The following is a 53,217-nucleotide window of genomic DNA, read 5'->3' as shown; positions in this document are numbered from 1 at the left end:
GGTCCCGCCGCCACCCGCTCGTCGCGTGTCCGGCAGCCGTCCCGCCTCAACCGGTGCTGACCACCACCGTTTTGGCCGCCTTGTCGTGCAGGCCCTGTTTGTACGGCTTGTCGAAGAAGCTCCATCCGCCCGAGATCGCCGTCCACACGCAGGCGCAGCAGAAGGCGAACGGGACCCACAGCACCAGCGCCCGGATCAGCGCGCTCTGCACGGACGGCGTGGAGCCGTTGTCCAGGTTGGCCACCCGCAGCTTCATCAGCTTCTTGCCGAGCGTCTGTCCGTCCCTGGCGGTCATCAGGGTGTCGTACGCGATGTACAGGACGGCCGCGACGAGGGACTGCCCGAAGGACTTGCCGACCTCGATCTCCTCACCGTTCACGTTGTACTCGTCGACACCGAACGCCAGGGTGAGCAGCCAGACGACGGCGCCGACGAGGATCATGTCGATGATGCGGGCCAGGGTGCGCTTGCCGCTGTCCGCGAGCGGCGGCATTCCGGCGAGCGGATCGCCGGGGTGGTTGCCGCCGCCGTAGGGGTCACCGCCGTAGGGGCCGGAGCCTCCGCCGTAGGGGCCGCCGCCCCCGTACGGTCCCCCGCCGCCTCCGTAGGGACCGCCGCCCGGGCCCTGGCCGCCGTACGGCCCGCCGCCGTAAGGGCCTCCGCCGCCCGGGTACGGCGGGGGCTGGCCGCCGCCGGGAGGGGGTGGCTGGCTGCCGTGCGACGGGGGCTGCTTCCTGAACGGGTCGTCTTCCGGCGGCTGCTGACCGGAGCCGGGGGGCGGTTCGGTACTCATGGCCCGAGTCGACCGCGAACCCCCCGGCGCCGCATCCGGCGAGCGGCCGTCCGGAGTACCGGATCGTCAGGCGCCGTGTGCCGTCAGCCCGCGACGAAGGTGTGCGCGGCCTTGTCGTGCCAGCACTGCCGCCACGGCCTGTCGACCAGGCACCACAGCACGCCCACGACTCCCACGACCAGCAGGCCGGGCACCGAGTAGACCAGCCAGCGGCGCAGCGCGGCGCCGAACTCCGGGGCGTCGTGGCCCTCGATGTCCCGCACGTCCAGGCCCATCACCCGCTTGCCCAGCGTGCGGCCCCACTTGGCGGTGGGCAGCACCTCCAGGACGACGCCGGCCAGCAGCAGCACCGCGAGGACGATGGCGAGGTGGACCGACGTGGTGCCGTCGAGCAGCCAGACCGTGACGGTCTCACCGCTCAGCCTGGCCTCGTCGATCTTCTGGTTGACGTGGTCGATGGCCTGCGTCCCGAGCGGTACGGCGGCCACCGCGGTGACGGCGCCGAGTACGACGGTGTCCAGCAGCCGTGCCGCGAGCCGCTTGCCGAGGGGTGCCGGGCGGGCGGCCGTCTGCTGCCGGACCATCGCCTGGAACGGGTCGTCGGCCGGGGGACGCCAGGGCGTCACGGGCTGCTCGTCGCCGCCCGCGAGCTGGTGCACCTGCTGCGCCCAGGACGACTGACCGCCACCGGGGCCGCTGGTCAACGGGGTCTGGGCGGGCACCGACGGGGCGGCGGGCGGCACCGGGGCCGCCGGGGCGGCGGGCTGCGCGGGCTGCGGTGCGGGCCGGTGCGCCCCGGCGGACTGCGGCGGCACCGTCGGGGACACCTGCTGCGGGCCCGAGGGAGCGGTGGCCGGACCCTGGACACCGGCCCGCGGGGCCGCGGCACGGGCGGCTGCGGCCTGTCCGGCGGCGGACCCGGGGGCCGGGGGGCCGTCGCCCGCCGCACCGGGCGGCCCGCCCTGCTGTCCCACCCGGCGGGCGACCGCGCGGAAGGTCATCGTGCCGTCGTCGGCGCGCGCGGTGCCGGGAGCCGGGGCGCCCGCACCCGTGCCCACGGCGGTCGGACCGTCGGCCGCCGGGGCGCCCGTACCGCCGGTGCCGCCCGCGGACGCGGCCGTCGGCCTGCGGAAGACGAACGTGTTGCCCGACGCGACGCCCGCGGAGTCCTCGCCGCCGACCGCGCCCTGCGGGGACGCGGACGGGGACACGGACGGGGACGGGGACGCGGCGTCGGGAGCGGGCGTTCCGGCGCCGTGCGCCACCCGCGGATCGGCCGTCTGCGGGGAGCCCCACGACACCCGACGGTCCTGGTCGGTGCCGAAGCCGGACTGACGGGACCGATCGGCGCCCCAGGCGGACGCCGGCTCGGGTCGGCCGCCGTGCCGGGCGTCGTCGGAGGCCGGACCGTCAAGGGCCGGCTCCTCCGAGGCGGGCCCGTCGACCGGGTCCTCGTCGAAGAAGTGCGGGCCGGTCTCCTCGACGGCGGGCGGCGCCGGGCGCACCCCGGGCGGCGGGGAGAGCTGCTCGCCGTCCTTGGGCGCCGGACGACTGGTGCCCGGTACCCAGGCGGTTCCGTTCCAGTACCGGACATATCCAGGAATGGACGGGTCCGGGTAGTACCCCTCGCGGGGCGTGTCGTCACCGGGTGCCGGGGTTGGGGCGCTCATGGTCCGTCGTCCCGTATCTGCTCGGGGGTCGTCTGGGGGCCTCCACATCTATCAGACCGCTGCGACTCCCACGGCCCCTCCGGCCGTACCCACCCCTTTCCGGGCATTGCCGCACCGAAAATTCACGAGCGCCCTGCCACCGGGCGTACGTGCGGGAGGGTGCCGGAAAAAAACTTCTCCGAACCCGCGTAATGCTCCGCGCCCCGCCCGCTCTCTCCTCGTGCGGGCGCACCACAGCGGCCGCGCGAGATCCTTCGGAGAGAGGAACGCACGCCATGCACCCCACCGTGGTTGAGCGGGAGCTGGAGCTCAAGCTGGTTCTGTCGCCCGAGCGCAGCATCCCGGTCCCGGCCAGGCTGAGCTACCGCAGCGACGACCCGTACGCGATCCACATCACCTTCCACATCAACTCCGACTGCCCCGTGAACTGGACGTTCGCCCGGGAGCTGCTGGTGGAGGGGGTGTTCCGGCCGTGCGGGCACGGGGACGTGCGGGTGTGGCCGACCCAGGTCGCCGGCCGCAGCGTCGTGCTGATGGCGCTGAGCTCCCCGGACGGGGACGCCCTGCTGGAGGCCCCGACGGCGCAGGTGTCGGCCTGGCTGGAGCGCACCCTGCGGGTGGTGCCCCCGGGGTCCGAGGGCGAGCAGCTCGGCCTGGACGACGCGTTGGCCGAGCTGCTCGCCCCGACTCCCGCGGACGACCCGTGGCTGCGCGACCCGTGGCCGTCGGAGGACCTCCAGGACGGGGAGTGAGCCGGCGTCACGGGCGATGCGCCACCAGCCGGGTCAGAAGAGTTTGCCCGGGTTGAGGATGCCGAGCGGGTCGAAGGCGTGTTTCACGGCCCGCTGCATCTCCATGCCCACCGGGCCGATCTCGCGTGCCAGCCACTCCTTCTTCAGTACGCCCACGCCGTGCTCGCCGGTGATCGTGCCGCCCAGCTCCAGGCCGAGGGCCATGATCTCGTCGAAGGACTCGCGGGCGCGCCGGGACTCGTCGGGGTCCCGGGCGTCGAAGCAGACGGTCGGGTGCGTGTTGCCGTCACCGGCGTGGGCGACGACGCCGATGGTCAGCCCGTGCTTGTCGGCGATCCGCTCGACGCCCTCGATCAGGTCCCCGAGCCGGGAGCGCGGCACACACACGTCGTCGATCATCGTCACGCCGCGCACCGCCTCCAGCGCGGTGAGGGACAGCCGCCGTGCCTGGAGGAGCAGTTCGGACTCGGCCGCGTCGTCCGCGGGGACCACCTGGGTGGCTCCGGCGGCCTCGCACAGCGCGCCGACGGCGGCGAGGTCGGCGGCCGGGTCCGGGGTGTCGAACGCGGCGAGCAGCAGGGCCTCGGTGGTCTCCGGCAGGCCCATGTGGGCCAGGTCGTTGACGGCCTTGACCGTCGTGCGGTCCATCAGTTCGAGGAGTGAGGGGACGTGCCCGCCGGCCATGATCCGGCACACCGCGTCGCAGGCCTCGGCGGCCGACGCGAACTCGGCGGCCAGCACCAGTTGCTCGGGCGGCTTGGGCCGGAGCGCGAGCACGGCCCGTACGACGATGCCGAGGGAGCCCTCGGAGCCCACGAACAGCCGGGTCAGGTCGTAGCCGGCGACGCCCTTGGCGGTGCGCCGCCCGGTGGACATCAGACGGCCGTCGGCGAGCACGACGTCCAGGCCGAGGACGTACTCGGCGGTGACCCCGTACTTCACACAGCACAGGCCGCCCGAGGCCGTGCCGATGTTGCCGCCGATGGTGCACATCTCCCAGCTGGAGGGGTCCGGCGGGTAGTAGAGGCCGTGTTCGTGCACGGCGCGGGAGAGCGTGGCGTTGATGACGCCCGGCTCGACGACGGCGACGCGGTCGACCGGGTTGATCTCCAGGATGCGGTCCATCTTCGTCAGGGACAGCACGATGCAGCCGTCGGAGGCGTTGGCCGCGCCGGACAGGCCGGTGCGGGCGCCCTGCGGGACGACCGGGACGCGCAGCGCGGTGGCGGTGCGCATGACGTGCTGGACCTGTTCGACGGTGCGCGGCAGGACGACCACGGCGGGGACGCCGGCCGGGCAGAAGCTCGCCATGTCGTTGGCGTAGGCGGCGGTGACGTCGGGGTCGGTGAGGACCGCCTCGGCGGGCAGGCCGCCGAGCAGTCGGTCGACGAGGCCGCCGGTCGCTGCCGTGCCGTCCTCGGGGGGCGCTTCGATACGGCTCATGATCACAGGTTCGCACCCGGGGCCATCGGTGTGAACCCCGTCGGCGGCGGCCGTCGCCTGCCGGGGTGTGGTCGTCGTACTGGCGCACAGTGTCCGCCATGGACAAGGACGTGGAGGCGGCCCGGACGAGGCGTCCGCGGGTCCGGCGGCGGCTGCTGACCGCGTCGGTCGCGGGGTGCGTGGTCCTGGGCGGGGTGCTGACGCTGCTGCCGTGGGGCGGGTCGGCGGGCGGACCGTCCGCACCGGCGCCGGGTGCGCGGGCCCTGGCGGCGGTCACCACCGGGGTGCCGGCCGCGCTGCCCGATCTGGCGGTGCTGATCGGCGAGCGGGAGGCCCATCTGCGGGAGCATCCCGATGACGCCGAGTCGTGGGCGGTGCTGGGCGCGGCGTACGTGGAGCAGGGCCGCCGGACGGCGAATCCCGCGTACTACCCGAGGGCCGAGCGGGCGCTGCGCACCGCGCTGCGGGCGAAGGAGCCCGGGGTGGAGGCGAGGTCGCAGGCGCTGGGCGGGATGGCGGCGCTGGCGAACGCCCGGCGGGACTTTCCCGCGGGCCGTCAGTGGGCCGAGCGGGCGCGGCAGTTGGACCCGCGGCGGTGGACGGTGTACCCGCCGCTGATCGACGCCCTGAGCGGGCTCGGCGAGCACGAGGCCGCGGGCCGGGCCCTGGACCGGCTGGCGAAGCTGGGCCCGGGTCCGGCCGTGCGGGCGCGGGCCGCCGCCGTGTACCGGGACCGGGGCTGGCGGGAGGACGCGGCGGCCTCGCTGTCCGACGCGGCGGCGGACGCCGGGGCCCCGGCGGAGCGGGCGGCGTATCTGGAGCGGGCCGGGCAGCTGGCGTGGGAGCGCGGCGACCGGGAGGCCGCGCTGCGGCACTTCCAGGAAGCGGTGCGCACCGATCCGGACCAGCGGGCGGCGCAGGCCGGGCAGGGGCGGGCGCTGGCGGCGCTGGGCCGGACGACGGAGGCGCTGAGCGCGTACCGGGCGGCGCTGGCGCGGCAGCCGTCGCCGCAGTACGCGCTGGAACTGGGCGAGTTGTACGACTCGCTGCGGCTTCCGGAGGCGGCCCGGGTGCAGTACGACCTGCTGCGCGAGCGGGTGCGCGCGGCGGCGGCGGGCGGGGCCGACGAGGAGCTGGTGCTGGGGCAGTTCGAGGCCGACCACGGGGACGCGCGGGCGGCGGTACGGCGGCTGCGGGCCGAGTGGCGGCGGCAGCCGGGGGTGGCGGTGGCGGACGCGCTCGGGTGGGCGCTGCACCGGGCCGGGCGGCACGAGGAGGCGCTGCGGTTCGCGGTGCGCGCCACGGGCGGCACGCCCGGCAGCGGGGTGCGCAGCGCCCCGTACGCCTACCACCGGGGCATGATCGAGCACGCCCTGGGCCGGGAGGGTCCGGCGCGGCGGCACCTTCGGGAGGCGCTGCGGATCAACCCGTACTTCTCGCCGCTGCACGTGCCGGCGGCGAAGCGGGCGCTGGCGGAGCTGGGCGAGCCCTCCGTTTCGGGCCCGCCCGGCCGGTAGGCGGCGTCAGAGGTTGCCGCGCCGGGCCTGCTCGCGCTCGATCGCCTCGAACAGGGCCTTGAAGTTGCCCTTGCCGAAGCCCATGGAGCCGTGCCGCTCGATGAGTTCGAAGAACACGGTCGGGCGGTCCTGGACCGGCTTGGTGAAGATCTGCAGCAGGTAGCCGTCCTCGTCGCGGTCGGCGAGGATCTTCAGCTCGCGCAGCGTGTCGATCGGCACGCGCGTCTCGCCGACCCACTCGCCGAGCGTGTCGTAGTACGAGTCGGGCGTGTCCAGGAACCGCACGCCGGCCGCGCGCATCTGGCGGACGGTCTGCACGATGTCGTTGGTGTTCAGGGCGATGTGCTGGACGCCGGCGCCGCCGTAGAACTCCAGGTACTCGTCGATCTGGGACTTCTTCTTGGCGATGGCGGGCTCGTTGATCGGGAACTTGACCTTGAGCGTGCCGTCGGCCACGACCTTCGACATCAGCGCGCTGTACTCGGTCGCGATGTCGTCGCCCACGAACTCCTTCATGTTCGTGAAGCCCATGACCTTGTTGTAGAACTCCACCCACTCGTTCATGCGGCCGAGTTCGACGTTGCCCACGCAGTGGTCGATGGCCTGGAAGGAGCGCTGGGCGGGGGGCTCGACGATCGGGTCGGCGGCGACGTAGCCGGGCAGGTACGGGCCGTCGTAGCCGCGGCGCTCGACGAGGGTGTGGCGGGTCTTGCCGTAGGTGGCGATCGCGGCGAGGACGACGGTGCCGTGCTCGTCCTTCAGCTCGTACGGCTCGGCCACCGAGCGGGCGCCCTGCTCGACGGCGTACGCGTACGCGGCGCGCGCGTCGGGCACCTCGATGGCCAGGTCGATGACGCCGTCGCCGTGCTCGGCCACGTGCTCCGCGAGGAAGTGGCCCCAGGTGGTGGTGGGCTTGATGACGGAGGTGAGGACGAAGCGGGCGGAGCCGCTCTCCAACACGTAGGCGGCGGTCTCCCGGTTGCCGTTCTCCGGTCCGGAGTAGGCGACCAGCTTCATGCCGAAGGCGGTGGAGTAGTAGTGCGCGGCCTGCTTGGCGTTGCCCACGGCGAAGACGACCGCGTCCATTCCCTTGACCGGGAAGGGGTCGTCCTGCCGGGCGGTCGTGTCGGGAGTGTGGTGTGTGGTCTGCGTCATAACCGCAGGCTCTTACGCCCCCGCAAGGTGCGCAATAGTTTGCGTGTTCACTGGGCAATCTGCCCACTGTGATGCCCGCACCGGCGGGCTTTCTGTGCAGGATGACCATCCCGGAGGCGTGCATGGCGATCGATCATCTGGACGGGCGGATCATCGTGCTGCTGGCGCGGGAGCCGCGCATCGGGGTGCTGGAGATGTCCCGCCGGCTGGGGGTCGCCCGGGGCACGGTGCAGGCGCGCCTGGACCGGCTTCAGTCGAACGGAGTCATCCGCGGTTTCGGTCCCGAGGTGGACCCGGCGGCGCTCGGCTACCCGGTCACGGCGTTCGCGACGCTGCAGATCCGGCAGGGCCAAGGCCCGGACGTACGGGCCCACTTGGCGACCGTTCCCGAGGTGCTGGAGCTGCTGACCACGACCGGCACCGGGGATATGCTGTGCCGGCTGGTGGCCCGCTCGAACGCCGATCTCCAGCGGGTGATCGACCGGGTTGTCGGCTTTGATGGCATCGTCCGGGCCTCCACGACGATCGTCATGGAGAACCCCGTTCCGCTGCGGATCATCCCGCTGGTGGAACAGGCCGCGGAGGACCGGCGGCGGACCTGACGCAGGCCGTGCCTCCGGGCGCGGCCCGGAGCCGGGGGTGAGCGGATGTGAATTTCTGGGAGTACCTGAGCACCCGGCACCAGCAGCTGCTCATCGACGCCTACCAGCACGCGAGCGCCGTCTTCCAGTGCATGGTCGTGGCGACGCTGCTGGGCGTCCTGATCGGTGTCCTCACCTATCGCAGCGAGTGGGCGGGCAGCCTCGCCACGACGACCACCGCGACGATCCTGACCATCCCCTCCCTCGCCATGATCGGTCTGCTCGTCCCGGTCGTGGGCCTGGGCGTGCCGCCGACGGTGCTGGCGCTGACGCTGTACGGGCTGCTGCCGGTGGTGCGCAACGCGATCGTCGGGCTGCGCGGCGTCGACCCGACGCTGGTGGACGCGGCCCGCGGCATCGGGATGTCCCAGGTGGCCCGGCTGCTGCGCGTGGAGCTGCGGCTGGCCTGGCCGCCGATTCTGACCGGCATCCGGGTCTCGACACAGATGCTGATGGGCATCGCGGCCATCGCGGCGTACGCCTCCGGGCCCGGCCTTGGCAACGAGATCTTCCGCGGGATCGGCTCGCTGGGCAGCAAGAACGCGCTCAACCAGGTGCTCGCGGGGACCCTCGGGATCATCGTCCTGGCCCTGTTGTTCGACGCCGCGTACGTCCTCATCGGACGGCTGACCATCCCCAGGGGGATCCGTGCCTGACACGAGCACCAAGACCGGCGCCACGATCGAGCTGGAGAACCTGACCAAGCGCTACCCGGGCAGTGCGCGGCCGGCCGTCGACAGCGTCAACATGGAGATCCGCGCCGGCGAGACGGTCATCCTGGTCGGGCCGTCGGGCTGCGGGAAGTCCACCACGCTGAAGATGATCAACCGGCTGATCGAGCCGTCCGGCGGCCGGATCCGCATCGGCGGCGAGGACGTCACCGACATGGACCCGGTGAAGCTGCGCCGCAAGATCGGCTACGCGATCCAGTCGTCCGGTCTCTTCCCGCACATGACGGTCGCCCAGAACATCGCGCTGGTGCCGGGCATGCTGGGCTGGCCCAAGGCGCGCATCCGGGACCGCGTGGAGGAGATGCTGGACCTGGTCGGGCTCGACCCGGGCGAGTTCCACGGCCGCTATCCGCGTCAGCTGTCCGGCGGGCAGCAGCAGCGGGTGGGCGTGGCGCGGGCGCTGGCGGCCGATCCGCCGGTGCTGCTGATGGACGAGCCGTTCGGCGCCGTCGACCCGATCACCCGCGACCACCTCCAGGACGAGCTGATCCGGCTCCAGCGCGAGCTGCACAAGACGATCGTGTTCGTCACCCACGACTTCGACGAGGCGATCAAGATCGGCGACCGGATCGCCGTGCTGCGCGAGCGGTCGCACATCGCGCAGTTCGACACCCCGGAGGCCATCCTCACCAACCCGGCGGACGACTTCGTCTCCGGTTTCGTGGGCGCCGGGGCGGCCCTGAAGCGGCTGAACCTGACCCGCGTACGGGACGTGGAGATCACCGACTATCCGACGGTGGCCGTCGACGACCCGCTCCAGGAGATCTTCAACAAGCTGCGGGCCGGCGGCAGCAACGAGATCCTGCTGCTCGACCGGCGCGGCCGGCCCTACAAGTGGCTCCGGCGCGGCGACCTGATGCGCGCCAAGGGTTCGCTGGCGCGGGCCGGGACGCTCGTGCAGGACACGGTGACCCGGGACGCCACCCTGCGGGACGCGCTGGAGGCGGTGCTCACCGACAACGCGGGCCGGGTCGCGGTGACCGGGCGGCGCGGCGAGTACACGGGCGTCGTCGACATGGAGACGCTGATCAACTCCGTGCACGAGATGCTGGAGGCCGACCGGCTGGAGGCCATGGAGGCCCAGCACGAGTTGCAGGAGGCCAGGGCCCAGCAGACGCACTTCGAGCAGGAGGGCGTGGACGGCGGGGAGGCGAAGGCGTGAGCACCGCTTTCCGGCCCCGGCCCGAGCCCGAGCCCGAGGCGTTCCCGGACGACGACGAGTCCGCCGGCGAGCCGCGCACTCCCCCGCCGCGGCGCCCGGCCCGGCGGATCACCTGGCAGAAGCTGACGTTCCTGCCCGTGGTGCTGATCGTGGTGCTGCTGGCGACCTGGCTGTGGTTCCGGCAGGCCGACCTGGACGCGATCTCCGAGAACGCCCTGTCGAACGGGCAGGTGTCCAAGGCCCTGTGGCAGCACGTCGAACTGACGGTGATCTCCACGTTCTTCGTGCTGATCATCGCGATCCCGCTGGGCATCCTGCTGACCCGCCGCGCGTTCCGGAAGGCGACGCCGGTGGCCATGGCGTTCGCCAACACGGGCCAGGCGACCCCGGCGATCGGTCTGCTCGCGCTGCTGGTGATCTGGCTCGGCACGGGCCGGAGGGCGGCCCTGATCGGCATCATCGCGTACGCCGTCCTGCCGGTGCTGTCGAACACGATGGCGGGCCTGCGGGCGAACGACCCGACGCTGCTGGAGGCCGCGCGCGGCATCGGCATGTCCCCGCTGGGCGTGCTGACCCGCGTGGAGCTGCCGCTGGCGGTGCCGCTGATCCTGGCGGGCGTCCGTACGGCGCTGGTCCTCAACGTCGGGACGGCGACGCTGGCGACGTTCGGCGGGGGCGGCGGGCTGGGGGTGCTGATCACGACCGGCATCACCAACCAGCGGATGCCCGTGCTGATGCTCGGTTCGATTCTCACGGTCGTCCTGGCGCTGCTGGTGGACTGGCTGGCGTCGCTGGCCGAGCTGGTGCTGCGACCGCGGGGTCTGGAGGCGGCGACATGAGACGCGGGTGTCTGCTCCTGGCCGGGGTACTGCTGCTGGCGTCCGGCTGCGGACTGACGAGCGGCTCCCCGATGGTCGACGACGTCTCCCCCGGCTCGATCGGGCGCGGCGAGCCGCTGAAGGGCGTCGATCTGACGGTCACGTCGAAGGAGTTCAGCGAGCAGCTGATCCTCGGCGCGATCATGGGGATCGCCTTCGAGGCGGCCGGCGCGAACGTCCTCGACCGCACCGGCATCCAGGGCTCGATCGGCTCGCGCGAGGCGGTGAAGACGGGCGCCGCCGACGCCGACTACGAGTACACGGGCACCGGGTGGATCAACTACCTCGGCAACACCGAGCCGCTGCCGGACCCGCGCGAGCAGTGGGAGGCGGTGCGGGACGCCGACCGCGAGAACGGGGTGACGTGGCTGGAGCCGTCGCCCCTGAACAACACGTACGCCCTCGCGATGAACCAGGCGAATTTCAAGAAGTACGGCACGAAGACGCTGTCGGACGTGGCGGCGCTGGCGAAGCGGGACCCGGACGCGGTGACGCTGTGCGTGGAGAACCAGTTCGCCAACCGCGCGGACGGGCTGCCCGGCATGGCCAGGAAGTACGGCATGGACATCCCGGCGAAGAACGTCACGCAGATGGACACCGGGATCATCTACACGCAGGCCGCGAAGGGCAGTTGCACCTTCGGCGAGGTCTTCACGACCGACGGCCGCATCAAGTCGATGAACCTCGTGGTGATGGAGGACGACAAGAAGTTCTTCCCGAACTACAACGCGGCCCCGATGATCCACACGAAGACCCTGAAGAAGCACCCGGAGATCGCGGACATCCTCGCCCCCATCACGAAGAGGCTCAACAACTCGGTGGCCCGGACCCTGAACGCGAAGGTCGACGTCGAGGGCGAGGACCCGCACCAGGTGGCACTGGACTGGCTGGTGGAGGAGGGGTTCGTCAAGGAGGGGTGAGGCGCCCGGTCCTGGGTCCGGCGGCACAGGGTCTGGTGCCGCCGGGCTTCCAAAGAAACTCTTGCAGAGAAAGCTTTGCAAGACTATCTTCGCATCATGCCGGAAACCCCCAACACCCGTGTGCTCGACGCCCGTTCGCTCCGCGGGCTGGCCCATCCCCTGCGCATGCGACTGCTGACCGCGCTGCGGCGGAGCGGTCCGGCGACCGCGTCCCAACTCGCCGTGAAGCTCGGCGAGTCCAGCGGCGCCACCAGCTACCACCTGCGGCAGCTAGCCGCTCACGGCTTCGTGGCGGACGCGCCCGAGCGCGGCAAGGGCCGGGAGCGGTGGTGGCAGGCGGTCGACACCGGTGTGGAACTCGGCAGCGACCTGCTCAAGGACCCCGACCCGGAGGTGCGCGGCGCCGCCTCCCTGATCCAGCACGAGGTGGCGAACGTCCACACCATGGAGCTCGCCACCTGGCTCGGCAACCGGCAGGAGTGGTCCGACGCCTGGGTCCACGCCAGCGACCTGAGCGACTTCTCGCTCCGGCTCACACCCGAGCAGGCCGAGGACCTCGTCGCGAAGATGCACGCCCTGGTACAGAGCTACCGGACGGCGGCGGACGAGGACGCCCCGGACACCGAGACCGTACGCGTCCACACGCACGTCTTCCCCGGCCGCCGGGACTGAGAGGACCACCACCGATGCATCCCGACATCCATCTCGCCGTGTACCGCGTCCGCGCCGCCGAACTGGAGGACCACGCGGCGGCACACCGCCGGGCCGCCGCCGTCCGGCGCACCCCCGAACTGCGCGTCCGGCTCGGCTGGACACTCGTGGCGTTCGGCCTCCGCCTGGTCACCGCACCGAGGGCGGCGGCCGTGTCCTAGCAGCTGGGGACCTTGCCCCGGCCCGTCTCCAGGGAGACCAGGGAGTCGACCGCGCCCTTCAGGGTGGTGACCGGGATCAGGCGCAGGCCCTCCGGGAGCTCCGCCCGGGCGTCGCCGCACTCCGCCTTCGGGACCAGGAAGACCGTCGCCCCGTCGCGGCGGGCCGCCTGCGTCTTCAGGGCCACGCCGCCCACCGCGCCGACCGTGCCGTCCGCCTCGATCGTGCCCGTGCCGGCGATCACCCGGCCGCCCGTGAGGTCACCGCCGCTGCCGTCGCCGTCCAGCTTGTCGATGATGCCGAGGGAGAACAGCAGACCGGCGCTCGGGCCGCCGACGTCGGCGAGCTCCAGGGAGACCTTCACCTTCTCGTCGCCGAGCTTCAGATACCTCAGGGCCGCCCGCGTCGCCGCGCTCTGGGACTCCCGCATCTGCTCCTCGTTGTGCCGCTCGATCTCCTGCACGTCGCCGCCGCTCGGGTAGACCGCGTCGCGCGGCATGACCGCCCGGTCCGTCGCGAACCAGCCGTCGAGCACGTCGCCGAGCGACACGCGCGTGTCCGGGCTGGTCGCCTCGATCGTCGTCATCCGCAGCTCACCACTGGTGTCGCGGGTCGGCGCGCCCGCAATGGTGATCACCGGCTCGCCCTTGTTCTCCCCGAGCACGTCCGCCGTCATCCCGGGCTGTGCCACGGAGAACGGCAGCGGCGCGAACGCCGCCGTGGCGAGCAGAGCCACGACGGGCAGGGCACAGACGGCGACGGCCCGGGGGCGCGTGAGACGAGAGAACCGCGTGAGACGAGAGAACACGGGATCAATCTAACGTGGCGCGGAGTTCCGTCCGGGGGCGCGTCAGCGCAGGGCCTCCGCGACCTCCTTCGCCGCCTCCACGACCCGCTGGCCCACCCGTTCCGGCACCGCGTCCGCCAGCATCACCACGCCCACGCTGCCCTCGACGCCCGTGACGCCGATCAGCGGTGCCGCCGCCCCGCTGGCACCGGCCTCCAACTCCCCGTGGGTCAGCGCGTAACAGGGGTCCGGGGCGGGCTGCCTGCGGGCCAGGAGGATCGCCTTGCCCGCGGCGCCCCGGTCCAGCGGATGCCGGAAACCCGCGCGGTAGGCCACGTGGTAGTCCGTCCACGTCGGCTCGACCACCGCCACGGCCAGCGCCTCCGCGCCGTCCACCAGGGTCAGATGGGCCGTCGCCCCGATGTCCTCGGCCAGCGACCGCAGCGCCGGCATCGCGGCCTCCCGCACCAGCGGATGCACCTGGCGGCCCAGGCGCAGCACCCCCAGCCCGACCCGGGCCCGGCCGCCGAGGTCACGGCGTACCAAGGCGTGCTGTTCCAGCGTGGCGAGCAGCCGGTACACCACGGTCCGGTTGACGCCCAGTTTGTGGGAAAGCTCGGTGACGGTCAGCCCGTGGTCCGTATCGGCCAGCAACTTGAGGACGCGCAGTCCCCTGTCGAGCGTCTGGGAGGTCTCCGCGGTCACGACGCCCACTCCTTTGGTGGTGAGGTCGGCGGCACCTGTCGGCGGGGCGTCACCGAGTCCCGTCAGTGACGCGCTACAGAGGCCGCCGATCGGCTGACGGCCCGGTCCTGTCCCGGACCCAGTCGCTTCACGGCTGCGCTCCGCGGCGGCGCTGCCACGGGGCGTGTGCGTAGCGGGACAGTAGCGAGCCGGTTCGCTCAGCGGAAGGCTCCGTCCAGAATCCGGTCAGCGCGCGGTACGGACTCATTCCGTTTGTCCCGGAACATCCGGCGCGCCCGCGCACCCGTGAGCATCCCGAGCGCACGGGTGCCGCCGCGTGCGCGTGACGTCGCCGTGCTCCCGCCGTACGGGCGTCACTTCATGCGCGTGGCCCACTCCTGGACCTTGGCGATCCGCTGCCGCAGCTGGCCCGCGGTGGCCTCCGCGCTGGGCGGGCCGCCGCACACGCGCCGCAGTTCGGTGTGGATGACGCCGTGCGGCTTGCCGCTCTGGTGGACGTACGCGCCGACCATGGTGTTGAGCTGCTTGCGCAGCTCCATCAGTTCCTTGTGCGTGACGACCGGCCGCCGCTCCGCGGGCAGTTCGAGCAGGTCGGCCTCCGTGTCCGGCTTCTTGCGGCTGTGCGCGATCTGCCGGGCCTGCCGCTTCTGGAGCAGCAACTGGACCTGCTCGGGCTCCAGCAGCCCGGGGATGCCGAGGTAGTCCTGCTCCTCCTCGCTGCCGGGGTGGGCCTGCATGCCGAACTCGGCGCCGTTGTACATGACCCGGTCGAAGACGGCGTCCGACTCCAGCGCCTCGAAGGGCAGCATGTCCTGCTCGCCGGTGTCCTCGTCCTGCTCCCGGTTCGCCTCCTCCATCTCCTTCTCGGACTCGGCGTACGGGTCCTCCTCGCCCTCCTTCTTGGGCTTGTCGAGGACGTGGTCGCGCTCGCGCTCCATCTCGTTGGCGAAGGAGAGCAGGTCCGGGATGGTGGGCAGGAACACGGACGCGGTCTCGCCGCGCCGCCGGGAACGCACGAAACGGCCGACGGCCTGCGCGAAGAACAGCGGCGTCGAAATCGTCGTGGCGTACACGCCGACCGCCAGACGCGGCACGTCGACGCCCTCGGACACCATGCGGACGGCGACCATCCAGCGGTCGGTGCTCTCGCTGAACTCGTCGATCCGCTTCGAGGCGCCGGTGTCGTCCGACAGCACGAGGGTGGCCCGGTGGCCGGTGATGTCGCGGATGAGCTTGGCGTACGCGCGCGCGGAGTCCTGGTCGGAGGCGATGACGAGCGCCCCGGCGTCCGGCACGGCCTTCCTGACCTCGGTGAGCCGCTGGTCCGCGGCGCGCAGCACGGCCGGCATCCAGTCGCCGCGCGGGTCGAGCGCGGTGCGCCAGGCCTGGCTGACGGCGTCCTTGGTCATCGGCTCGCCGAGCCGGGCCTCGATCTCGTCGCCGGCCTTGGTCCGCCAGCGCATGTTGCCGCTGTAGGACAGGAAGATGACCGGGCGCACGACGCCGTCCGCGAGGGCGGAACCGTAGCCGTACGTGTAGTCGGCGGCCGACCGCCGGATCCCGTCGTTGCCCTCCTCGTACGTCACGAAGGGGATGGGGTTGGTGTCCGACCGGAACGGCGTACCCGTCAGGGCGAGCCTGCGGGTGGCGGGCTCGAAGGCCTCCAGGCAGGCCTCGCCCCAGGACTTGGAGTCACCGGCGTGGTGGATCTCGTCCAGGATCACCAGGGTCTTGCGCTGCTCGACGCGGTTGCGGTGCAGCATCGGGCGCACGCCGACACCGGCGTACGTGACGGCGACCCCGTCGTACTCCTTGCCGAGCGGCCCCGCGCTGTACTCGGGGTCCAGCTTGATCCCTATGCGCGCGGCGGCCTCCGCCCACTGCTTCTTCAGGTGCTCGGTCGGCGCGACCACGGTCACCTGCTGCACGACGTGGTGGTGCAGCAGCCAGGACGCCAGCGTCAGCGCGAAGGTCGTCTTGCCGGCGCCGGGAGTGGCGACCGCGAGGAAGTCGCGGGGCTGCTCCTGGATGTACTTCTCCATCGCGCCCTGCTGCCAGGCACGCAGCTTGCTGGCGGTGCCCCATGGCGCACGGCCGGGGAAGGCCGGCGACAGGTGGTGCGAGTGAGAGGCAGAACTGGAGCTGGCGGTGGTAGTCACGGTCTCCGTGGAGGGGGTCGACTGCTCGGCTACGTATGACAACCGGGCCACCCTACCGGCGGCCGGACGTCGCCCCGCGCGGACAAGCCCGGGTCCGGCCCGGGTGGGACTCACGTCACAGCCGTACGCTCCCGCCCCACGGCGCTCACCGGGCCCGCACCCGCGTCGTCACCCACGCCCCCACCAGCGCCACCGCCGCCATCGGCAGGAACACCGCCGCGAAGGCCGCCGGGTGGGAGGCGCCCGCGTCCGCGGCCGTGGTGGTCGCGTGCGACACCGTGCCGCCGCCCAGCGCGGCGAACGCGGCGCCGCCCGTGGCCAGCAGGACGACGTTGGACAGGCCGTCGGAGATCTGCAGGGCGGCGGAGTTGGTGCCGGCCTCCTCCGGGGCGGACAGCTGCAGCAGGAGCACGCTGGTGGAGGAGATCACCAGGCCCATGCCGAAGCAGCCGAACGCCCAGGCGACCGCCACCGTCCACGCGGGCACCGCGTCGATCAGGACACTCGGCGCCGCGGCGATGGCCGCCGCCACGAGGAGCATGCCCAGCGTCATCAGCCGCTCCCGGTACGGCTCGACCCGCGCGCGGGACTGCAGCCACGAGCCCAGCGCCCATGTCGCGCCGCCCGCCGCCAGCGAGAACCCGGCCAGCGTCGGGCTGAGGCCGCGCTGCGTGACCAGCATCAGCGGTACGAACGACTCGGCCGCGATGAACGACCCCGCGGCGATCCCGCGCAGCAGCACCACGGACGGCAGCCCGCGCGCCGCCCGGTACGTGCCCCTCGGCAGCAGCCCGCGGACCGCCGGGACCAGCAGCGCGGCCCCCGCGACGCCCGGCAGCAGCGACGCCCACCGCAGGTCCTGCGCCGCGTACTGGAGCAGTCCGGCGCCCAGCGAGATGCCGAGGGCGAGACGGATGCGGCGCCCACCGACGGAGGCCCGCCCCTTGCCGGTGCCGGGCTCCTCCACCGGGCCGGCCGCCCGGCGCCGGATCTGCGGCAGCGCGAGCGCCAGCGGGAACACCACCAGCGCCGGGATGCCGAGGAACACCCAGCGCCAGCCGAGGTGTTCGGTCACCGCGCCCGACGCCAGCGGACCGACGATCGACGGCACGATCCAGCCCGCCGCGAACGCCGCCATGATCGCCGGCCGCAGCCGCTCCGGATAGGCCCGCCCGACGACGACGTACAGCGCGACGATCACCAGCCCGCCGCCCAGGCCCTGGACCGCCCGGCCGAGGATGAACAGCCACATCGCCGTCGCCGTCCCCGACAGCAGCAGCCCGGCGGCGAACGCGGCGATGCCCGCCGTCAGCGGCCCGAGCGGCCCGCGCCGGTCCGCCCACTGGCCGGCCAGCACCATCCCGAACAGGCTCGTCGTGAAGTACCCCGAGAACGCGAACGCGTACAGCGAGACCCCGTCGAGCTCACGTGCCGCGACCGGCATCGCCGTGCCGACGGCCGTGGCCTCGAAGGCGATCAGCAGGACGACGGAGACGATGCCGATGCTCAGCGCCCGGTAGGAGCGGCTCAGCACGGTCCCGGCCCGCCCGGTGGCCGGGTCGCGGTCGGGGGCGGCGACATCGGTGTCGCGCGGTTCGAGGGCACTCATGGTCGCCAGGGTAAGGGCCAAGTCCTCCTTTGACCCCTGTCGGGAGACGGGACGGGTCTACGCTCTTGGACCTACGTCCGCCGGGCCCGCCCGTCGCCCGCCACGGCCCTTCATGAACGGCCTGTGGCAGTCCTGAACGGCGTGTGGCAGTCGCGTTGCGGCACCCGGTTCCCGCGCGCCCCGCCTCTCGCGGGCCATACGGTCAGGTCGTCGACACGGCCGTGTGCCCGAGTGGTTGGGGGACCCGCCTGCGCCGTGTCCGGCAGCGGGCTCCGCTCGCCGGGAGTTACGCGGGTTCGATTCCCGCCACGGCCTCCAGCAGCGCCCTGTGCAGCAGCCACAGGGTGAAGGCCAGGGTCGAGACGTCCGTGCTCAGCGGGTGCAGGGCGCCCTCCGGCTCGGTCCATCTCAGGAGCGTGCCCGTCGTGCCGTCGAGGACCAGGCTGGAGCCTTCCTCGGCGAGGCCGCCGAGGCGTATCAGGCGCTCGGCGCCCACCGGGAGGCGGACCGGCCGGAAGTACGCCGCGTCGTCCTCCGCGTACTCCTCCAGGGTCGGCAGCGGCGCGTCCGTGTCCAGGGTGAACGGGAAGGCCTCCTCGGGCAGGCCCGTCTCCCGCAGGAAGCGCCGCGTCGGCTCGTGGGTCAGCGCCGCCGGGAAGTCGACGTCCTCGAAGTGGACGACGCGGCCCCGGCCGAACTCCCGGTCCAGCAGCCCGGCCGGCAGGTCGAGGGCGAGCCCCGACTCCGCGCCCGTGCCCGCCGCCAGCGCCAGGAGCCGGACCAGCGCCGTCATCCGCCGGTACGGCGACCGCTCCACCAGCGTGCGTATGTCGGCGCGCTCGCCGCACGGAGTGAACAGGCCCTGCCCGCCCGCCGGTCGGCCCGTCGCCGTCGCGAAACGCACCAGCGTCACCAGCGACGGCGCGGCCCCGCGCAGTCCCGGCAGCCGCACCAGCCGCCCCTGTCCGGCACCCTGCTCAAGATCCGTCCCCGCCGTCGTGATCGCCACCCCGCTCATCGCTCCCCCGTGCTTACGTGCCCCGTGCCCCGCCCGTTCAAGGGACGGCCGCCCACCCCCGACGGGCGGCCGTCCCACTGCCCAGAACACTAGCCGCCACCACTGACAACGGCCCCGGAATTCCGCCCGGCCCCAGCGCGGCGCCCGGCAGGGGGCACCGGCGTCCCGCACGGTCGCGGCATCCCGCGCCACAGGGCGGCTGCCTCGGTGAGCGACGCGATGCGGCGGCCGAAGGCCACCCCGGCGGACAGCCCTGCCTTACTGGCCCGTCACCACCGCCGCCTGCGGGCGGATCGGGAGGCGGTTGACCGGGCGGCCCGTCGCCGCCCGTACCGCCGACGCGATGGCCGCCGGGGACGTCACGACCGGTACCGCGCTGACCGCCTTCGCGCCGAACGGCGCGACCACGTCCCGTTCCTCGACCAGCTTGACGATCCGGATGTCCGGCGCGTCCAGGGCCGTCGGCAGGGCGTACCCGGTCAGGTCGGGATGGCGGACCAGGCCGCGCGGTGTGCGGAGGTTCTCGGTGAGGGCGATGCCCACGCCCTGCGTGACGCCGCCCTCGATGCGCGCGGTCAGCTGGGCCGGGTTCAGCACCCGCCCCACGTCCTGCGCGACGGCCAGTTCCACGACGCGGACCGAGCCGATCTCGACGTCGACGTCCACGACCGCGCGGATCGCGCAGAAGGACATGCCGACGAACGCGTCGCCCTGCCCGGAGTCGTCCAGCGGTTCGGTCGGATGCGGGCGGCACTGGGCCGTCGCCCACAGTTCCTTGCCGTCCATCGCCTCCGTGACCGTCGTCGACAGGACCCCGTCGTACGACGTGATCTTGCCGTCGGTGATCTGCAACAGCTCCGTGGACATGCCGAACTTGTGGGCCAGCGGCTGGAGGAGCTGGGTGCGGACCATCTTCGCCGCGCGCTCCACCGCACCGCCCGACACCCATGTGTGCCGGCCGCGGCAGCCCGCGCCGGCCGGCGGCTGGTCGGTGTCGACCGGTGCCACGTGGACCTCGTCGATGCCGAGCGTCTCCTGCACGATCTGCCGGGCGAGCGTGCTGAAGCCCTGGCCGGTCTCGACCGCCGAGCACAGCACCGTCGCGACGCCGTCCTGCACCTTCACGGTCGCCGTGGACACCTCGTCGGCGCCCTCCGCGCCGAGCATGTGCACCATGCCGAGCCCGTAGCCCACGCCCCGGCGCACCGCGCCCGGATCACCGGCGCCCTCGGGGCCGCCGGGCAGCAGCCACTCGTCCTCGGCGTCGTCCTTGGGCAGCGGCGGCAGCGGCTCGTCCCGTACGGCCTGGAGCAGCTCCGCGACCGGTGCCGGGCACGTCACCGTCTGGCCGGTCGGCAGCACGTCGCCCGTGGCCATCACGTTGCGCAGGCGCAGTTCCGCCGGGTCGACGCCCAGCTTCTTGGCGAGCTTGTCCATCTGCGCCTCGTAGGCGGCGCACACCTGCATCGCGCCCTCGCCGCGCACATGTCCTGACGGGGGGTTGTTGGTGCGGACGGCCCAGCCCTCGATGAAGGCGTTGGGCACGACGTACGGGCCGCAGGCGAACGCCACGGCGGCGGCCAGCGCGTCCGAGGACGTGTCGGCGTACGCGCCCGCGTCGAGCAGGATCTGCGCCTCGACCTTGACCAGCTTGCCCTGGGCGTCGGCGTGGTGGCGGTAGCGCAGCAGCGTGGGGTGCCGGTGGATGTGGCCGAGGAAGGACTCCTCGCGCGTGGCGGCGAGTTTCACCGGGCAGCCGGTCTTCAGCGCGAGCAGGCCGAGGGCGAGCTGGAAGCCCTGGTCCTCGCGGTCGGAGGTGGCGCCGGGCACGCCGGTGACGACGACCTTGACGCGCTCGGGTTCGAGGGCGAACGCGGCGGCGGCCGTGTCCCGGTCGGTGTGCGGGTCGGTGGAGGCGAGGTACAGCTCCACGCCCCCGTCGGGGCGCGGTACGGCGAGGCCCGCCTCGGCGCCGATGGGCGCGGGGTCCTGGCGGCCGATGCGGTACAGGCCCTCGACGACGACGTCGCCGGCGGCCTCGGGGTCGCCGTGCCGCAGCGGGATGTGCCGGATCAGGTTGCCGTCCGGGTGCAGCGGCTCGGCCTCGAAGGCCTGCTCCGGGTCGGTCACCGGGTCGAGCAGCTCGTACTCGACGGTGACGGCGGCGGCGGCCATCCGCGCGGTGTCCGGGTGGTCGGCGGCGACGGCCGCGATGGGTTCGCCGTGGTGCCGTACGACCTCGGAGGCGAACACCGGGCGGTCGGCCTTGCCGCGGCCGTACAGCGGGGCGCCGGGCACGTCCTCGTGCGTGACGACGGCCCGGACGCCGGGCATCTCACGCGCGTGCGTGGTGTCGATGGAGACGATGCGCGCGCGTGCGTGCGGCGAGCGGAGCACCGCGCCCCACAGCAGGCCCTCGGCCCACAGGTCGGCGGCGTACGGGAAGGTGCCCTCCGTCTTGGCGCGCGCGTCCGACGCCGGGAGCGAGGCGCCGAGGCCGTGCGGGATCGGCTCGGACTCCGGGGGCGCCTCCGGGGCCTGCGCGGCCTGCGCGGTGGCGGTCTCGTTGCTCACGCGTGGCCTCCGTCCTGGCCGTGGGACTGGTCGTGCGGGCCGCCCCGGCCCGGCGGTTCGGGGCCGCCGAAGGCCGTGGTGTTGACGCCGCCGGCGCCCGGGCCCGCCTGGTGCGGGATGCGTGCCCCGTCGGCGTCGGCCTCGGACGCGTCGCCCGCGCGGTGCGCCTCGCGCTCGGCGACGACCTCCTTGACGGCGTCCACGACGCCCCGGTAGCCGGAGCAGCGGCACAGGTTGCCGCACAGCGCCTGACGGGTCTCCAGTTCGGTCGGGGCGGGGTTGCCCTCCAGCAGGTCGTGCACGGTCATCGCCATGCCGGGCACGCAGAAGCCGCACTGCACCGCGCCGCACCGGGCGAGCGCCCGCTGCACGTCCGAGGGCTGTCCGTCGGAGGCCAGGCCCTCGACCGTACGGACCTCGCTGCCGGCCGCGGTGACGCCCGGGACCAGGCAGGAGGCGACGAGCCGGCCGTCGACCTGCACGTTGCAGGCGCCGCACTCGCCCTGCGAGCAGCCGTCCTTGGCGCCCGCGAGACCGAGCCGTTCGCGCAGCACGTACAGCAGCGACTCGCCGATCCAGGCGTCGTTGACGGGCCGGTCGGTGCCGTTGACGCGCAGCACGTAGGAGGCGAGCGGGTGGTCCTCGTTGCGTGCGGTCGCGGGCTGCCCGGCGGCGTCCGCGGCCTCGTCGTCGGCCGCGGTGCCGTCCTGGGGCGCCGGCTCGCCGGGCGTCTCGGAACCGGCGGGCGTGGCGGCCTCGTCGGCGGCCTCGGAAGCGCCGTCGGCCTCGTCGGCTCCGGCGGACTCCTCGGCGGCCTCAGCGGGGCTCTCCGCCGCCTCGTCGGGGCCGCCCTGCGCGTCCTCGGGGACCTCACCGGCACCGGGGGCGGGCGGTGAGGGCTCCGGCTCGGGCTGCTCGGCGGACGGCTCGGCCCCGTACGCGTCGGCCGGGTGCTGCGACCGCTCCCCGGCGGAGGTGTCCTGCCCGGCGTACCGCTCGCCGGTGTGCTGGGCGTTGGGGTCGCCCGCGTGCTGCCCGGCGTAGTGCTCGCCCGCGTGCTGAGCGGCAGGGTCCTCCCCCGCGTGCTGAGCGGCAGGGTCGCCCGCGTGCCGGCCTGCGGTGTGGTCTCCCGCGTGCTGCCCGGCGTACTGCTCCCCCGCGTGCTGCTGAGCGGTGGGGTCCTCCGCGTGCTGCTCGGCGGGGAGGTCGTCCGCGTACTGCTCGGCGGCGTGCTGCCGGCCGGCGTCGGCTCCCGCGTGCTGCGGTGCGTGCTCCGCGGGAGCGTGCTGCTGCGCGGTGTGGTCGCCGGTGTCCTGCCGCGCGTGCTCGGCGGGCGCCGACTGCTGCTGCACGGGCGCGTGCTCGTGCTCGTGCTCGAAATCGTGTTCGTACTCGGGCATCGGCTGCCGGCCGAGCCCGTCCGGGTCGTGCCCATACTGCTCGCCCTGCCCGGCGTACGGTCCGTTCTGCTCCGCTTCCGGCAGGTGCGGCGGCATGTGCCGGGCGGCCGGGTCGGGTTCGCCGTACGGCTGCCCGGCCGCCGGGTGTCCGTGGCCGTGACCGTGTCCGTGGCCGTGACCGGTCGCCGGGCCCTGGCCGTAGTCCGCGGGCCGCTCGGCCGTCTCCGGGCCCCACGGCTCGCCGATCGACTGCGTGGCCCACGGCGCGGCGGCGCCGCCGGGCAGGGTCGGCGGCGGGGTGCCGCCCCACTGCTCGACCAGCGCCGACGTGGTGAACTCGCCCGACTCGTCCGGCAGGTCGCCCCCGGCGACGGGGATGGACCACTGCCCGGTGACGTCGTGCCCGGGGGCGGGCTGGTGCTGTCCCTCGTGGTGCGCGGCCTCGGCTACCCCGCCGTCCTGGAACTCCCACTGCCCACTGGCCCCGGACTGGTAGGTGAACCGGTCGTCGCCTGCCGTGTCCCGGCCCGCCGCGTTCGGGTCGTGCCACTGGGCGCCGTCGACCGGCGCGCCGGCGACCGGCCAGGTGGCCGCGGGGTCGGTGCCGGCGGTGGTGGCGGGCGCGACCGTTATCTGCGGCGGCACATACCCGTGGCCGGGCGCGGCGAGCGGGCTGTCCGAGGAGGCCAGGAGGGCGTCGATGCCGCCCTCGGGGAGTTCCACGAAGGCTGTGGCGCCGTCGTCGTAGTCGCCCTGGGGCAGCGGGTCCCAACGGCCCCCGCCCTGGGGCGTGCCCTCTCCGTGCTGGTCGTCGGTCACGTCAGCGCCCTCCCCAGTGCTCGTCGGGCCAGCGCGGCGACGGTGCGCCGCAGGTGCAGTACGGCGGGCGGCAGCTGCGGCACGGAGCCGTCCTCGGCGGGGCCCGGGTCGGGGATGCAGGCCGCGGCGACGTACTCGCCGAAGGCGCCCAGCGCCTCGGGCACGATCGCGCGGTTGTTGTCCCAGTCGATGAGCTGCGCGACCCAGTTCTCGGCCTCCAGGGGCCGCAGCGGCATCGGCGCTATGGCGCCGACGGCGCAGCGCACGCCGCGCCGGGCCGGGTCGAGGACCAGCGCGACGGACGCGACGGCCCGCCCGGGGCCGGTGCGTCCGGTCGCCTTGAGGAAGACCTGCGGCGCGTGCAGCAGCGGCACGCGGACGTACCCGATGAGTTCACCGGCGCGCAACATGTCCATGCCGGCCAGCAGGTGCGACACCGGGAGTTCACGGCGGGCGCCGTCCGGACCCGCGATGACCAGCGTCGCCTCCAGCGCGGCGAGGACCGGCAGCGCGTCGCCGGTGGGGGCGGCCGAGGCGATGTTGCCGCCGAGGGTGCCCGCGTTGCGGATCTGCGGCGGGCCGGCGGCGCGCGCGGCGGCGGCGAGCGCCGGGATGAGCGCGGCGAAGTCGGGACGGCCCATGCGCGCGTGCGTGAGGCCGGCGCCGAGCAGCGCGTGGCCGTCCTGGTACTGCCAGCCGCGGATTTCGCTGATGCGGCCGAGGCCGACCAGCGCGGCGGGCCTGAGCTGCCCGGAGTTCACCGCGGCCATGAGATCGGTACCGCCCGCGACGGGTACGGCGGCGGGCATGGCGGTGAGGGCCGCCACGGCCTCGTCCAGCGTCGTGGGCAGCGTGACGGCCTGCGCCGTCTGCGGTGCGTGCGTGGTCAAACCGGCTGCCCCTTCCCGCTGCCCTGATCCCACCTTTGTTGGCCGTACGGTACGTGCCGACAGGGCGGACGTGGCAACTCTGGCACATCTTCGCAGGGCAAGAACGCGGGGGTCCGCTAGGAGGCGTTCGCCCACCTCACTGCGGGGATCGCCCGATTTGGCCGGGCATCGCCGGTGCGCTCGAATTGGCACTCTTCAGTGGTTCTTGCACACCTTTTCCCTTACTTTTCTCCCTCGTGTGTTCGGGACTTTTCGCCGCTTGTTCGGTCAGGACCGGCCACTCGCGGTCCGGGCGGGGCCGTCACTTGTCCGGAGGCGGTCCCTCGATCGGGCGGCCGAGCACGCCGGGCCTGCGCTGCCACGGACGGGGCCCGGTGGGTGGCCGGTATGCGACCCCGAGGGCGTCAAGTCGCCGGTAGTGGGCGGCCATTCGGCGTTCGAAGTCGGCGAAGTCCCGTTCCGCGGGGGCGGGCAGGGCGCTCCAGGCGACCTCGGCGAAGGCGGCGAGCCGGGGGAACACCTGGTAGTCGACGCGCCCCTGGTCCTCCATCACCTCGGTCCACACATTGGCCTGGGTGCCCAGCACATGACGTGCCTCGTCCGCGCCGAGCTGCGGCGGAACCGGTTCGAAGCGGTACACGTCCGCCAGGCTGCGGACGTAGCCGATGGGGACCGGCTCGTCCGCGCCCGCGTCCTGCCGGTGGTCCAGGTACACCTGCTGTTCCGGACACATCACCACGTCGTGCCCGGCCCGTGCCGCCTCGATGCCGCCCCGGTAGCCGCGCCACGACGAGACCGCCGCGCCGGGCGCGAGTCCGCCCTCCAGGATCTCGTCCCAGCCGATGAGCCTGCGGCCGCGCTCGGTGAGCCAGTTGTCGAAGTGGCCGATGAACCACGCCTGGAGGGCGTTCTCGTCGGGGAGGGAGAGTTCCCGGATACGGGCCTGCGCGACGGCCGAGCGGCGCCACTGGTCCTTGGGGCATTCGTCGCCGCCGACGTGAATGAACCGCGACGGGAACAGTTCCAGGACTTCCTCGAAGACCCCTTCGTAGAACCGCAGGGTGTGGTCGGTGGGCGCGAGCACGTTCGGGCAGATGCCCCACGTGTCCCAGACGGTGAGGGCGGTGGTGTCGACGACGTCGGTGTTGCCGAGTTCCGGATACGCGGCGATGGCGGCCTGCGAGTGCCCGGGTACGTCGATTTCGGGGACGACGGTGATGTGCCGTTCGGCCGCGTACGCGACGATCTCGCGGATGTCGTCCCGGGTGTAGTAACCGCCGTGCGGTTTGTCCTCCCACAACGGTGAGGCGCGGTGGCCGAATTTCGTGCGGGCCCGCCAGGAACCGGTCTCGGTCAGCTTCGGGTACCGCTCGATCTCGATGCGCCAGCCCTGGTCGTCCGTCAGGTGGAAGTGGAGCACGTTGAGTTTGTGCGCGGCCATGAGATCGAGGTAGCGCAGGACGCCGTCCTTGGGCATGAAGTGCCGGGCCACGTCGAGCATCAGGCCGCGCCAGCCGAAGCGGGGACTGTCCTCGACGGTGACCCTCGGCAGGTCCCAGTCCCGGTCCGGCCGCAGCGGGGCCCGGCGGAACGCGTCGGGGCCGAGCAGCTGGCGGAAGGTCTGGGCGCCCCAGAAGACGCCGGCCGCGCCGCCGCCCTCGATACGGCGCGCGGACCCGTCCACGACGACGCGGTAGCCCTCGGGAGGCAGCCCCGCGTCGATGCCGAGCACGATGCTGTTGGCGGGGCCGCCGCCCGTCGGGCTCTCGGGAAACGGCAGGCCGGTCGCCGCGCCGAGGGCCGCCCGCATCCAGCGCGCCACGCCCTCCGTGCCGGGCCCGGCGATCAGGCGCGTCTGCGCGTCCAGGCTCTCGTGACCGGCTTCGTTCCACCGCAGGCGCCGCGGCGCCGGAATCACCTCGGTCATGTCAGTCCTTCACCGCTCCGCCGAGTCCCGACACCAGCCGGCGCTGGACGAGAACGAAGAACACCAGTACCGGAATCGTCATCACCGTGGATGCCGCCATCACCCCTCCCCAGTCGGGCTCGTCCGGTTTGTAGAACACCAGCAGCGCCATCGGAAGCGTCGACTGGGACGTGTCGCTGATGATGAACGACTTGGCGAACAGGAAGTCGTTCCACGTGGAGATGAACGAGAACACACTGGTGGCCACCAGCCCCGGGAAGACCAGCGGGAAAAGGATCTGCCAGAGGAATCTCGCCCGGCTCGCGCCGTCGATGTACGCGGCTTCTTCCAGGGCCTCGGGGACGGCTTTCACAAAGCCCCGCAGCATCCAGATCGCGAACGGCAGCGAGAACGCGATGTGCGGCAGGATCAGCGCGCCCAGCGTGTTCAACTGGCCGAAGTCCCGCATGAGGAAGAACAACGGGATCGTGAGCGCCTCCACGGGCACCATCTGCGCCACCAGAAACATGATCAGCAGGGTGGTCCGGAAGCGGAACCGGAATCGTGTGACGGCGGTCGCCGCGAGAAACGCGATGAGCGCCGAGGCGATCACCACGGTGCCCGCGACGAGCAGGCTGTTGAGGAAGTAACGGCCGAATTCCTGCTGCCCGAAGACCCGTCGGAAGGAGTCCAGCGAGGGCGCCAGGGTCCACGGCCGGGGCTCGGACGACTCGATCTCGCCGGCCGGTTTGAAGGCGCCGAGCACCATCCAGTAGAGGGGGAAGGCGACCGCCGCCGCGACCAGCAGCGCCGTCGCCTCGGCCGCGAGCCGGCCCGGTCTGCGGACCAATCCGCGCACAAGATTCACAGCTTTCCCGGAGGTGTGTTTCACGAGGCTCACAGCTCCTCCCCCTGGCGGCGCAGCAGCCGCAGGTACCCGAGCGTCACGGCGAGCAGGATCAGCAGCATCACGACGCCGATCGCGGAGCCGAGGCTGTACTGCGAGGACGCGAACGCCTTCTGGTAGGCGTACACGTTGAGGACGAGGTTCTGGCCGGCGATGCCGCCGCCGCCCGTCATGACGTAGATCTGCGTGAAGACCTTGAAGTCCCAGATGACCGACTGGATGGTGACGATCGTCAGGATCGGCCGGAGCATCGGAGCGAGCACCGAGCGCCAGATGCGCCACTGCGAGGCGCCGTCCAGCGCGGCGGCCTCCAGCACCTCGTCCGGTACGGCGCGGATGCCGGCGTACACGGTGACCATGACGAACGGGAAGGAGCACCAGACCACTTCGAGCAGCACGAGGGCGAAGGCGCTGAACCGGCCGTACGTCCAGGAGTGGTCGCCGAGGCCGAGGACCCGGTTGACGGGGCCGAAGTCGGGGTCGAAGAGGAACAGCCAGACCGTGGACCCGGTGACCGCCGGGGTGGCCCAGGCGCCGAGCGCCGCCATCATCAGCGCGAGCCGCGGCAGGGCACGCACGCGCGTGAGGAGCACGGCGAGGGTGCAGCCCACGGCGAGCGTGGCGGCGACGCACGCGGCGGCGAACAGCACGGTCGACAGCAGGACCTGCCAGAACTGGCGGTCGCGGAACAGCTCGGCGTAGTTGCCGAAGCCCTTGAAGGAGGTCGGCTCGCCGCCGCTGACCTGGGCCTGGGTGTACTCCAGGAAGGAGATCAGGCCGAGTTGGTAGACGGGGTAGACGAGCAGGCCGGCGAGGACGACGAGGGCGGGGGCGAGATAGAGCCAGGGTGTCCTGCCCGCGGCGTTGCGGGAGGCGCGGGGCCTGCGGGGCGCGGGGGCCGTGGAGGGCGCGGGGCGCTTCTCCACGACCGCCGTGTCGTGCGCGACCACCGGTTCAGCCCGCGGACGCGAACGCGTCGTTCATCTTCTTGGCGGCGTCCCCGGAGGCCGCCGCGACGTCCTTCTTGCCGCTGACGATCTCCTGGAACATGGTCGGCAGCACCAGCGAGGAGTCGATCTGCGCCCAGGCGGGCGACGCGGGCACGAACTTGGTGCCGGCGGCGAGCGTCTCGACGAACGGCTTCACGAACGGCTCCCTCTTCGCCACGTCCTGGCGTACGTCGGTGAAGGTCGGCAGGAAGCCCATCGCGTCGAAGAGTTCGCCCTGCGTCTTCTTGGCGGCGAGCCGCTTCATCAGGTCGACGGCGAGGGTGCGGTGCGAGGTGCTCCTGAGGACGCCGAGGTTGTTGCCGCCCGCGAACGCCGGGGCGATCTCGCCCCGCCGCACGCCGGGCAGCGGCACGACCGCGTACTTGCCCTTCACCTTGCCGGCCTCCACGGCCTGGTGGCTGAAGTCGCCGCCGATCGCCATGCCCGCCTTGCCGGAGGCGAACGCGGTGACGGTGTCGTTGCCGCCCATGCCCGCGCACTTGGCGGCGGGGCAGTTGTCGTCGCCGAACAGGGACGTGTACGCCTCGATGCCCTCGCGGGCGGCGGGCCGGTCGATGGTGGCGGCGTACGAACCGCCCTTGCCGGTGGCGAGTTCACCGCCGTGGGCCCACACGAAGGGCATCGCGCCGTAGGTGTAGGCGCCGCCGACCGCGAGGCCGTACAGGCCGGGCCTGGCGGCGCGGATCTTCCTGGCGGTGGAGATCAGCTCGTCCTGCGTCGTGGGGACGTCGAGGCCGAGTTCCTCGAAGAGGTCGGTGCGGTAGTAGAGGGCGCGCACGCCGACGAAGTACGGGACGCCGTAGACCTTTCCGTCGACGGTGACCGACTGGCGGGCGGTCGGGTCGGTGTCCTCGGCCTCGTCCCAGGCGGTGAAGTCGGCGCTGATGTCGGCGAGTCCGCCGTCCTTCACGTAGCCGGCGGTGTCGGTGTTGCCGTACTCGATGACGTCGGGCGCGCTCCCGGGGTCGTTGAAGGCGGCCTTGATGCGCTGGGCGCGGGTCTCGACGGGGATGTACTCGACGCTGACGTCGGTGCCCTCGTGCGCCTTCTCGAAGTCGGCGAGGACCCGGTCGACGACCTCTTCCTTCGGCTTGTTGTTGACCTCCTGGAAGAGCCAGACGCGCAGGGTGCCGGTCTTCTCGTCCTTGCCGGAGGAGGAGGTGCCGGAGGTGCCCGGGGCGCAGGCGGTGGCCAGCAGGGCCGCGACGACGGCGGCCCCGGCGAAACGGACGGACAGCTTCATGCGATGTTCCTCCGATACGGCGTTGCAACATGCGCAATGCAGGTTTCGCTGTGCACAACACGTCGGAGGCTAGGTACTGCGTGAACACACCCACAAGAGGTCTCAACCACTCTGTGACCGGCAGACGCACCCCGTGCAACGCCCGGACAGCACAAAGGCCCCCAGGGCGCGCAAAACGCACCCGGGGGCCCAGCCGGCCGGACGTCGGTTACTTGTCGCCGCCCTTGCCCTTGTCGTCGCCGCCGGCGCCCATGGACTCGTAGATCTCCTTGCACATGGGGCACACGGGGTACTTCTTCGGGTCACGGCCCGGCACCCAGACCTTGCCGCACAGCGCCACGACGGGGGTGCCGTCGAGGGCGCTCGCCATGATCTTGTCCTTCTGGACGTAGTGGGCGAAGCGCTCGTGGTCACCGTCACCGTGCGAGGTCTGCGGCGTCGGCTCGACGAGGGTCCCCGTACCAGTCCCGCGCTCGGGCTCAAGAGTGCTCATGCAAGCAAGGGTACTGAAGCTCACACGCATCAGTTGAGCGAAGGGTCGTCCGGATACGTCGCCACCATCGCGAGCTCGTTGCGCTGGCGGCGCAGCACCTCGCGCCAGAGCCGCTCCGGGGCGGGCGAGGAGACGTCGCCGGGCTCGGACTCGACGACGTACCAGGCGCCGTCCACCAGCTCGTCCTCCAGCTGGCCCGGGCCCCAGCCGGCGTAGCCGGCGAAGATCCGCAGCGAACCGAGGGCGGAGGCCAGCAGCTCCGGCGGGGCCTCCAGGTCGACCAGACCGATCGCGCCGTGCACCCGGCGCCAGCCCAGCGGGGCGCCCTCCCCCTCCGACCCGCCGGGCACGACGGCGACCCCCAGGGCCGAGTCCAGCGACACCGGGCCGCCCTGGAAGACGACGCCGGGCTCGCCGGTGAGGCCGGCCCAGCCCTCCAGGATGTCGCCCACACCGACCGGGGTCGGGCGGTTGAGGACCACGCCGAGCGAGCCCTCCTCGTCGTGGTCGAGGAGGAGCACCACCGCGCGGTCGAAGTTCGGGTCCGCCAGGGCGGGCGTTGCCACGAGCAACCGCCCTGTGAGCGAGGACACCTCGGTCATGCCAGCCATGATCCCGCATCTTCCCGCCCCGTGGGGAGGCAATGCGGGGTACCGGAGTGAACGCAGCTCAGGGCGCCCGGAAGCATCCCGCGCGCGCACCCGCCGCGGTGACCGCCCGTGCCCGTACGGAAACGTTTCGTGTCGGGGCGCGGCCGATACGCGACGGGGCCGTCCGCGGGCTTACGGCAGGGGGGTGCGCGGCCATTAGTCTGTCTCTTCGGCCCCTGCCCGACTCCACGGAACGCGAGATTCATGACCGTCAACGACGATGTCCTCCTTGTCCACGGCGGAACCCCGCTGGAGGGCGAGATCCGGGTCCGCGGTGCGAAGAACCTCGTACCGAAGGCCATGGTGGCCGCCCTGCTCGGCAGTGCTCCGAGCCGGCTGCGCAATGTTCCGGACATCCGTGACGTGCGCGTCGTACGCGGTCTGCTGCAACTGCACGGCGTGTCCGTCCGCCCGGGTGACGAGCCCGGCGAGCTGGTGCTCGACCCGACGCACGTCGAGAGCGCGAACGTCGCTGACATCGATGCCCACGCCGGTTCCAGCCGCATCCCGATCCTCTTCTGCGGCCCCCTGCTGCACCGTCTCGGCCACGCCTTCATCCCGGGCCTCGGCGGCTGCGACATCGGCGGCCGGCCCATCGACTTCCACTTCGACGTGCTGCGGCAGTTCGGCGCGACGATCGAGAAGCGCGCCGACGGCCAGTACCTGGAGGCCCCGCAGCGGCTGCGCGGCACGAAGATCAAGCTGCCCTACCCGTCCGTCGGCGCGACCGAGCAGGTCCTGCTGACGGCCGTCCTCGCCGAAGGCGTCACCGAGCTCTCGAACGCGGCCGTCGAGCCGGAGATCGAGGACCTCATCTGCGTCCTGCAGAAGATGGGCGCCATCATCGCGATGGACACCGACCGCACCATCCGCATCACCGGTGTGGACAAGCTCGGCGGCTACGCCCACCGCGCCCTCCCGGACCGCCTGGAGGCCGCCTCCTGGGCGTCCGCCGCGCTCGCCACCGAGGGCAACATCTACGTCCACGGCGCCCAGCAGCGCTCGATGATGACGTTCCTGAACACCTACCGGAAGGTGGGCGGCGCCTTCGAGATCGACGACGAGGGCATCCGCTTCTGGCACCCGGGCGGCCAGCTGAAGTCGATCGCGCTGGAGACGGACGTCCACCCGGGCTTCCAGACCGACTGGCAGCAGCCGCTCGTCGTGGCGCTCACCCAGGCCACGGGCCTGTCGATCATCCACGAGACGGTGTACGAGTCCCGGCTGGGCTTCACCTCGGCGCTGAACCAGATGGGCGCCCACATCCAGCTCTACCGCGAGTGCCTGGGCGGCTCGCACTGCCGCTTCGGGCAGCGGAACTTCCTGCACTCGGCCGTGGTGTCGGGCCCGACCCGCCTCCAGGGCTCCGACCTGGTCATCCCCGACCTGCGCGGCGGCTTCTCGTACCTGATCGCCGCTCTCGCGGCCCAGGGCACGTCCCGCGTGCACGGCATCGACCTGATCAACCGCGGCTACGAGAACTTCATGGAGAAGCTCGTGCAGCTCGGCGCGAAGGTCGAGCTGCCGGGCAAGGCGCTCGGCTGACCGGCCCGGCCCCGACACGCGGATGGGGCGGCCACCCGGACTCGGGTGGCCGCCCCATCGGCGTGTGATGGGCGCCCCTGCGAGGGGCGCGGGGAACTGCGCGACCAGCCACAGGCGGCCCACAGGCCGTGAGGCGGCCCGCGGTCACCCGGCGCTCGAAGCGGAGCGCTTACTTGCCCTTGGCGGCTTCCTTGAGCTTGGAGCCCGCGGAGACCTTCACGCTGTAGCCGGCCGGGATCTGGATCGGCTCACCGGTCTGCGGGTTGCGCGCGGTGCGAGCGGCACGGTGGGTGCGCTCGAAGGTCAGGAAGCCGGGGATGGTGACCTTCTCGTCGCCCTTGGAGACGATGTCGCCGACGACGTCGGCGAACGCGGCCAGCACGGCGTCGGCGTCCTTGCGGGTCACCTCGGCGCGGTCGGCCAGCGCGGCCACCAGCTCACTGCGGTTCATGTTGTTACTCCCGTGTTCTTCTTGCCGTTGCGGCGTGCCACGCGGCTCAGCCGCATGTTGGGCCAGCGAAGCCGATGCTGCCAGGGTCCTCGGTGAGTCCCCGGACCCGGGTCCGTCGTCAGACCCTCGCGCCCAGAGACGCATCCTGCCTCCACCAACAGGGGGAAAGCCAATCCGGCACCCGCGGGAGTCGTGAGAACACCCTTGGGAGTCGCGAACGGGGTGGAGGCCGCGAGCATGGCCGCCACCCTAGAGGGCGGCCAGTGCCTCCGCGTTCCACGACGCGCCGGTACGAAACACAGCCGTGGCCATCCTCACAGCCGTGCCGACGGGTCCCTACGACCCCGACGCCGTCGCTCCGACCGCCTTCGCGGCGTCCCGCACCGCGCCGGCGACCGCGCCCGCGACCTTGTCGTTGAAGACGCTCGGCACGATGTAGTTCGGGTTCAGCTCGTCCTCGGTCACCACGTCGGCGAGGGCCTTGGCGGCAGCCAGCATCATGTCCGTGTTGACGGTACGCGACTGCGCATCGAGCAAACCGCGGAACACACCCGGGAACACCAGTACGTTGTTGATCTGGTTCGGGAAGTCCGAGCGGCCGGTGGCCACGACCGCCGCGGTCTGACGGGCGATCGCCGGGTCGACCTCGGGGTCGGGGTTCGCGAGCGCGAACACGATCGCGTCGTCGGCCATCGCGGCCACGTCGTCGCCGTCGAGGACGTTCGGGGCGGAGACGCCGATGAAGACGTCGGCGCCGCGCACCGCCTCCTTCAGGGTGCCGGTGAGGCCCTCGGGGTTGGTGTTGTCGGCGATCCAGCGCAGCGGCGAGTCCGCGGCGGCGGCGACCAGGTCCTGGCGGCCGGAGTGCACGACGCCGTGGATGTCGGCGACCACGGCGTTCTTCAGACCCGCGGCGATCAGCAGCTTGAGGATGGCCGTGCCGGCCGCGCCGGCGCCGGACATCACGACGCGGACGTTCTCGATGCCCTTGCCGACGACGCGCAGCGCGTTGGTGAGGGCGGCGAGGACGACGATCGCGGTGCCGTGCTGGTCGTCGTGGAAGACGGGGATGTCGAGGGCCTCGCGCAGCCGGGCCTCGATCTCGAAGCAGCGCGGCGCGGAGATGTCCTCCAGGTTGATGCCGGCGAAGCCCGGGGCGATGGCCTTGACGATCTCGACGATGGCGTCCGTGTCCTGCGTGTCGAGGCAGATCGGCCAGGCGTCGATGCCGGCGAACCGCTTGAACAGGGCGGCCTTGCCCTCCATGACGGGCAGCGCGGCCTTCGGGCCGATGTTGCCCAGGCCCAGCACGGCGGAGCCGTCCGTCACGACCGCGACGGAGTTGCGCTTGATGGTGAGGCGGCGGGCGTCCTCGGGGTTCTCGGCGATGGCCATGCAGACGCGGGCCACGCCCGGCGTGTAGACCATGGACAGGTCGTCACGGTTGCGGATGGGGTGCTTCGACGCCATCTCGATCTTGCCGCCGAGGTGCATGAGGAACGTACGGTCCGAGACCTTGCCCAGCGTGACGCCCTCGATGCCGCGCAGCTGCTCGACGATCTCGTCGGCGTGCGCGGTCGAGCTGGCCGCGATCGTGACGTCGATGCGGAGCTTCTCGTGGCCGGACGCGGTGACGTCGAGGCCGGTCACCGAGCCTCCGGAGGACTCCACGGCGGTGGTGAGCTGCGAGACGGCCGTTCCGCTCGCGGGCACCTCCAGCCGGATCGTCATCGAGTAGGAGACGCTGGGCGCCGTTGCCATGGCCGACTTCCTCTGCTTTCACCGTGTCACGAGTTGTGCCGTCCGATCGTCGCACCTACCACCGAGTACGTGGTAGCCGCCCCGGATTGCGGTTGTTTTGTTCACAGCGATGTGCGGGGCGGGACGCGTCGGCCGAGCTTTTCGGAAAACTTCTTCCACCATACGAGATTCAATCGGGCAGGGAAACAGGCCGACGGGAACGGGCAACGAAAGAGGCCCACGTCACAGTGACGTGGGCCTCTCGCACGTTCATGACACCGGCCCGCCATGCTCGCCTCGCGGCAAGTGGTCGCTCGAAGCGACTAAGGTTGGGCCCGGGGGCTTGGATCGAGCCGGTGCCACACCCAGGCTAACAAACCAATCCCGTAAGGCCATTCCCCCTGCCGCGAGTTCATTTCCCGGCCACCCGAGCGGGTCCCGCCGCTCCCCCGTCAGTCCCTCATCAGGTCCGGCACACCGTCCGCGTCGGGCTCGTCCCGCTCCGCCGACACCACCGTCAGCTGCTGGGTGGCGCGGGTCAGCGCGACGTACAGCACGCGCAGGCCGGCCGGCGACTCGTCGGCGATCTCGGCCGGGGACACGACGACCGTCGCGTCGTACTCCAGGCCCTTCGCCTCCAGGCTGCCGAGCGCCACCACGCGGTCGCCGAGCCCGGCGAGCCAGCGCCCGGCCTCCTCGCGGCGGTTCATGGCGACGACCACGCCGACCGTGCCGTCGACCCGGTCCAGCAGCCGCGCCGCCTCCTGGCGCACGGTGTCCGCGAGCGAGTCCGCCGCGACCGCGAAGCGCGGCTCCACGCCCGTGGAGCGCACGGCCGTCGGCGCCTCGGTGCCCGGCATGGCCAGGGCCAGCACCCGCGCGGCGAGTTCCGCGATCTCCGCGGGGTTGCGGTAGTTCACGGTGAGGGTGAAACGGCGGCGCGGGCGGCTGCCGAGGGCCTCGTCGCGGGCCTGGGCCGCCTCCTCCGGGTCGGACCAGGACGACTGGGCCGGGTCGCCGACGACCGTCCACGTGGCGTGCCGGCCGCGGCGGCCGACCATGCGCCACTGCATCGGCGTGAGGTCCTGGGCCTCGTCCACGATCACGTGCGCGTACTCGGTGCGCTCCTGGGCCAGCCGCTCGGCGCGCTCGCGCTGCGACTCCTCGCGCACCGGCATCAGCTCCTCCAGGCCGGTGAGCTGGTCCAGCGGGTCCAGCTCACGCCTGCGCCGCGGCCGGGCGGGGGCACCGAGGATCGCCTGGAGCTCGTCCAGCAGGGCCACGTCGTGCACCGACAGGCCGTCCCGCTTCAGGGAGCGGGCGACCTTGCGGACCTCGCCCGGGTTGAGGACGCGCCGGGACCAGCGCCCCAGCCGCCGCTCGTCCGACATGGCCGCGAGGACCGCCGCCGGGGTCAGCTCCGGCCACCAGGCGTCGAGGAAGGCGAGGAAGTCGTCCTCCGAGCTGACGTCCTCGTCGAAGGAGGAACGCAACTCGGCGGCCAGCTCCGGATCGGTGTGCCGGGACCCGGCGCCGGACCGCTCCCACAGGGCGTCCAGCAGCAGCTTGCGGGCGCGCGGGCGCAGCAGGTTGACCGGCGCGGTGCCGCCGAGCGCGGTGTGCCGGATGCGGTCCAGCTCCTCCGCCGCCAGCTCCAGCCGGCGGCCGAAGGCGACCACCCGCAGCCGGTCCGGCGAGCCGTTCGCCTCCAGGGCGCCGCGCGCCGCCTTCCGCAGCACCTTGAGCATGCGGTACGAGCCCTTGGCGCGGGCCACGGCCGGGGAGTCGTACACCGTGGCCTCGGCGCCCGCGATGTCCGTGGCGAGTGAGCCGATCGCGCGGATGGCGACCTGGCCCTCCTCGCCGAGGGAGGGCAGCACGCCCTCGGTGTACGCCACCAGCAGCGGAGTCGGCGAGACGATCAGGATGCCGCCCGCGTACCGGCGCCGGTCCTGGTAGAGCAGATAGGCGGCGCGGTGCAGGGCCACGGCCGTCTTGCCCGTGCCGGGGCCGCCCTCCACGTACGTCACGGAGGCGGCGGGGGCGCGGATCACCAGGTCCTGCTCGGCCTGGATGGAGGCGACGATGTCCCGCATGGTGTGGCCGCGGGCCTGGCCGAGCGCGGCCATCAGGGCGCCGTCGCCGATCACGGGCAGCTCGTGGCCGTCGAGGAACGCCTTCAGCTCGGGGCGCATCAGGTCGTCCTCGACGCCGAGCACGCGCCGGCCCTTGGAACGGATGACGCGGCGCCGGACGACCCGGCCGGGGTCGACCGGCGTCGAGCGGTAGAACGGTGCGGCGGCGGGCGCCCGCCAGTCGATGACCAGCGGGGAGTAGTCCTGGTCGAGGACGCCGATGCGGCCGATGTGCAGGGTCTCGGCGATGTCGGCGGTGTTGTCGGCGCGGACGGCTCCGTCGGCCGGCTCCACGGCGGTGTACGCGCCGTCGGGGCCCTTCTTGCCGTCCTTGCCGGGCAGCAGGTCGATACGGCCGAAGAGGAAGTCCTCGAACTCGTTGTTGAGGCGGTTCAGGTGCACGCCCGCGCGGAACACCTGGGCGTCCCGTTCGGCGAGCGCGCCGGGCGTGCCGACCTGGCCGCGCTTGGCGGCGTCGTTCATGAGGAACTCCGCCTCGTGGATCTTCTCCTCCAGGCGGCGGTACACCCGGTCCAGGTGTTCCTGTTCGACACCGATCTCCCGGTCCCGAACCGAGTCGACCGCGGATTCCGGCTGAGCCTGAACCGCGGTTTCCTGTTGAGCCTGAGCGGCCACCGGGCCCCCTTCTGACGTGCTGGGCAGCCGTCAACCGTACGCGAAGGAGGGCCCTGCCGGGAAGCGACGGGACTGTCAGGCGTCCACCTCGACGAGACGTTTGCCGTCGAAGGTCATGATCTCGAAGTGGTCGATCTCGTTGGGTTCGAAGGCGGCGCCGCCGTGCACGTACAGCGGCTGCCTGGCCTCGTCGGTCTTGGCGTTCGGGACGCCGTAGCCCCAGTTCGGGACGGACCAGGACGTGACGGTCTCGCGCTCGCCGTTCTTGCCGACGGCGATGAGGGAGCACTTCTGCGGGCCCGTCACGTTCTTCAGCCGGAGCACGGCGTGGGTGCCCCAGGCCTTCTCCTCCATGGCGACCGTCGCGGTGACCTTGGTGGCCGGGTCGGTCGCCGTGATCTTCTCGCCCATGCCGTCGAACGCCGCCTTCGCCGGGCTCACGTCCGCCTGGAGCGGCCGGTTGCCGCCGTCGTCGCCGCCGGTCGTCGCCACGGCCGCGAACGGGCCGCCGACGATCAGCGCCGCCGCGGCGCCCACCAGGTAGACGTTGCGGCGCCGCTTGGCGGCACGGCGCTCGGCGACCTCGTCCACCAGCGCGTCCACCAGACGCGGGCTCGGCTTCGCCGACAGCGACTCCCCGACGGCCGGTGTGCCGGCCCCCGGCAGGTCCGCCAGCGCGGCCAGCATCGGCTCCATCCCGGCGAGTTCGTCGAGCTGCTGGGCGCACCACTCGCAGGTCGCCAGATGCGCCTCGAAGGCGGTCGCTTCGGCGTCGTCGAGGATGCCGAGGGCGTAGGCGCCGACCGTCTCGTGTTCGTCCGGCACCGGAGATCCCTGCATGGGCCCAGACATACCCGCACCACCCGCTTCGTATCCCCCGTAAGCACTCATCACGCCGTCACCCCCCGCTCCTCCAGGGCCAGCTTCATCGAACGCAGGGCGTAGAACACCCGCGAGCGGACGGTGCCGCTGGGGATGCCCAGCGTCTCGGCCGCCTCATTGACGGTACGCCCTTTGAAGTAGGTCTCGACCAGCACTTCACGGTGGGCCGGGGTCAGGTCTTCCAGGGCGTCGGAGAGGGTCATCAGCCACAGCGCCTTGTCGATCTCGTCCTCCGCGGGGATGACCTCCAGCGGCGACGGATCGACCTCCTGAGGCCGGGCCTGCCGGCTGCGGTGGCCGTCGATGACGATGCGCCGGGCGACCGTCACCAGCCAGGGGCGTACCGATCCGGTCGCCCGGTTGAGCTGACCGGCGTTCTTCCAGGCACGGATGAGCGTCTCCTGCACGACGTCCTCGGCGCGCTGGCGGTCGCCGGCGACGAGGCGCAGTACGTAGGCGAGCAAGGGTCCGGCGTGCTCGCGGTAGAGGGCGCGCATCAGCTCCTCGTCGGGCTCCGACGAGGCCTGGGACAGGCGATGTCGGGCCCTCGTTCCGCGCTCCTTGGCCACGACGGAATCCTTGCGCACGCCCACCTCCGATGTCCGGGGGTTCCCCCAGCCGGTCGCTCAACGACGGGTACGCAGCGAGGGCTTGGAGTGTTCAAAGGGGGCCGGCGGTTTTCTCCGGTCACCGTGACGAGCGGGACATTCGGGCACATTTCCCCCGCCGTGTGTCGCACGGAGCGGCGCCCGGGAAGGTGCGGGCGTGCTCAGGCCCGGGCTAGGGCGGCGCGGCGCCGGTGGCGGGCGACGCGTTCCCGGTTGCCGCACGTCTCGCTGGAGCACCAGCGGCGCCTGCGGCCCCGGGAGGTGTCCAGGTAGACGAGGGGGCAGTCGTCGCCCGCGCACTCGCGCAGGCCCGCGCGGGCGACCGGGTCGGTGAGCAGCTCCACGGCGTCCCGGGCGACGGCCCCGAGCAGCGCGGCGCACGCGGGCGGTCCGTTCAGCCGCCGCGACAGCGCCCCTTCCGCGTCGGCCACCGCGCACGGGGCCGGCGGCGCGGCACGGGCGAGGTCGTTGACGCGGGCGAGGGCGAGGTCGTACGGGCGCACCCCCGGGGTCAGCCTGCTGCGGACCAACCGGGCGACGTGGCCGCGCAGTTCGCGGAAGGCCGCCGGCCAGGACGGGTCGGCGTGCGCCAGTGGTGTGCCGGGCGGGACGAGGCCGGAGGCGATGATCCAGGCGCGCAGCACCTCCACGGAGTCGAGCCGTTCGACGGGGTGGGTGGTGGCGAGGAGGTCCAGGCAGATCCGCCCGGCGTCGAACCGCAGCTCGTGGGGGGCCGTGGCCGTATCCGTTGCCATGCGCCTGTCACCGCCTAGTGGTCCCCGGCGGGGGACCGTGGGATGCGAGGGGAGGAGGACGGAGGTGGGGCAGCGAAACCGCTCCCTCTACAGTGCCTGCCCACTGCCGCGCCCGGAACCCCTCGCGCGGGGCGGCCCCTCACACGTCGGCGTACTTCGCGTCCGCCGCCGGGTCCAGGGCGAGGCGGTAGCCGCGTTTGACGACCGTCTGGATCAGCTTCGGCGCGCCCAGGGCGGTGCGCAGCCGGGCCATCGCCGTCTCCACCGCGTGTTCGTCGCGCCCGGCGCCGGGCAGCGCGCGCAGCAGGTCGGCGCGGGCCACCACCCAGCCGGGCCGCCGGGACAGCGCCCGCAGCAGGGACATCCCGGCGGGCGGCACGGGCTTGAGCTCCCCGTCGACCAGCACCGCGTGCCCGCGGATCTCCACCCGGTGCCCGGCGACCGGCAACGACCGTGCCCGGGCGGGCAGTTCCTGGCAGAGCAGCTGGACGAGCGGGCCCAGCCGGAAGCGTTCCGGCTGCACCGTGTCGATGCCGCGGGCCTGCAACGGCAGCGCCGTCACGGGGCCGACGCAGGCCGGCAGGACGTCGTGGCCGAGGGCCTGAAGCAGCTCGGGCAGCAGGCCGCGCTCCTCGGCGCGGGACAGCAGCGACGCGGCGGCGGGCGCGCTGGTGAAGGTGAGCGCGTCGAGGCCGCGGGAGACGGCGGCGTCCAGGAGGCGGTCGACCGGTCCGATGTCCTCGGGCGGCATCCACCGGTACACCGGGACCCCGACGACCTCTCCCCCGCCCACCCGCAGCGCCTCCACGAACCCGGGCAGCGGCTCGCCGTGGAGCTGTACGGCGACCCGGCGGCCGTCGACGCCCTCCTCCAGGAGCCGGTCCAGCACCTCGGCCATCGACTCGGACGACGGCGACCACTCCTCCGTCAGTCCGGCGGCCCGGATCGCGCCCTTGACCTTGGGCCCGCGGGCCAGGATCCGCACCCCGCGCAGCCGGGACAGCAGGGCGTCGCCGAGCCCCCAGCCGTCGGCGGCCTCGACCCAGCCGCGGAAGCCGATCGCGGTCGTCGCGACCACGATGTCCGGCGCCCGGTCGATGATCTCCTCGGTCGCCGCGAGCAGTTCGCTGTCGTCGGCGAGCTGCACGATGCGCAGGGCGGGGGCATGCAGGACGGCGGCACCACGCCGCTGGAGGAGCGCCCCCAGTTCGTCGGCCCGGCGGGCGGCGGTCACCCCTACGGTGAAGCCGGCCAGGGGGCCGTGGTCGGGTTGCTGCTGTCGTGCGTCCATGGCTCTCGTCCCGCTCTGGTCATTCACTCTCACGTGCCGGAAAGCGTTCACATCCACGTGCCGACCGAGCCTGTCAACGGCTCGTGACAGGCTCGGTTCGGACGTATGTCGCCGGTGTTACGTCACACCTCGGCGTAGCTGAGCTGCGGCTTCTCCTCGTCGGCGGCGGAAGTGCGCGGAACCTCGGCCGGCGTACGACGAAGGTATACGGCCCAGGTGAGCACGAAGCAGGCCGCGTAGAAGGCGAGGAAGGCGAGGAAGGCGCCGGTTCCGGAGCCGTAGGAGAGGAAGGACTGCCGGAAGGCGAGGTTGATGCCGACGCCGCCGAGCGCGCCGACCGCGCCGATCAGGCCCATGGAGGCCCCGGAGAGCCGGCGTCCGTAGCGGGCGGCCTCCTCACCCGTCAGCCCCTTGGCCAGGGCCTTGTTCTGGAAGATGCCCGGGATCATCTTGAACGTCGAGCCGTTGCCGAGGCCGGTGAGCACGAACAGCACCACGAAGGCGACCGTGAACAGGCCCAGCGACTCCCTCATGGCCGCGGCGACGAGGACGGCGGTGGCGGCCCCCATGGCGACGAAGTTGTACAGCGTGATCCTGGCGCCGCCGTACCGGTCGGCGAGCGAGCCGCCCAGCGGCCGGATCAGCGAGCCCAGCAGCGGGCCGATGAAGGTGACGTACGCGGCCTCCAGCGGCGTCCGCCCGAACTGGTTCTGCAGGACCTGGCCGAAGGCGAAGCTGTAGCCGATGAAGGAACCGAAGGTGCCGACGTAGATGAAGGACATGATCCAGGTGTGCGGGTCCCGGGCGGCGTCCTTGGCGGCGCCGGTGTCGTTCTTCACCGACGCGATGTTGTCCATGAACAGCCAGGCCAGGGCCGCGGCGAGCACGATGAGCGGGATGTAGATCCCCAGCAGCACGCGCGGCCCGCCGCTCGCGCCGATGATCGCGAGGGCGGCCAGCTGGATGACGGGGACGCCGATGTTGCCGCCGCCCGCGTTGAGCCCGAGGGCCCAGCCCTTCTTCCGAAGGGGGAAGAAGGCGTTGATGTTGGTCATGGACGAGGCGAAGTTGCCGCCGCCGATACCGGCCAGCAGGCCGACGAGCAGGAAGGTCGAGAACGAGGTGCCCGGCTCCATCACGACGAACGCGGCGATGGTCGGGACGAGCAGGAGGGCCGCCGAGACGACCGTCCAGTTCCGGCCGCCGAACACGGCGATCGCGAAGGTGTAGGGCACCCGGACGACCGCGCCGACCAGCGTGACGACCGAGGTCAGCAGGAACTTGTCGGCCGGGGTCAGCCCGTACTCCGGTCCCATGAACAGCACCAGCACGGACCACATGGTCCACACGGAGAACCCGATGTGCTCGGAGAGGACGGAGAAGAACAGGTTGCGGCGGGCGACCTTCTCCCCGGTCTCCTTCCAGAACGTCTCGTCCTCGGGATCCCAGTGCTGGATCCAGCGGCCCCTGCTCGGGGGTGCGGGCGCGGTACTCGGGGCTGTCATGACGCCTCCACGGTGCTCCGGGCTCAGGTCGTACTTGGAGTGGCTGAGTCCCGAAGGTAGGGAGGGCGCGTTTCCGCACTGTGGCACCGGGTGACCGGAAGGGAACGTTGCTCTCACGCCCGGCAGGGGCGGGATGAGAGGGCCCCGGGGGCAGACCGGCGGCTAGCGCTGGGGCGGCTGCCAGTGCGGGTTCTGCTGGGGCGGGTGGGGCTGCTGCTGGGGGTACGGGGGCTGCTGGGCCTGGTGCGGCATGTGAGGGCCGGGGTACGGCTGCTGCGGCGGGGCCTGCGGGGGCGCGCCGTACGGGCCGGGGGCGGGAGCGGGCTGGGCGGGGTACTGGCCCGGGGCGGGCTGGGCGGCGTACTGCCCCGGGGCGGGCTGGGCGGCGTACGGGCCGGGGGCCGACGGCTGGGGCGGGTAGGGGGCGCCGGGGGCGGGCTGGGCATAGCCGGGGGCGGCCGGGTGGCCGCCGGGGGCCGGGGTGCCGTAGGGGCCCGCGGGCAGGCCGCCGCCGAACGGGTTGCCGTGGCCCGGGAGTCGGGCGCCCGGGGGCAGGTAGCGCGTCCGCCCGGTCTCGTCCGTCACCGGGGCGAAACCGGCCGCCTGGAGACGGGCGGCGTACTTGGCGTTGCGCCGCCGGGTGACGACGAACCCGACGCCCAGGATGGCCATCAGCGCGGCCCACAGGATGATGCTCCACGCCGGGAAGCCGGTCTGGAAGGCGGTGACGAGGCTGCCCAGGGTGACGCCGAGCGCGCCGAGCGCCATCCGCTTCTCGGCGCTCTTGCCGGTGAGGTCGAAGTTGATCCGGGCCTTCAGCAGCTCCAGCGCGTCCGGCACGAACGGCGGCACGGAGACGCCGTCGCCCGCGTTCGGGTACTGCGCCCAGTTCTGCGCGGCCCGCGCCCGGGCGTGCGGGCCGGGATCGGGCACGATCAGCATGACGAGCGAGCTGTTGTTGGCGCCGCCCTGCCGCACGTCGGCGTACTCGTAGCCGAACTGCTGGGCGAGGAAGGCGAGTTTGGCGAGCTTCTTCACGGACGCCATGGCGCTGGTGAGCTCGACGGGCTCGCCACTGGCCATCAGCCGCAGCATCTTCTGTATCTGCCGCTTGCTCATCCGCCACCCACTCCTCGCGCCGCCCGCGTCACCCCGTTCGCCTGGGCAACGCGGGCAGTTTTCCACACTGCCGGGAACGCGGGACGACAGGCCCTAGGGGGCGATCGGGAGCTGCCGCTTGTGCTCGGTGAGGCGGTAGCGGCGGACGATGGCCTCGAAGGCGGTCTCGGAGACCGGCTTGCCCTCCAGGAAGTCGTCGATGTCGTCGTAGGTGACGCCGAGCGCGTCCTCGTCGGGCTTGCCCGGGTCGAGGGTCTCCAGGTCGGCGGTCGGGGTCTTCCACACCAGGGAGTCCGGTGCGCCCAGCTCCTGCGCCAGGGCGCGGACCCGCCGCTTGGTGAGGCCGGTGAGCGGTACGACGTCGGCGGCGCCGTCGCCGAACTTGGTGAAGAAGCCGGAGACCGCCTCGGCGGCGTGGTCGGTGCCGACGACCAGGCCGTCGTGCGCGCCCGCCACCGCGTACTGGGCGATCATGCGCTGCCGGGCCTTGATGTTGCCGAGCACGAAGTCCTGGTGGTGCGCGTCGCGGAACACCGTGCCGCCGGCCACCGCCGCCTCCAGCGCGGCGTCGCTCGCGGGCTTCACGTCGACGGTCAGGACCCGGTCGGGCCGGATGAACTCCAGCGCGCGCTGGGCGTCCTTCTCGTCGGCCTGGGTGCCGTACGGCAGGCGCATCGCGTAGAACGTGGCGTCGTGGCCGGCGGCGCGCGCCCGCTCCACGGCCAGCTGGCACAGCCGCCCCGCGGTCGAGGAGTCCACGCCGCCGCTGATGCCCAGGACCAGCGAGCGCAGGCCGGTGCCGGTCAGCCGCTCGGTGAGGAAGGCCACCCGGCGCTCGGTCTCGTGCGCCGCGTCGAAGGACTCGGTCACCTGGAGATCCCGGGCGATCTCCTGCTGCACGGCTGTGGACTCCGGGTCGGTCACGTCTGCTCCTCACTCGTCCCCGCGGAGGCGCGCGGGGGATGTGTGCTGCCCGGAGAACTTTACGGGGGCCGGGTGGGGGGACGGCGGGGCGGGCGGGACTCAAGGCCCGCTCGAAGCGGAAGCCCGCGAGACCGGCCGGACCCGGTACCGGTCCAACCCAAAGGTGCTGGTGGGACTCCTGAGACAGCTGTGACCCCCGGGACCAACGGGGTCTGCATGGAACTGCACGCCCTCTTGTTTTCAGGTTCATGTCAAGAGAAAGTTCCTGCTGCGCCGCGCTACGCGCATAGCGTCGGCGCGACTTCGGAACCAACTCGCGTGTACCCGGCGGGAGTTGGTCCCCCAGACCGTGCACCGCCACCCCCGGTGCACCTACTTGAGGAGTCCCATGCCCCGCACCGCTCTCAAGGGTCTGGTCGCCGCCGGCATCACCACGGCGACCGTCCTCGCCACCGCCTCCGCCGCCACCGCCGTCCCGGCCGACAAGGCCCAGGTCCTCGCCGGCTGGACCCAGACCAGCGCGACGAGCTACAACGCCTGGGCCTCCGCCGAGGCCAACCGCGGCGCCTGGTCGGCCTACGCCTTCAACTGGTCGACCGACTACTGCAGCTCCTCCCCCGACAACCCCTTCGGCTTCCCCTTCCAGAAGGCCTGTCAGCGGCACGACTTCGGCTACCGCAACTACAAGGAGATCGGCGCCTTCTCCGCCAACAAGTCCCGCATCGACAGCGCGTTCTACGAGGACCTCAAGCGCGTGTGCAACCGCTACTCCGGCGGCACCAAGACCTCCTGCAACAGCACGGCCTGGACGTACTACCAGGCCGTCCGCGCCTTCGGCTGAGCAACGGACGGACGCGCCGTTCCCCGGGCGGGGGCGGCGCGTCCCGCCGGGCGGCCCGGCGTCACCGCGCCGCCCGCCTCCTGCCGTCCGTGCCCTTGGAGCCCTTGGAGCCCTTCGTGCCGTTCACGCCGTTCGGCCACAGGCGCGGCGCGCGTTTCGCCGCCACGTCCTCGATCCAGCCGACCGCGACGATCGCCAGGCCGATCAGCGGCCACACGAGGGCGAACATCCACAGCATGTACGTCGCGTCCAGCGCCGCCACCGCCCGCTCGCTCCGCATGAACGGGAGCTCGTACAGCCGGTCCAGGATCGGGACCGTGGCCATGATCAGCAGGTTGTGCCACAGGTAGATCGTGACCGCCCGGTTGTTGGACAGCGTCACCAGCCTGTCCCACTTCGCCAGCCGGCCCGGCAGTTCCCGCCACGACGGTGCGTACTGGAGGAGGATCACCACGAAGCCGAAGGACCAGGTCGCCTGGGCCAGCGGGATGTCGTTCAGGTCCCAGCCGTCGGCGCCGAGATGGCCCGACGCCCACCACAGCCCGAAGGCCATCAGCAAGGACGCGCAGGAAACGGCGACATAGCGCGGGATCTGCTGCAACAGGCCGTCGTGGTGGGCGAAGCCCAGGACCCAGCAGCCGGCGTAGACCGCGAAGTCGGTGACCGCGTTGCCCGTCTCCCCCGGGATCCTCACCAGGTCCGTGCCGACGACCGCCGTCAGGGCCAGCGGGGCCAGCAGCGTCGGCCACGGGGCGCGGCGGAACGCCCACAGCAGCAGCGGGGACGCCACCACGAACCACAGGTAGGCGCGCAGGTACCACAGCGGGCCGGCCGCCTGGACCGCCCAGGTGTCCTCCAGCAGGCCCGACTTGGAGCCGATGTGCCAGGGGAACGGCGGCGCGCCGACCGGCACGATGTAGTTGAGCAGCTCGACCAGGCCCCAGGCGGGCCCGTCGGACGACTCCTTCGCCGGGTCCCAGCCGCCCGCGAACATCAGCACCAGCACCACCGCGCTGAACGCCCACAGCGGCGGCAGCAGCCGGCGGACACGGCTCTTGACGACGCCGAGCGCCGGGCGCTTCAGCGAGCGCGCCATCAGTGACCCGGCCAGCGCGAACATCACGCCCATCGACGGGAACAGCACCGTCAGCCACGCCCAGCCGAACAGGTGGTACACGACCACACGGACCAGGGCGATGGAGCGCAGCACATCCAGGTAGCGGTCCCTGCCCGGCTTCGGCGCCGTGGGCGCGGGGGCGGCGGTGGGTTCGGGCGTGGCCCGCGGGGGCGTGCCCGTGGTGTGGCCGTGGGTCATGCCACGGGCCTCCGATCACTGCTGGGCCGGGCGCTCGGGACGGAGCCGCCGGGTGCTTCCACGACTCCGGTGCGCCGCAGTTTCTGCCACCGCAGCCGGCCGCCCGTGAGTGCCGTGATCCAGGACTGGAGCAGCACCACGTACATGAGCTGGCGGTAGAGGAGTTGCTGGAGCGGGAGGGAGATCAGGTGGGTCATGCGTTCGCGGTCCAGGCGGAAGGCGTAGGCCGCGCAGACCGCCTGGATCGCGAGGACGCCAAGCCAGGCCACGATCGTCTTCCGCGTCGGGCCGAAGACGATGCCGTAGAGCAGGAAGATGTCGATCAGGGGCGCGAGGAGCGGGGCCAGGACCATGAAGAGGGAGACCAGGGGGAGGCCGACGCGGCCGAAGCGGCCGGACGGGCCGCGCTCGACCAGTGCCCTGCGGTGCTTCCAGATGGCCTGCATGGTGCCGTACGACCAGCGGTAGCGCTGGGACCACAGCTGCTGCACGGTCTCCGGTGCCTCGGTCCAGGCGCGGGCGTTCTCCGCGTAGACCACGCGCCAGCCGTCGCGGTGCAGGGCCATCGTGATGTCGGTGTCCTCGGCGAGGGTGTCGTCGCTCATGCCGCCGACCCGCTCCAGGGCGGTGCGGCGGAAGGCGCCGACCGCGCCGGGGATCGTCGGCATGCAGCGCAGCACGTCGTACATGCGGCGGTCGAGGTTGAAGCCCATCACGTACTCGATGTGCTGCCACGCGCCGATCAGGCTGTTCTTGTTGCCGACCTTCGCGTTGCCGGCGACGGCGCCGACGCGCGGGTCGCCGAAGGGCTGGACGAGTTCGCGGACCGTGGACGGCTCGAAGACCGTGTCGCCGTCCATCATCACGACGATGTCGTGGCGGGCGTTGGCGAGGCCGCGGTTGAGGGCCGCCGGTTTGCCCGCGTTCAGCTGGCGGACGACGCGGACGTTCGGCAGGCCCATCGCCTCCACGATGCGGGCCGTGCCGTCCGTGGAACCGTCGTCCACGACGACGATCTCGACCGGGTGCTCGCTCGCCATCAGCGAACGGACGGTGTTCTCGATGCACTTGGCCTCGTTGTACGCCGGGACCAGCACCGACACCGGTTCAGTCACCGGCGGTCCCCAGCGGAAGCCGGGGCGGCGCACCCGGCGGGCGTGCGCGCCGGAGAGCAGGAGCATCAGCAGGAAGCGGCCGATGACGAGTGAGCCGATGACCGCGAGGCCGGCCACCAGGCCGTCGGTGATCCGCTCCGAGGCCTGGACCAGGAAGATCCACGCCTTGCCCTTCCACAGGTCGACACCCGCGACGGCGCTGTGCGCGCTGGGCGCGTCCAGGGCCTCGGTGAGGTTGTCGAACTCGTAGCCGTCGGCCCGCAGGTCGGGCAGCATCCGGTCGAGTGCCGCGACCGTCTGGCTGCGCTCGCCGCCGGAGTCGTGCATCAGGACGATGGCGCCCTTGCCGTCCTTGGGCGTGGCGCGGCGGACGATCTCGTCGACGCCGGGCCGCCGCCAGTCCTCGCTGTCGGTGTTGTTGACGACGGTGATGTAGCCGCGCGAGCCGATGTACTGGGTGACCGGCCAGGTCGCGTTGTCCATGGCGGCGGAGAACGACGAGTACGGCGGCCGGAAGAGGGAGGTGCGGATGCCGGCGGCGCCGGTGATGGCGAGCTGGTTCTGCGACAGCTCCCAGTCGATGCGCTTGGTCGACTGGTAGGAGAGGTCGGGGTGGTTGAAGGTGTGCAGACCGATCTCGTGACCCTCGTCGACCATGCGCCTGACCAGGTCCGGGTAGCGCGAGGCCATGGTGCCGGTGACGAAGAAGACGGCGTGCGCGTCGTGCTTCTTCAGTACGTCCAGGACCTTCGGGGTCCAGACGGGGTCCGGGCCGTCGTCGAAGGTGAGGACGAGCCGGTGGTCGGGCACGCGCAGGGTGTCGGTACGGCCGCCGCGGGTGTCGATGACCGGGCCGCCGTCGAGGATGCGCTGCGGCACCCGGTCGGTGGCGGCGGGCGGGCGGACGCGGTGGTCGGCGAGTATCTCGCTGTGCACGTAGCCGCGCAGCATCAGCATCGCCGCCAGGGCGACGAGGACGAGCGCGGGCAGCAGGAAGCGCATCGGCACGCGGCGGCGCCGGGGGCCGCCACGGGCGCCGGTCGCGCGCCTGTGGCGGTTGGTGCGGGATGCCATCAGAGGTCGTACTCCGGGGACGGGGAGGAAAGGGCGCCCTGCTCCTCGCGGGAGCTCGCGGCGACGGGTGCGGGGTCGCCCGGTCCGGCGGCGACGGTGTCGGCGACGGCCGGGGCGCCGTTGCCGGCGGTCTCCGTCGGGCGGGCCGTGGGCCCGGTCGGCGTGGACACCGGCTCGGGGTCGGTGTCCGGCGGGGGCGTGGTCTTCGTCGGGGCAGGGTCGGCGCCGCCGCCGGTGCCCGGCCGGGAGGTGGTCCGCGTCTCGGCCGGCTGCGGCTCGATGCTCGTGCCCGGCCCGTCGGGGGTGGCCGGGGCGCCGGTGGCGCCGGTGCCGGGCAGCGGGGACGTGCTGTCGCCGGGCGGGGCCGAGGAGTCCGGCTCGGGGCTGCCGGTGCCGGTGGGCTGTGCCGACGCGGTGGGCAGCGGGGTGGTGTCGACCTGGCCCGCGGGCTGTTCGTCCTTCTGGCCGGGGACGGGCAGCCAGGGCGCGTCGGAGCTGCCGGACAGCAGGGTCGCGACGATGACGACGGCGTAGACCGCACAGGCGACGGCCACGGCCATGCCGAAGCGGCGGAAGTGGCGGCTGCGGCGGCCGGACGCGTCCACGAACACCGGCCCGTCCGAGACGTCCTGGCCGCCGGCGGCGCTCGCGGCCCGCCGTATCAGCCCGTCGCCGAGCTGCACCGCGTCCAACTGCACGGTGACCTCGTGCGGGTCGACGGTGGGGTCGTGCCCGGCGCGGTCGGAGTCCGGCGGCCAGGAGTCACGGGGCGCGGCGGCCCGGGACGCCTGCCCGGCGCCGCTCCCATGGCCGCCCCCCGGCCCACTGCCCGGCCAAGAGCCGAACCCCGGCCCCCCGCCCGCCTGCTGCGGGAACACCCACGTCTGCTCCGCGCGGGACGGCAAGCCCTGCGTCACGGCATCCGCCTGCTGCGGGAACGCGGGCGTGGGGGCCACCTCGGACGGGAAGGCCCGCGCCGCGCCTGCCGCCTGAGGGAATGCCTGCGCGGGACCGGCCTGCGACGCCGGCCCTCGGGCTGCCGCATCCCCCTGCTGCGGGAACGCCCGCGTGGAGTCCGCCTCGGACGGGAATGCCCGCGCCGCGCCTGCCGCCTGAGGGAATCCCCGCGCGGGACCGGCCTGCGACGCCGGCCCTCGGGCTGCCGCATCCCCCTGCTGCGGGAACGCCCGCGTGGAGTCCGCCTCGGACGGGAACGCCCGTGCCGCGCCTGCCGCCTGCGGGAATCCCCGCGCGGGGTCAGCCTGCGAGGCCGGCCCCCGGGCCGCCGCATCCCCCTGCTGCGGGAGCACGCGCGTAGGCTCCGCCTCGGACGAGAACCCCCGCGCCGCGCCCGCCGCCTGCGGAAACCTCCGCGTGGAGTCCGCCTCGGACGGGAACGCCCGTGCCGCGCCTGCCGCCTGCGGGAATCCCCGCGCGGGACCGGCCTGCGACGCCGGCCCTCGGGCTGCCGCATCCCCCTGCTGCGGGAGCACGCGCGTAGGCTCCGCCTCGGACGAGAACCCCCGCGCCGCGCCCGCCGCCTGCGGAAACCTCCGCGTGGGACCGGCCTGCGAGGCCAACCCCCGCGTCACCGCATCCCCCTGCTGCGGAACCGCCCGTGTCGGCTCCGCCCCCTGCCAAACCGCCCGCGGCAAAAGCTCCGTCTCGTCGGTGGCCGTGGGCGGTGTCAGCCGGTAGCGGACGTTGCGGCGCAGGGTTTCCGGGCGGGTGGTGCCGGGGTGGGCGCCGGTGTGGTGGCCGGGCGGTTGTGGGGAGGCCGGGGTGGTCATGGCGCCCGTGTCGTCGTCGCCCGTCACCGGCAGCTCCTGGGTCGCGGACGCGACCACGGGCCACTCCGGCTGGGCGTCTTCTCGCCAGTTGTTCACGCGCGCGATTCCCCCCACGGGACAGTTCTGGGTGCGCATACGACCCCGAGCACCCGTCGATCGCCCCCGGGCCCCCACCCGGATCGAACGCCCCCTTTATCACACCGTGCTCAGGCCAAGAATGTAGCGCACGCGGAGGAAGTGTGGTTGCCGTGTGTCAGCCCTGAAACGACATAACGGTCTCAGCCGGTCGTCATGACGTCCTCGTCGTCGGCCGGCAGCCATCCCTCCGGCGGCCTGCGCAACCACCCCTCATCCGCGCTGACCTGGGCCGCAGCCCTGCGCAGGGCGTCGAGCGCGGGGTGCGAGAGTCGCCTTCGCCACACCAGGGAGACGGGTGACAGCGGCACGGGGTCGACCAGGGGCCGCACCACCGATGCCGGCATGGGCGGGAAGTCCCGCACGGCGAGGACCGGGTGCCGGGTTTTCGCCATGATGCGCTGGAACTCCTCCTCCCCGATCGCGAGCGGCATGGGTGGCGCGATGCGTATCCCCCGCCCCTCGAACAGCCGGCCCGCGAGGTCGGTCCACTCGGGGGTACGGGGATTGCCGGCACCCGCGTACACGGACTCCCCCGCGAGGGCGGCGAGGGGCACTTCGGCCAGCCCGGCCAGCCGGTGGTCCTCGGGCAGGACGACGGCCATCGGCTCGTAGCGCACGGGCTGGTGGTCCAGGCCGGCCCGCAGCGCCGGGTCCAGTCCGGCGAAGCGGCCGAACGTCGCGTCGAGGCGGCCGGCGATCAGTTCCCCGGCGGCGTACGTCAGGCCGCTCTCGTAGCGGGCCATCAGTTCGTGCTCGGGGGCCAGTTCGCGGGCCCGGAGCAGGACGCGGCGGCCGGTGTTCAGGCCCGGCGAGTTCAGGTCGACGAGCAGCGGGCGGGCCTGGCCGAAGGCGGCGAGCAGTTCGTCCTGGGCCTGGAGCGCGCGGCGCGCGTACGGCAGGAGGCGTTCGCCGTCGTCGGTCAGCGTGACCTGCCGGGTGGTGCGGACGAAGAGGTCGACGCCGAGTTCCCGCTCCAGCCGCCGGATGTCCCGGCTGAGCGCCTGCTGGGCGACGTAGAGGCGGGCCGCGGCACGGGTGAAGTGGAGTTCCTCGGCGACGGCGAGGAAGGACCGCAGCAGGCGGGGGTCGAGGTGGGCGGGGGCGGGCACCGGGTGAATCTACATCGCGGGCGCGTGAGTGCGTACCGGGACGGCCCGGATTCACCACACAGGTGCGTCAATGGCCGCCGAGCAGGTGTTGGACCCGCCGATCACCGCGGGGCGACGGTGGAGCCATGCCGCAGCCGCCTTCTCCCACGTCCCGGAAAGCTCCCCTGCTCACCGTCACCGGCGACAGTCTCGTCGCCGCCGACTTCAACCCGCGCGGCGGGCCGCCCCGCCCGCCCGGCCCCTACCGCCGCCTCTTCCGCCATCCCGGCGCCCGCGCCTTCACGCTCGGGAACCTGATAGCCCGCCTGCCGATGGGCATGTTCAGCGTGAGCGCCGTCATGATGATCGCCGGGGGGCGCGGCTCGTACGCCCTCGCGGGCGCCGTCACCGCGACCGGTCTCGCGGCGACCGCGGTGGTCGCGCCCTGGACCGCGCGGCTCGTCGACCGGTACGGGCAGGCCCGCATCGCCGTGCCGGCCACGGTGATCGCCGTGTGCGGCTCGCTCGCCCTGCTGCTGTGCGTGCGCCACGGCGCCCCGGACTGGACGTTGTTCGCCGCCTACGCCGCCACCGCCACGACGCCCAACACCGGCGGCATGTCCCGGGCCCGCTGGGCCCACCTGCTCGGCGAGGACAGCGAGGCGCGGCACACCGCGAACTCCTTCGAGCAGGCGGCGGACGAGCTGTGCTTCATGCTGGGCCCGGTTCTCGCGGCGTTCCTGTGCGGGACGTTCTTCCCGGAGGCGGGCACCCTCGTCGGCACCGTGCTGCTGCTGACCGGCGTCCTGCTGTTCGCGGCGCAGCGCTCCACCGAGCCACCCGCGCACCGGCGCACGCCCGCGAGGTCGCCGCTGCGCGCGCCCGGCATGCCGTCGCTGCTGGCGGTGTGCCTGGCGACGGGCGCGGTGTTCGGCGCGATGGAGGTCGTGACGATCGCGTTCGCGGACGCGCAGGGGCACCGTACGGCGGCGGGTGCGGTGCTCGCGCTCCAGGCGGCCGGTTCCTGCGCGGCCGGGCTGCTGTACGGCGCCGTCCGCCCGGCCGGGCCCGTCGAGTCCCGGCTGCCGTGGTGTGTCGCGGCGATGGCGGCGCTGCTGACGCTGCCGCTGCTCGCGGCGTCCCTCACCGGCTCGCTGCCGCTGGTGGCGGGCGCGCTGCTGCTCGCCGGGATGGCGACCGCGCCGACCATGGTCACCACGATGACGCTGGTCCAGCGCCGCACCCCCGAGGGCCGCCTCAACGAGGGCATGACGCTCGCGGTCACCGGTCTGCTGGGCGGCATCGCGTGCGGCAGCGCGGCCGGCGGCTGGACCGCGGAGCACGTGTCGGCCACCGCCGGATACGGCGTCCCGGTCGCCGCGGCGACGGCGGCCCTGCTGATCTGCTGCACGCTGGGCGGGCCGGGGTCCGCCGCGGCCCACCGGACGGCACACCGGCCGTGACGGCGGCCGGGTGACTGCGCCGCGACGGCAACTCGACGCGGCGCACGAACGACGGCCTGGGACGACGGATCTCCCGGGGGTGGGCCGCCGCCAGGACCAT

The 53,217-nt window shown here is 72.9% G+C and carries 44 protein-coding genes and 1 tRNA gene; 13 read left to right on the top strand and 32 right to left on the bottom strand.

Features of this window, described 5'->3' with window-relative positions; translation table 11 throughout:
- Positions 1 to 46: 46 nt before the first annotated feature.
- On the bottom strand, positions 47 to 793 hold the full coding sequence (locus QC282_RS27880; RefSeq protein WP_279552344.1) for an RDD family protein: 747 nt from the start codon (positions 791 to 793) through the stop codon (positions 47 to 49).
- 83 nt (positions 794 to 876) lie between these two features.
- Positions 877 to 2,463 (bottom strand): RDD family protein, encoded by a 1,587-nt coding sequence (locus QC282_RS27875; protein WP_279552343.1) that lies wholly within the window; start codon positions 2,461 to 2,463, stop codon positions 877 to 879.
- Positions 2,464 to 2,738: 275 nt separating this feature from the next.
- Between QC282_RS27875 and QC282_RS27870 the strand changes: the two genes are divergently transcribed.
- Positions 2,739 to 3,215, top strand: coding sequence for an SsgA family sporulation/cell division regulator (locus QC282_RS27870; RefSeq protein ID WP_279552342.1), 477 nt, complete (start codon positions 2,739 to 2,741; stop codon positions 3,213 to 3,215).
- Positions 3,216 to 3,248: 33 nt separating this feature from the next.
- Here QC282_RS27870 and QC282_RS27865 read toward each other — a convergent pair whose 3' ends face one another.
- A complete protein-coding gene (locus QC282_RS27865) occupies positions 3,249 to 4,664 on the bottom strand; it encodes an FAD-binding oxidoreductase (protein ID WP_279552341.1) in 1,416 nt (471 codons plus the stop codon).
- 92 nt (positions 4,665 to 4,756) lie between these two features.
- Between QC282_RS27865 and QC282_RS27860 the strand changes: the two genes are divergently transcribed.
- Positions 4,757 to 6,175 (top strand): lipopolysaccharide assembly protein LapB, encoded by a 1,419-nt coding sequence (locus tag QC282_RS27860; RefSeq protein ID WP_279552340.1) that lies wholly within the window; start codon positions 4,757 to 4,759, stop codon positions 6,173 to 6,175.
- A 6-nt stretch (positions 6,176 to 6,181) separates the two neighbouring features.
- On the opposite strand, the gene hppD is transcribed toward QC282_RS27860, so the two are convergent.
- Positions 6,182 to 7,330 carry a 4-hydroxyphenylpyruvate dioxygenase gene (hppD, locus tag QC282_RS27855; RefSeq protein ID WP_279552339.1) on the bottom strand — a complete coding sequence of 383 codons (1,149 nt, stop codon included), beginning with the start codon at positions 7,328 to 7,330 and terminating at the stop codon, positions 6,182 to 6,184.
- 122 nt (positions 7,331 to 7,452) lie between these two features.
- Here hppD and QC282_RS27850 point away from each other — a divergent pair, with 122 nt between their 5' ends.
- The 7 genes from QC282_RS27850 to QC282_RS27820 all read left to right on the top strand — a co-directional run bounded on the left by QC282_RS27850 (position 7,453) and on the right by QC282_RS27820 (position 12,534).
- Positions 7,453 to 7,932, top strand: a complete 480-nt coding sequence (locus tag QC282_RS27850) for an Lrp/AsnC family transcriptional regulator (protein ID WP_279552338.1) — start codon at positions 7,453 to 7,455, stop codon at positions 7,930 to 7,932.
- 47 nt (positions 7,933 to 7,979) lie between these two features.
- Positions 7,980 to 8,627 (top strand): ABC transporter permease, encoded by a 648-nt coding sequence (locus tag QC282_RS27845; protein WP_279552337.1) that lies wholly within the window; start codon positions 7,980 to 7,982, stop codon positions 8,625 to 8,627.
- A complete protein-coding gene (locus QC282_RS27840; RefSeq protein WP_279552336.1) occupies positions 8,620 to 9,864 on the top strand; it encodes a betaine/proline/choline family ABC transporter ATP-binding protein in 1,245 nt (414 codons plus the stop codon). The genes QC282_RS27845 and QC282_RS27840 overlap by 8 nt, the downstream gene beginning before the upstream one ends.
- On the top strand, positions 9,861 to 10,703 hold the full coding sequence (locus QC282_RS27835) for an ABC transporter permease (RefSeq protein WP_279552335.1): 843 nt from the start codon (positions 9,861 to 9,863) through the stop codon (positions 10,701 to 10,703). Before QC282_RS27840 ends, QC282_RS27835 begins: the two co-directional genes overlap by 4 nt.
- On the top strand, positions 10,700 to 11,662 hold the full coding sequence (locus tag QC282_RS27830; RefSeq protein WP_279552334.1) for a glycine betaine ABC transporter substrate-binding protein: 963 nt from the start codon (positions 10,700 to 10,702) through the stop codon (positions 11,660 to 11,662). Before QC282_RS27835 ends, QC282_RS27830 begins: the two co-directional genes overlap by 4 nt.
- Positions 11,663 to 11,758: 96 nt before the next feature.
- Positions 11,759 to 12,334 (top strand): helix-turn-helix domain-containing protein, encoded by a 576-nt coding sequence (locus tag QC282_RS27825; RefSeq protein ID WP_279552333.1) that lies wholly within the window; start codon positions 11,759 to 11,761, stop codon positions 12,332 to 12,334.
- A gap of 14 nt (positions 12,335 to 12,348) precedes the next feature.
- Positions 12,349 to 12,534: a hypothetical protein gene (locus QC282_RS27820; RefSeq protein ID WP_279552332.1), complete on the top strand. Its 186-nt coding sequence runs from the start codon at positions 12,349 to 12,351 to the stop codon at positions 12,532 to 12,534.
- Here QC282_RS27820 and QC282_RS27815 read toward each other — a convergent pair.
- From QC282_RS27815 to QC282_RS27800, 4 genes are all read right to left on the bottom strand, one after another.
- Complete coding sequence (locus QC282_RS27815) at positions 12,531 to 13,268, bottom strand: S16 family serine protease (RefSeq protein WP_279552331.1); 738 nt, start codon at positions 13,266 to 13,268, stop codon at positions 12,531 to 12,533. The two genes, QC282_RS27820 and QC282_RS27815, sit on opposite strands and share 4 nt — an antisense overlap.
- Before the next feature lie 114 nt (positions 13,269 to 13,382).
- On the bottom strand, positions 13,383 to 14,024 hold the full coding sequence (locus QC282_RS27810) for an IclR family transcriptional regulator (protein WP_279552330.1): 642 nt from the start codon (positions 14,022 to 14,024) through the stop codon (positions 13,383 to 13,385).
- Between the two features lie 353 nt (positions 14,025 to 14,377).
- On the bottom strand, positions 14,378 to 16,183 hold the full coding sequence (locus QC282_RS27805) for a DEAD/DEAH box helicase (protein ID WP_279552329.1): 1,806 nt from the start codon (positions 16,181 to 16,183) through the stop codon (positions 14,378 to 14,380).
- Positions 16,184 to 16,328: 145 nt separating this feature from the next.
- Positions 16,329 to 17,792, bottom strand: coding sequence for an MFS transporter (locus QC282_RS27800; RefSeq protein WP_279552328.1), 1,464 nt, complete (start codon positions 17,790 to 17,792; stop codon positions 16,329 to 16,331).
- Positions 17,793 to 18,009: 217 nt separating this feature from the next.
- Here QC282_RS27800 and QC282_RS27795 point away from each other — a divergent pair.
- Positions 18,010 to 18,110, top strand: a tRNA-OTHER gene (locus tag QC282_RS27795).
- Here QC282_RS27795 and QC282_RS27790 read toward each other — a convergent pair.
- From QC282_RS27790 to QC282_RS27745, 10 genes are all read right to left on the bottom strand, one after another.
- On the bottom strand, positions 18,079 to 18,801 hold the full coding sequence (locus QC282_RS27790) for an SUKH-4 family immunity protein (protein ID WP_336621092.1): 723 nt from the start codon (positions 18,799 to 18,801) through the stop codon (positions 18,079 to 18,081). The two genes, QC282_RS27795 and QC282_RS27790, sit on opposite strands and share 32 nt — an antisense overlap.
- 267 nt (positions 18,802 to 19,068) lie before the next feature.
- A complete protein-coding gene (locus QC282_RS27785; protein WP_279552327.1) occupies positions 19,069 to 21,384 on the bottom strand; it encodes a xanthine dehydrogenase family protein molybdopterin-binding subunit in 2,316 nt (771 codons plus the stop codon).
- Entirely contained in the window at positions 21,381 to 23,603 is a 2,223-nt protein-coding gene (locus QC282_RS27780) for a 2Fe-2S iron-sulfur cluster-binding protein (protein WP_279552326.1), read from the bottom strand. Before QC282_RS27780 ends, QC282_RS27785 begins: the two co-directional genes overlap by 4 nt.
- On the bottom strand, positions 23,600 to 24,493 hold the full coding sequence (locus QC282_RS27775) for an FAD binding domain-containing protein (protein ID WP_279552325.1): 894 nt from the start codon (positions 24,491 to 24,493) through the stop codon (positions 23,600 to 23,602). The genes QC282_RS27780 and QC282_RS27775 overlap by 4 nt, the downstream gene beginning before the upstream one ends.
- A 301-nt stretch (positions 24,494 to 24,794) precedes the next feature.
- The gene (locus QC282_RS27770; protein WP_279552324.1) at positions 24,795 to 26,420 is read right to left on the bottom strand and encodes a beta-N-acetylhexosaminidase; all 1,626 of its coding nucleotides are present in this window, start codon (positions 26,418 to 26,420) and stop codon (positions 24,795 to 24,797) included.
- A gap of 1 nt (position 26,421) precedes the next feature.
- Positions 26,422 to 27,267: a carbohydrate ABC transporter permease gene (locus tag QC282_RS27765; protein WP_279552323.1), complete on the bottom strand. Its 846-nt coding sequence runs from the start codon at positions 27,265 to 27,267 to the stop codon at positions 26,422 to 26,424.
- A gap of 29 nt (positions 27,268 to 27,296) precedes the next feature.
- Entirely contained in the window at positions 27,297 to 28,256 is a 960-nt protein-coding gene (locus QC282_RS27760; RefSeq protein WP_279552322.1) for a sugar ABC transporter permease, read from the bottom strand.
- A gap of 4 nt (positions 28,257 to 28,260) precedes the next feature.
- Entirely contained in the window at positions 28,261 to 29,559 is a 1,299-nt protein-coding gene (locus QC282_RS27755) for an extracellular solute-binding protein (protein WP_279552321.1), read from the bottom strand.
- 208 nt (positions 29,560 to 29,767) lie between these two features.
- Positions 29,768 to 30,052 (bottom strand): DUF3039 domain-containing protein, encoded by a 285-nt coding sequence (locus QC282_RS27750; RefSeq protein WP_189699146.1) that lies wholly within the window; start codon positions 30,050 to 30,052, stop codon positions 29,768 to 29,770.
- Positions 30,053 to 30,081: 29 nt separating this feature from the next.
- Entirely contained in the window at positions 30,082 to 30,654 is a 573-nt protein-coding gene (locus QC282_RS27745) for a YqgE/AlgH family protein (RefSeq protein ID WP_279552320.1), read from the bottom strand.
- Between the two features lie 252 nt (positions 30,655 to 30,906).
- Here QC282_RS27745 and murA point away from each other — a divergent pair, with 252 nt between their 5' ends.
- Positions 30,907 to 32,247: a UDP-N-acetylglucosamine 1-carboxyvinyltransferase gene (murA, locus tag QC282_RS27740; protein WP_279552319.1), complete on the top strand. Its 1,341-nt coding sequence runs from the start codon at positions 30,907 to 30,909 to the stop codon at positions 32,245 to 32,247.
- A gap of 169 nt (positions 32,248 to 32,416) precedes the next feature.
- On the opposite strand, the gene QC282_RS27735 is transcribed toward murA, so the two are convergent.
- The 10 genes from QC282_RS27735 to nadE form a co-directional block, all read right to left on the bottom strand.
- The gene (locus QC282_RS27735; protein ID WP_003990598.1) at positions 32,417 to 32,698 is read right to left on the bottom strand and encodes an HU family DNA-binding protein; all 282 of its coding nucleotides are present in this window, start codon (positions 32,696 to 32,698) and stop codon (positions 32,417 to 32,419) included.
- 336 nt (positions 32,699 to 33,034) lie between these two features.
- Positions 33,035 to 34,459 (bottom strand): NAD-dependent malic enzyme, encoded by a 1,425-nt coding sequence (locus tag QC282_RS27730; RefSeq protein WP_279552318.1) that lies wholly within the window; start codon positions 34,457 to 34,459, stop codon positions 33,035 to 33,037.
- Positions 34,460 to 34,890: 431 nt separating this feature from the next.
- Positions 34,891 to 37,209, bottom strand: a complete 2,319-nt coding sequence (locus QC282_RS27725; RefSeq protein ID WP_279552317.1) for a UvrD-helicase domain-containing protein — start codon at positions 37,207 to 37,209, stop codon at positions 34,891 to 34,893.
- A gap of 75 nt (positions 37,210 to 37,284) precedes the next feature.
- A complete protein-coding gene (locus QC282_RS27720) occupies positions 37,285 to 38,061 on the bottom strand; it encodes a zf-HC2 domain-containing protein (protein WP_279552316.1) in 777 nt (258 codons plus the stop codon).
- A 38-nt stretch (positions 38,062 to 38,099) separates the two neighbouring features.
- Positions 38,100 to 38,684, bottom strand: a complete 585-nt coding sequence (locus QC282_RS27715) for a sigma-70 family RNA polymerase sigma factor (protein ID WP_279552315.1) — start codon at positions 38,682 to 38,684, stop codon at positions 38,100 to 38,102.
- Positions 38,685 to 38,860: 176 nt separating this feature from the next.
- On the bottom strand, positions 38,861 to 39,454 hold the full coding sequence (locus tag QC282_RS27710) for an ABATE domain-containing protein (RefSeq protein ID WP_279552314.1): 594 nt from the start codon (positions 39,452 to 39,454) through the stop codon (positions 38,861 to 38,863).
- A 139-nt stretch (positions 39,455 to 39,593) separates the two neighbouring features.
- Entirely contained in the window at positions 39,594 to 40,745 is a 1,152-nt protein-coding gene (locus QC282_RS27705; protein WP_279552313.1) for a uroporphyrinogen-III synthase, read from the bottom strand.
- Positions 40,746 to 40,867: 122 nt separating this feature from the next.
- The gene (locus QC282_RS27700; protein ID WP_279552312.1) at positions 40,868 to 42,250 is read right to left on the bottom strand and encodes a NarK/NasA family nitrate transporter; all 1,383 of its coding nucleotides are present in this window, start codon (positions 42,248 to 42,250) and stop codon (positions 40,868 to 40,870) included.
- Between the two features lie 162 nt (positions 42,251 to 42,412).
- On the bottom strand, positions 42,413 to 43,369 hold the full coding sequence (locus QC282_RS27695; protein ID WP_279552311.1) for a hypothetical protein: 957 nt from the start codon (positions 43,367 to 43,369) through the stop codon (positions 42,413 to 42,415).
- Positions 43,370 to 43,462: 93 nt separating this feature from the next.
- Entirely contained in the window at positions 43,463 to 44,293 is an 831-nt protein-coding gene (nadE, locus tag QC282_RS27690) for an ammonia-dependent NAD(+) synthetase (protein WP_279552310.1), read from the bottom strand.
- 388 nt (positions 44,294 to 44,681) lie between these two features.
- Here nadE and QC282_RS27685 point away from each other — a divergent pair, with 388 nt between their 5' ends.
- Positions 44,682 to 45,134 carry a phospholipase gene (locus QC282_RS27685; RefSeq protein WP_279552309.1) on the top strand — a complete coding sequence of 151 codons (453 nt, stop codon included), beginning with the start codon at positions 44,682 to 44,684 and terminating at the stop codon, positions 45,132 to 45,134.
- A 61-nt stretch (positions 45,135 to 45,195) separates the two neighbouring features.
- On the opposite strand, the gene QC282_RS27680 is transcribed toward QC282_RS27685, so the two are convergent.
- The 4 genes from QC282_RS27680 to QC282_RS27665 form a co-directional block, all read right to left on the bottom strand.
- Positions 45,196 to 46,449: an acyltransferase gene (locus QC282_RS27680; protein ID WP_279552308.1), complete on the bottom strand. Its 1,254-nt coding sequence runs from the start codon at positions 46,447 to 46,449 to the stop codon at positions 45,196 to 45,198.
- Complete coding sequence (locus QC282_RS27675; protein WP_279552307.1) at positions 46,446 to 48,638, bottom strand: glycosyltransferase; 2,193 nt, start codon at positions 48,636 to 48,638, stop codon at positions 46,446 to 46,448. The genes QC282_RS27680 and QC282_RS27675 overlap by 4 nt, the downstream gene beginning before the upstream one ends.
- Positions 48,638 to 49,555 carry a hypothetical protein gene (locus QC282_RS27670; protein WP_279552306.1) on the bottom strand — a complete coding sequence of 306 codons (918 nt, stop codon included), beginning with the start codon at positions 49,553 to 49,555 and terminating at the stop codon, positions 48,638 to 48,640. Before QC282_RS27670 ends, QC282_RS27675 begins: the two co-directional genes overlap by 1 nt.
- 1,151 nt (positions 49,556 to 50,706) lie before the next feature.
- Positions 50,707 to 51,675: a LysR family transcriptional regulator gene (locus QC282_RS27665; protein ID WP_279552305.1), complete on the bottom strand. Its 969-nt coding sequence runs from the start codon at positions 51,673 to 51,675 to the stop codon at positions 50,707 to 50,709.
- A 125-nt stretch (positions 51,676 to 51,800) separates the two neighbouring features.
- Here QC282_RS27665 and QC282_RS27660 point away from each other — a divergent pair, with 125 nt between their 5' ends.
- Positions 51,801 to 53,117, top strand: a complete 1,317-nt coding sequence (locus tag QC282_RS27660; RefSeq protein ID WP_279552304.1) for an MFS transporter — start codon at positions 51,801 to 51,803, stop codon at positions 53,115 to 53,117.
- Positions 53,118 to 53,217 lie beyond the last annotated feature (100 nt).

This window comes from Streptomyces sp. DH24 (assembly GCF_029813775.1).
Taxonomy (GTDB): Bacteria; Actinomycetota; Actinomycetes; order Streptomycetales; family Streptomycetaceae; genus Streptomyces.
The sequence above is the reverse complement of the archived record's forward strand: the minus strand, read 5'-3'. Positions and strand labels throughout refer to the sequence as shown.

Coding starts and splice junctions, on each gene's coding strand:
- QC282_RS27680 (WP_279552308.1), bottom strand. CDS start 46,449: ATGACCCACGGCCACACCACGGGCACGCCCCCGCGGGCCACGCCCGAA.
- QC282_RS27875 (WP_279552343.1), bottom strand. CDS start 2,463: ATGAGCGCCCCAACCCCGGCACCCGGTGACGACACGCCCCGCGAGGGG.
- QC282_RS27695 (WP_279552311.1), bottom strand. CDS start 43,369: ATGAGCAAGCGGCAGATACAGAAGATGCTGCGGCTGATGGCCAGTGGC.
- QC282_RS27750 (WP_189699146.1), bottom strand. CDS start 30,052: ATGAGCACTCTTGAGCCCGAGCGCGGGACTGGTACGGGGACCCTCGTC.
- QC282_RS27705 (WP_279552313.1), bottom strand. CDS start 40,745: ATGGACGCACGACAGCAGCAACCCGACCACGGCCCCCTGGCCGGCTTC.
- murA (WP_279552319.1), top strand. CDS start 30,907: ATGACCGTCAACGACGATGTCCTCCTTGTCCACGGCGGAACCCCGCTG.
- QC282_RS27800 (WP_279552328.1), bottom strand. CDS start 17,792: ATGAGTGCCCTCGAACCGCGCGACACCGATGTCGCCGCCCCCGACCGC.
- QC282_RS27770 (WP_279552324.1), bottom strand. CDS start 26,420: ATGACCGAGGTGATTCCGGCGCCGCGGCGCCTGCGGTGGAACGAAGCC.
- QC282_RS27850 (WP_279552338.1), top strand. CDS start 7,453: ATGGCGATCGATCATCTGGACGGGCGGATCATCGTGCTGCTGGCGCGG.
- QC282_RS27735 (WP_003990598.1), bottom strand. CDS start 32,698: ATGAACCGCAGTGAGCTGGTGGCCGCGCTGGCCGACCGCGCCGAGGTG.
- QC282_RS27870 (WP_279552342.1), top strand. CDS start 2,739: ATGCACCCCACCGTGGTTGAGCGGGAGCTGGAGCTCAAGCTGGTTCTG.
- QC282_RS27860 (WP_279552340.1), top strand. CDS start 4,757: ATGGACAAGGACGTGGAGGCGGCCCGGACGAGGCGTCCGCGGGTCCGG.
- QC282_RS27825 (WP_279552333.1), top strand. CDS start 11,759: ATGCCGGAAACCCCCAACACCCGTGTGCTCGACGCCCGTTCGCTCCGC.
- QC282_RS27745 (WP_279552320.1), bottom strand. CDS start 30,654: ATGACCGAGGTGTCCTCGCTCACAGGGCGGTTGCTCGTGGCAACGCCC.
- QC282_RS27710 (WP_279552314.1), bottom strand. CDS start 39,454: ATGGCAACGGATACGGCCACGGCCCCCCACGAGCTGCGGTTCGACGCC.
- QC282_RS27675 (WP_279552307.1), bottom strand. CDS start 48,638: ATGGCATCCCGCACCAACCGCCACAGGCGCGCGACCGGCGCCCGTGGC.
- QC282_RS27755 (WP_279552321.1), bottom strand. CDS start 29,559: ATGAAGCTGTCCGTCCGTTTCGCCGGGGCCGCCGTCGTCGCGGCCCTG.
- hppD (WP_279552339.1), bottom strand. CDS start 7,330: ATGACGCAGACCACACACCACACTCCCGACACGACCGCCCGGCAGGAC.
- QC282_RS27660 (WP_279552304.1), top strand. CDS start 51,801: ATGCCGCAGCCGCCTTCTCCCACGTCCCGGAAAGCTCCCCTGCTCACC.
- QC282_RS27685 (WP_279552309.1), top strand. CDS start 44,682: ATGCCCCGCACCGCTCTCAAGGGTCTGGTCGCCGCCGGCATCACCACG.
- QC282_RS27880 (WP_279552344.1), bottom strand. CDS start 793: ATGAGTACCGAACCGCCCCCCGGCTCCGGTCAGCAGCCGCCGGAAGAC.
- QC282_RS27820 (WP_279552332.1), top strand. CDS start 12,349: ATGCATCCCGACATCCATCTCGCCGTGTACCGCGTCCGCGCCGCCGAA.
- QC282_RS27830 (WP_279552334.1), top strand. CDS start 10,700: ATGAGACGCGGGTGTCTGCTCCTGGCCGGGGTACTGCTGCTGGCGTCC.
- QC282_RS27700 (WP_279552312.1), bottom strand. CDS start 42,250: ATGACAGCCCCGAGTACCGCGCCCGCACCCCCGAGCAGGGGCCGCTGG.
- QC282_RS27720 (WP_279552316.1), bottom strand. CDS start 38,061: ATGTCTGGGCCCATGCAGGGATCTCCGGTGCCGGACGAACACGAGACG.
- QC282_RS27730 (WP_279552318.1), bottom strand. CDS start 34,459: ATGGCAACGGCGCCCAGCGTCTCCTACTCGATGACGATCCGGCTGGAG.